Genomic DNA, 54,119 nt, shown 5'->3' with positions numbered 1-54,119 from the left:
AGCCTAGTCCTCTCCAAAAGCTGATTATGCAGCTAAAGCAGAGAATTATTTTAACTACCAATTTTGATTTATTTTTGGAAAAGGCATGGGATGAGGTCAACTCAGATTCAACCCACAATCCAAGAATTCTCAAACGATTGGATTCGAATGCTCTTCACGCCTTCAGAGATTCCGACGAATACATCATAAAAATTCACGGATCAATCGACGATCTTGATAGCATGATATTTACAAAAAAGGAATACTCTGACAAAGCCTATGGGAACTGGGCATATTCTAAGTTTATCGAAACTATTCTGTTAACACATACCGTGATCTTTGTGGGATTTTCACTTGCAGATCCGGCCATTTCTCAGATAATTGAGAATTACGCACACCACCTACCCCAAGCCCGCCCCCACTATATCTTTTTAGCGGGTAATCAGTCAGAAACATTTGTTCAAATTAACAAAGATCTTCGGCGAATATTCATAGTGCCATACAAGAAAACGTCAGATCACGGTGAGCTGACAAAGCTTTTTGAACGAATTGTGAGCGAGGTAGATACTAGGCGAAGAGAAATGAGTCTAGCTGCACTTCGATCCAAAGATGAGTGAGTTTAGTTTGTGCGAAGTCCATCCAGCTCATCTTGCTTGAATGAATGCCCATTGAGTCGACACATAGTTTCAGATTTTAAATTAGTCTTCGGCTGGTGACTAATCTTATATAAATAAATTTCCGGGCTTTTTTCTCGTTAGACTGTAGACGCATCAATAGTAAGTCTGAATTTTGGCAAATTCTAGCGTCCACTATTGGCCGATTACTGCCTGTCGTGAAGAGCAGCAATTGGCCGAACCCCGACGTCAACACAGCTAAAATCGCTGACCCTTCCTTCTCCTCAGCCCGGAACTCAATGAGCAGACTCCCAACACTACTCACGCAAGCCCGATCAGCCCTTTCCATCCAACAGCAAATCCCACATGAAAAATGGGCAGCGATCGCGTCGCAATGCGGGCCGGCGGAAATTGCGGAGATCGAGAGGCGCATCGAATCCCTCAGGGCCGAGTTGGAAACGGTCGAGGCGTGAGATGGTGATACGAGGGATGACATCCACCTCGCGATCTACCAGTTTTCTCAGTTGCTGAGAATGGCGGGTGGTGCGCCCTGATCATTCACGGGCGGGGGGAGGGATCGGAAGCCATCGGGCATGACTGGCTGCTCGGCCAATACATACCTTGTCTATTCATGCCTTCCACAAAGCCGCTCAGTCGCACAATCGCCGATTCGTCGTGTAGCAATCACGACGACTCGGCGATTTTTTTGGGGGTACTAAAACTGAACGCTTACCCGCCTGCTACAGCCGACTCCCGCTCCATCAGCCGATCCATCAACAGCACCCCCAACTCACTCAATTGGTGAATCGCCAGGACCACGTCCCGCTGTTTGCCGGTCAAGTCCTCTGACAGGTCGAGCAGCAACGCGGTTACCGAGGAGAAGGTTTCGTAGCTGTTGGTGATCAGGGTTTCGTTGCTGGCGTTGGCGGCGACGGTGAATAGGCCGAGGGGGGCCACAGGTGGGGCAGTTTTTGGATTGAGGTAGTGATCGATTGCACGATGCGCAGCCTGGTTAAATTTCAGGTCCGGCTCGTTCGGAGGGTTGGGCGTGACTTTGAACATGTGTGTTGTACCTGATTAGGGCCAACACCTTTTCGCTACTAAACGAGAGGGTGGCGGCTGTACGCAGGTTAGTAGACCGGGGAAACACACAAAGCCGGCGCGCCCGAGGGCGCCCTGCGTACAGCCACCATCAAGCACAGACAAGAACATCTGATTGATGAGGCTCATGCACTTTATGTTGTCACGCGGGCTACTAAACCCGATCACTGAGTTTTCAGCGACCGAACCACCTTAGAGACGCCCACTCAAGCGCACAAGCCGGCGGATTCTGACGTAACTGTAGGCAATGGGGCAAGCTGCTGAAGCTTGCTGTAGGACATGTCCTCACTGCGCGTCGGGTGTATCAGTGAGGGGCATTGCCGACAGTGCTTTGAGTTTGTTGGCGGGGCCGGTGAAGTGCGTTTTATCGTTCAGGGTCGTCACTGTGATTCTTTCCGAATCGCAGCGATGCAACAGCGTGAACATGGGTTTTTTGGGGCCGTACACACCTGGCTGTCGCTCGGAATACTTCAAGCTGAGCATGGCGTTTTGCAGCGCGATGGGGCTGACGGGGGCGGCGAAGGTCCAGTCCGACAGGGCGGCCTCGCGGTACATATTGAACGCCATGCCGATGGATGCGCCGAAGGTGCCGCTGTAGAGGAGGGCGCTCTTGAAGGTGTCGGTAATACCGACACGGTGTGCGACGAACAGCACCAGGGCCATCACGGCAAAAAACAGCAGGAGTGTTTCCAGCAGCGCCAAGGCCTTGTAGGGGTCAACCGTCAGTTGGTCTTTGAGTGTGAGTCGGGTGATGGGTGTGTCGGTGTTGAGCAGTTTCAAGCGTTACCCCTCCTGGGCGGTGTTGTCCTGATCAAGTAAGGGGCGCAGTTTACGCAAAGTGGGGTGCTGGGGGCGTGAGATTTTTATTGTCTGTGCGGGCGTCTTCGCAGCCTCGCTGGGGCTCGACAGCTCCTACAGGGGAGCGGCGGTGGTTGTGGGGAGTGTGGTTTTTCGGCGCGTCCCAGGGGCGCGCCGAGGTGTGTGAAAGTAGTTGGCCGCCTCACTCGGGTTTCTTGTAGGACTTGTAGTCGTTTTGCAGCACGATGTGGTCGGCGACGTATTTCGCGTCGTGCCACACGCCGTAGATGAACGATGACGCGCGGTTGACCAGGTTGGGCAGGCCCAGGAAGTAGATGCCGCTTTCCGCCGAGATCCCACGTTTGTGGAAGGGCTCGCCTTTTTCGTCGAACGCATCGACCTTCAGCCAGCTGAAATCGAAACTGAAACCGGTGGCCCAGAGGATGGTGGTGATGCCGGCCTTCGCCAGATCCAGGCTGAGGATGGGGTTCACCAAGCACTCAGGGTCGGGCAGCAGTTCCCAGGCTTCAGGCTCCAGGGGGAACGGCAACCCGTTCGCCTCGATGTAGGCATCCGCGTCGCGCAGTACATCGAAGTAGGCGCGGTCGCCTTCGGCGACGTTTTCGGCGAGCCCAGGTTGAAAGGTCATGACGCCGTCCTGCCAATCCTGGGTGACGCCGACCAACCGGATGCCTTGGTGCGCGAGGCGGCGGAAGTCGACAGTCTTGCCGCCTTCGTAGCCACTGACGGCAAAGGCCACGTGCTTTTTCTTCGGCTGGATTTTGACTTCGTCCCACAAGCCCAGCGCACCCAGCCACCAGCAATAGTCGCGGCTGCGGTAGGCGCGCGGCGGGCGGTAATGTTCGCCGACCGAGAGGTATACGGTTTTGCCGGCCTTTTGCAGTTCTTCGGCGATTTGCGAACCGGAGGCGCCGGCGCCGACCACCAGTACGCCACCTTCGGGCAGTTGGCCGGGGTTCTTGTAGGTGGAGGAGTGCAGTTGGTGAATCGGTGCGCTGGCAGGCACGATGTTGGGGATAGAGGGGCGCTGGAACGGGCCGGTGGCGGCGACCACGTTGGCGGCTTCAAACACGCCGGCCGAGGTGGTGACTTTGAAGCCGGGGCGGCCGATGTGGCGTTCCACTTGCTGGACTTCTACACCGGTGCGCACGGGAGCTTGCAGCTTATCCACGTAGGCTTCGAAGTAGTCGGCCATGCGCTCCTTGGGCGGGAAGGCTTCAGGGGAGAGGCCTTCGAAGGTGAGGCCGGGGAAGCGGTCGTGCCAGGCGGGGCCGTTGGCGACGAGAGAATCCCAGCGCTCGGAGCGCCAGCGTTCGGCGATGCGGTGGCGTTCGAGGACGATGTGGGGCACGCCCATGAGGGACAGGTGTTCGCTCATGGCGACGCCGGCCTGGCCTGCGCCGACGACCAGGGTGTTGATGGTTTCTACTGACATGGGCGGTTCCTGGGAGGTAAGAGGTGTGTAGGCATCACCGAGTTTCAGCTGTGGGCGCTGGTGGTGGTTTCTTGTAGCAATGCCGCCACGGCGGTGAGTGCCAGTTCGTAACCGAGTGCGCCCAGCCCTGCGATCACGCCGGTGGCGGCTTTGGAGACGTAGGAGTGGTGCCGGAAGCTCTCGCGCTTCCAGAGGTTGCTCATGTGCGCTTCGATGATCGGGCCGTCGAAGGCCAGCAGCGCGTCGAGGATCGGCACCGAGCTGTAGCTGAGCCCGGCGGCGTTGATTACCACGGCGTCGGCGTCAAGGCGTGCCGCTTGAATCCAGTCCACCAGCACGCCTTCGTGGTTGCTCTGGCGAAAGTCCAGGCTCAGGCCCAGCCCGGCGGCGTGGCGCTCGCAGCGCGCCTGGATGCTGGCGAAGCTCTCGCGGCCGTAGGTGCCGTTTTTATCCAGCCCGTAGAGGTTGGCGTTGGGCCCATTGAGGAAAAACACGCGGTGGGTCATGAAGGGCTCCAGGTTATTCAGCGACGGTCAGCACGACTTTGCCGACATTGGCGTTGGCTTCCAGCAGGCGGTGCGCCTCGGCGGCTTGCGCCAGCGGCATGCGCGCGTGGATCTGCGGGCGCACCACGCCGGCGGCCAGCCACGGCAACAAGCGTGAGCGGATGCACGCCGCCAGGCGGGCTTTTTCGGCGTGGCTTTTCGGGCGCAGGGTGGAGGACGTCAGGCTGAGGTTCTTGCGCATCAGCACCTGCAAATCCAAGTCGATATGGGCGCCTTGCAGGAACGACAAACTCACGTGCCGCCCGCCCATGGCCATGGCCGCCAGGTTGCGCGCCACATAGGGCCCGCCGACGTTATCCAGCGCCACGTCGACGCCACGGCCGTCGGTGCAGTCGTGCACCGCCTCGACGAAGTCTTCAAGGTGGCGGTCAACCGCGCGCCACACGCCGAGCGTTTGCAGCATCGCGACCTTGTGCGGGCCGCCGGCCGTGGCGATCACCCGCGCACCGGCGGCATGCGCGCACTGCACGGCGAAGCTGCCGACACCGCTGGCGGCGCCGTGGATCAGCACACTGTCGCCGCTGCGCAAGCGCCCCAGTTCAAACAGGTTGTGCCACACGGCAAAGGCCGCTTCCGGCACCCCGGCGGCATCGAGCAGCGACAACCCCGCAGGCACCGGCAAGCAGTGCGCCGCGTGGGCCACGCAGTACTCGGCGTAGCCGCCGCCGTTGAGCAAGGCCATCACGCGATCGCCGATCGCGAACTCATCCACGCCACTGCCTACCGCGACCACGATGCCTGCCGCCTCGAGGCCCAGCACATCGGTGACGCCTGCCGGAATCGGCGCGCCGCTGCGTTGCATCAGGTCGGGCCGATTGACGCCGGCAGCCGTGACGCGGATCAGCACCTCACCGGCTTGCACATCCGGCAGCGGGCGCTCGACGGATTGCAGCACCTGCGGTCCGCCGGGCTGGCGGGCGATCACCGCTTTCATACGGTCCAGTCATCCGGCACGACGGCGATCACGTCGATTTCCATCAACCATTCCGGCTGGCCCAACCCGGAAATCACCAGCCCGGTGGAAATCGGGAACACGCCTTTGAGCCACTTGCCGACCTCCTGGTACACCGGCTCGCGATAGCGCGGGTCGATCAAATAGGTGGTGGTCTTGACGATGTGCGAGAGGTCGGAGCCTGCCTCTTCCAGCAGTTGCTTGACGTTTTTCATCGCCTGCTCGGCCTGGGCACGCGGGTCGCCGAGGCCGACCAGGTTGCCGTCGAAATCGGTGCCGATCTGGCCGCGCACATAAATGGTGTTGCCGGCGCGGACCGCCTGGCACAGGTCGTTGTCCAGGGCCTGGTTGGGGTAGGTCTGCCGGGTGTTGAACATGCGGATGCGGGTGTGGGTAGGCATAACGGCAACTCGTGGGAAGCGGGATGAATCCAGCTTCACACCGCCCCGGCTCCGGCGAAACCAGCATTTGCGCGGGGTAGTGCTTAGGAAAAACCGAAGCCTGTGCCCCTCATCGGTTCGCGGCGGACCCGGCACGAACCCTGCAACGCTGCCCGTACAGTCATTGTTGAGGGGCAGGCGTAATGCTCAGTCGTATTACTCAGCGTCAACTGGAGTATTTCGTCGCGTCGGGAGAGGCGGGCAGCATCAGTGCTGCAGCTGAACGCATTCACGTGTCGTCGCCGTCGATCTCGGCGGCGATCACCCATATGGAGGCCGAGCTGGGCATCCAGCTGTTTGTCCGGCATCACGCCCAGGGCATTTCGCTGACGGCGGTGGGGCGCCTGGTGATGCAGGAAGCCAAGCTGATCCTGGAACAGATGACCAACCTCTACACCATCGCCTCGGAGTCATTGAACACGGTGCGCGGGCCGTTGCGGGTGGGCTGCCTGGAGTCGCTGGCGCCGATGATCACGCCGGAACTGGTGTTTGGTTTTGGCCGCGCGTTTCCCGGCGTGCGCCTGACCCAGGCCGAAGGCAACCACGAGGAATTACTGGAAAAACTGCGCAGCGGCGAGCTGGACATCGCCCTGACCTATGACCTGGTGACCAGCCCGGATATCGACTTCCAACCCCTGGCGCAGCTGCCGCCGTATGTGATGGTCGGCGAGTATCACCCGCTGGCGAGCTTGCCGGCCGTGAGCATGCAGGACCTTGAGGCGTACCCGGTGGTGCTGCTGGATACGCCGTGGAGCCGCGACTATTTCCTCAGCCTGTTTATCCAGGCGGGCACCACGCCGAACATCATCATGCGCTCCACCAACCTCGAAACAGTGCGCGCCATGGTCGGCAACGGGATCGGCTATTCCTTCGCGAATGCGCGGCCCAAATCCAATATGTCCCAGGACGGCAAGCGCGTGATCCGCCTGCGCCTGGCCGGTGCACATCGGCCGATGCGGCTGGGCTATGCCACGGCCAGCAACACCCAGCTGTCGCGCGTGGTGTCGGCGTTTGCCGAGCGCTGCCGCATGTTTGTCTCCGACCAATACATCCCCGGCATGGCCCCGCCGAGCTTTTTTGACCCACACGCGGTGCGGGTGCTGAGTGGTGTGAGCTGAGGTTGCACCAAAAGGTCGCGTGTGCCGCGCCCTGCATTCAGGCGTGCACCGTTTTGGCCAGTGCCTGGGCAGCGCGCATCTGCAGGCGCTGGCTTGCCCGAGAGGCTGGTGCGCAGCGGTCGATTCATTGAGTGACAGATCGCTATCGCCGGCAAGCCGCCTCCTGCAGTTGATCTGGCTGGCTTGCGGGGCTGCATAGGCTCTGCCTACCCAGTGCCCCGGCTTTTACGAATTGACCCTGACCACCTCCCGCCACGACTCTCATCCCATCGATGCAGATCAACTTCTTTTTTTTTTGCAGGGCACAGCGACGATGACATTCGACTGGAATTACATGTTTGGTTTGCTGGGCGATGCCGAGTTCTGGCGCGCGACGTGGACGGTGATCAAGCTGAGTACCCTGACGTGGGTCTTGAGTATCACACTGGGCTTTCTGCTGGCGCTGGCCAAGCAATCCCGGCACCCGTTGCTGAGTGTTCCCGCGCGTGGCTATATCTGGCTGTTCCGCAGCTTGCCGCTGCTGGTGCTGCTGATCTTCATCTACAACCTGCCCCAGGCGCTGCCGGGCACCTCGGCGATTCTGGCCGACCCGTTCTGGTCCGGCCTGCTGGCGCTGGTGATCTGCGAAACGGCGTATGTGGCCGAGATCCATCGCGGCGGTTTGCTCTCGATTCCCAAGGGCCAGGGCGAAGCGGCGCGGGCGCTGGGCTTGAGGTTTTTCGGCACCCAGTGGCGCGTGGTCATCCCGCAGGCGCTGCGGGTGGCGTTGCCGTCGCTGGCCAACGAATACATCTCCATCGTCAAGCTCACTTCGCTGGTGTCGGTGATCTCGCTGACCGAAATCCTGATGGTCGGCCAGCGCCTGTATTCGCAGAACTTCCTGGTGATCGAGACCATGGCGGCGGTGGCGTTCTTCTATGTGTTTATCGTCACGGTGTTCGACTTCCTGCTCAAACGCCTGGAGCGTTTTCTCGACGTCAACCAACGCAATGTCTCCCGCGTGCCGGATGCGGCGGTGCTGGCCCTGGCCACGCAACAACGCGTCGCCTTGCAGCGCCCGGCCAGCACCGGCGCCGCCGCGCTGCAAGCCACGCGGTTGCACAAGGCCTATAACGACATCGAGGTGCTGGGCTCGGTCAACCTGCAGATCCAGCCGGGTGAAGTGGTGTCGGTGATCGGGCCGTCCGGCTCCGGCAAGACCACGCTGATCCGCCTGCTCAACGGCCTCGAGCAACTGGACAACGGCGAGATCCAGATCAATGGCCAGCCGTTCATTCACTTGAACAAAGTCGGCGCGCAGAAACCCCAGTACATCGAGCACGCCGAGCATCGCCTGAACATCGGCATGGTGTTCCAGAGCTTCAACCTGTTCCCGCATTTGAGCGTGCTCGACAACCTGCTGATGGCGCCCAAATACCACCGCCTGGGCGCGACCTCCGAACTCAAGCAGCAGGCCTACGCGCTGCTGCACAAGGTCGGCATGCTCGATCACGCCTGGAAGTACCCGCACCAGTTGTCCGGTGGCCAGCAGCAACGCGTGGCCATCGCCCGCGCCTTGATGATGCGCCCGCAGATCATGCTGTTCGACGAGCCCACCTCGGCGCTCGACCCGGAAAAAGTCAACGAAGTGCTGCAGGTCATCGAGGCCTTGGCCGAGGAGGGCATCACCATGGTGATCGTCACCCACGAGATGAATTTCGCCTTCAAGGTCTCCGACCGCATCGTGTTCATGGAGAAGGGGCGCGTGGTCTGCGACGACACGCCCGATGCCTTGCGCAGCGGCCATAACCCACGCGTGGAGGCGTTCCTCAAGGACGTCTCGCTGGCGTGATCTCTTTAACGTTCAGGAAACACTAAAATGATCGAGCAAGCACACATCGAACAATTCCAGCGCGACGGGTTCCTGGTGGTAGAAGGCGTGTTGTCGGCGGATGAAGTGGCCGCGCTGCAGCATGACTTCGACCAGTGGGTAGAAGAGAGCCGCAGCCATGACCAGGGCTGGGGCGCCACCGTGGATGGCCGCGCGCGGTTCGACCTGGAGGGCGACCACCGCGCGGATCATCCTTCGCTGCGCCGGGTGAGTTCGCCTACCGAGATTTCCCCGGTTTATGAGCGCGTGGCGTTGCACTCGCGGATGGCAGCGATTTCCGCGCAGCTGGTCGGCGCCAGTGGTGCGCGGTTTCACCACAGCAAGATCAACTCGAAACTGCCGCACACCGCGACCCAGGTGAAGTGGCACCAGGACTTTCTGTTCACGCCGCACAGCAATGACGACATCGTCACGGCCTTGCTGATGGTCAGCGAAGTGACCCCGCAGAACGGCCCGCTGAATGTGATCCCCGGCAGCCACAAAGGCCCGCTGTGGTCGCACTGGCAGAACCAGCGTTTCACCGGTTCGGTGGACGACGCGGTGGTTGAAGAGCACTGCCAGCAACCGGTCGCCTGCTACGGCCCGGCCGGTTCCGTGTGCTTTATGCACACGCGGCTGTTGCATGCATCCAGCCCTAACGAGACCGAACTGCCGCGCACGCTGTTCATCAGTGTCTACGCCGCTGAAGACGCGCTGCCATTCGGCGAAAACCCATTGCCCAGCATTCATGCCGGCCTGCTCGTGGCCGGTGCCGAAAGTGGCCTGGTGCGCTCCACCAGCAACCACATGCGTTTGCCGCAGAAGCCTCGCGGCGCGTCGTTCTTCGTGCAACAGGCCGGACAAGATACCGCCACTGCCTAACCACCCCCCAAGACCTTGCAGGTAATGACCATGACAGCGTTTCGTAAAAGTGTTCGCCCCCTTGCCGTGTGCCTGTTGGGTGCTGCGGTTGCGATGACTTCGTTGGCGGCTTCGGCCTTCCAGAAAGACGGCACGATTGTCGCCGGCTCCGATGTCACGTTCTTTCCCTATGAATACATGGACAACAACAAGCCGGCGGGCTTCGATATCGAGTTCATGGACGGCCTGGGCAAGGTCATGGGCCGCAAGGTCGAGACCCTCGACACACGCTTTCCCAACTTGATCACCGGCCTGCAGGCCGGGCGTTTCGATGTGACCAACTCGTCGATGTACATCACGGCGGAGCGGGTCAAGGTCATCGACATGATCCCTTACCTGAAGAGCGGCGAGTCGATCCTGACCCTCAAGGACAGCGCCTTCCAGCCCAAGACCCCGGAAGAGTTCTGCGGCCACAAGATCGGCTCCATGGGCGCCACCTCGTGGCTGGCGCAGATGAACAAACTGTCGACGGAGTACTGCGTGGCCAAGGGCTTGAAGCCGATCCAGATCAGCGAATACAGCACCGACCCGCAGACCACCCAGGCCCTGCTGGCGCACGCGGTTGAAGCGCAGATCACCGACGCCGCCGTGGCCCGTGGGGTGATCGACAAGTTGGGCAACCGCGTGGTGATTTCGTCCGACACGTTGATCTACCCGGTGCTCAATGGCTTTGGTGTGAAGAAGGGCAATGACACGGTCAAGCAGGCCTTGCTCGACGGCCTGGCAAAATACCGCGCCACGCCTGAGTACGCGGCCTTGCTGAAGAAGTACAACTTCGAAGCACCGACCGATGCCGACCTCGCGGCGCTGATGCCCAAGTAACCCAATCACGCGGCCGCCGCTGTGCGGCCGCGTCCTGCGGAGACCGATTCATGGCGTTATCCCACGAAGAACAGACGCGCATCGACCTGGCGGCGACCTTTCGCATCATCGCCCACCTGGGCATGCACGAGGCGGTGGCCAACCACTTCAGCGCTGCCGTATCGGCCGATGGCAAACAGTTTTTGCTCAACCCGAAGTGGAAGCACTTCTCGCGTATCCGTGCCAGTGACCTGTTGCTGCTGAACGCCGATGACAGCGCCTGCGCCGATCACCCGAATGTGGACGCCACCGCCTGGTCGATCCACGGGCAGATCCACCGGCTGTTGCCACAAACCCGCGCGGTGCTGCATTTGCACCCGGTGTACACCACGGCCGTGGCGTGCCTGGCCACGCCGCACATCCCGCCGATCGACCAGAACACCGCGCGTTATTTCAACCGCGTGGCGGTGGATGAACTCTACGGCGGCATGGCCGACACCGAGGCCGAAGGCGCACGCCTGGCCGGGCTGCTTGACGGCAAGCGCCGCCTGCTGATGGGCAACCACGGCGTGATGGTCACGGCGACGTCCATCGGCGAGGCCTTCGATGATATCTGGACCCTGGAGCGTGCCTGCCAGATCCTCGTGACGGCCTGGTCCACCGGGCAGCCGCTGCGGGTGCTTTCCGATGACGTGGCGGAGAAAACCGCGCGCGGTTGGGAAGGGATTGTGGATTTCTCGGTCCGGCATTTTGAAGAAATGAAGCAGTTGATGATCGACGCCGACCCTTCGGTACTCGATTGAGGAGCACGCCATGACTTTTTCCGTTGTCGCCCGGTGTGCCGAGACCGGCCAGTTGGGTATTGCGATCAGCTCTTCGAGCATTGCCGTGGGTGCCCGCTGTCCTTGGCTGCGCCCAGGCGTTGGCGCGGTGGCATCGCAGAACATCACGCTGCCGAGCCTGGGGCCGCAACTGCTGGATTTGCTCGAGCAGGGCCTGGCGCCGAGTGAGGCGCTGGCGACCTTGGTGGAACAGGATCACAGCCAATATCGTCAGGTCACTGTGATTGATAGCCAGGGGCGCACCGCGCATTTCAGCGGGGCGCAGACCCTCGGGATTCATCACGCGCTGAGCGGCGAGCAGTGCGTAGCGGCGGGCAATATGTTGGCCGACGCTGGGGTGATTGCGGCGATGGTGCGCGCGTTCGAGATGGCCACGGGGCCGCTCGCCGAGCGCTTGTTGGCGGCGATGCAGGCCGGCCAGGCCGAAGGCGGCGAAGCGGGGCCGGTGCATTCGGCGGCATTGGTGGTGGTCGACGACTTGCTGTGGCCGATCGTCAACCTGCGCGTCGACTGGGCCGATGAGGACCCGATCGGCGCGCTCGACCAACTCTGGCAAGCCTATCGCCCGCAACTGCAGGCCTACATCGACCGCGCCCTCAACCCGCAGATCGCACCGGGCTATGCCGTGCCGGGAGATGAGCGTTGAACACAAGCCGCGACCTGCTGGCGCAACTGGTGCGCTTTGATACCACCAGCCGCGAATCCAACCTGGCGTTGATCGACTTTGTGCGTACCTATCTGCAGGACCACGGCGTGGCCTGCGAGCTGGTCTACAACGCGCACAAGAGCAAGGCCAACCTGCTGGCGACTATCGGCCCGGCCGAGGTGCCTGGCGTGGTGTTGTCCGGGCATACCGACGTGGTGCCGGTGGACGGGCAGCGCTGGACGGTGGCGCCGTTTGAGCTGACGGAAAAACACGGCCGGTTGTACGGGCGCGGCACTGCTGATATGAAGGGCTATATCGCCTGCGTACTGGCCTGTGTGCCGGCGCTGGTGAAGGCGTCGTTGCGCATGCCGGTGCATATCGCGCTGTCGTACGACGAAGAGGTGGGTTGCCTGGGTGTGCGCGCATTGATCGAGCGGTTCCATGGGCAGGCGGTCAAGCCGTTGCTGTGCGTGATCGGCGAACCTACCGAGCTCAAGCCGGTGCTCGGCCACAAAGGCAAGCTGGCAGTGCGCTGCGAAGTGCACGGCGCGGCCTGCCATTCGGCGTATGCGCCGTCGGGTGTGAATGCCATCGAATATGCCGCGCAACTGATCAGCGAGCTGGTGCGACTCGGTGAGACACTCAAGGCGCCGACGTTGCTCGACGAGCGTTTTGATCCGCCGTTTTCCACGGTGCAGACCGGCGTGATCGGTGGCGGCAAGGCATTGAATATCGTCCCGCAGAACTGCACGTTCGACTTTGAAGTGCGCTCGCTGCCGGCCCAGGATCCCCGGCAGGTGGCGCAGCAACTGCGCGATTACGCCGAGCACACCTTGCTGCCGGCGATGCAGGCGGTGAGCGCGCACTGCGCGATTGAGTTCAGTGAATTGTCCAGCTACCCAGGGTTGGCCACCTCGCCGCAAAGCCAGGCAGCGGAGTGGGTCGCGCAGTTTTGCGGCTCCCGGGATTACGGCACCGTGGCGTTCGGGACTGAAGGCGGGCTGTTTGACCAGGCCGGCATCCCGACAGTGGTATGCGGCCCCGGCAGCATGGAGCAGGGGCATAAGCCGGATGAATTCATCAGCCTGGAACAGCTGGATGCCTGCGACCGAATGCTGGAACGGGTGCTCGCGTTCGTGAGCCGATAAACCCCTCTCAAGCCATGTGCTCATCAAACTGTGGGAGCTGGCAAGCCCACTCCCACAGAGGCCCCAAGGCATGGCTCAGGCCCCCAAGCCTATGGAGATCAAATGTGGGAGCTGGCTTGCCTGCGAAGGCGGTGTGTCAGTCGACGAATTAGTTAACTGACCCACCGCCATCGCGGGCAAGCCCGCTCCCACAGGGGGATCCTGGTATGACTCGGGATCCCGGGTGTATGGAGATCAACTGTGGGAGCTGGCTTGCCTGCGAAGGCGCTGTGTCAGTCGACGAATTAGTTAACTGACCCACCGCCTTCGCGAGCAAGCCCGCTCCCACAGGGGGATCCTGGTATGACTCGGGATCCCGGGTGTATGGAGATCAAATGTGGGGGCTTGCCTGCGAAAGCGGTGGATCAGCCACCGAATGTATCAACTGACGGATCGCCTTCGTGAGCAAGCCCGCTCCCACAGGGGGCTCAAGGCATGGCTCAGGCCCCCGGGCATATGAAGATCAAATGTGGGAGCTGGCTGGTGATTTCATCCAGTCTTGGCCACGCCCACTCGCCACTGCGCCGGGGGCAAGGTTCCGTTTACCAGGTAATTTCCCACGATCCGCGATTTGTAGACGCGCGGGTTGTGGTTGGCCAACGTGCGCGCGTTGCGCCATAGCCGGTCCAGTGCCTTGTTGCTGGCGGTGGCGCTGGCGCCCAGGGCGTCGAATAGCGCGGTGGTCGCTGCGAGTGTGGCATCCACCACCGGGTTGACGGCCAGGCACACTTCCAGCTCGGCGAGTGCCACCTGTGGGTCGTCGTCATGCACGGGCTGGTCGTGGGCAATCACATACTGCGCGGTGTGCTCCAGGCGCTGCGCCGCCTGTTGGGCGATGGCCTGGGCGGCGTAGGCCTGGCTGGCGACTTCGCCGATCACTTGCAGCAATTGCACATCCTGGCCGGCGACATCGGCATTGCCCGTGGTGAAAGTGCGGGCGCGTTGGCTGAGTTCTTCGGCGCCACTCAAGGCCGCGCGGCGGGCAATGCCGGCGAGGGTGCTGAGGTGATAAAGCTGGAAAAACGACTGCCCATGGCCAAAGCGCTGTTGGGTGGGGCGCGCCTCATTGTCCAGCACCGGCGCGCTGTCGAAGATGCAGGTGCCGCTGGCGGTGAGGCGTTGGCCGAAGCCGTTCCAGTCATCGACGACCTGCACGCCGGCAGCCTTGAGGTCGACAACCACGCTGTAGGTCGTGCCGTCTTCGCCGGTTGCAATCGTGTTGATCAAGTCACTGTAGAGCGCGCCCGTGGTGTAGAACTTGCGGCCGCTGATGCGCAAGGTGCCGCTTGCGTCGCGGTGCAGACGGGTTTCGAAATCGCCACGGGTCTGGTTGCCGACTTCGGTGCTGCCGGGAGAGAGCAGCGCGCCCTCGCCGAGACGGTCGAGCCACTTGGCGCGCCAGGCGGGGTCTTTGGCGCTGAGTACATCTTCGCAAAAACCAAAATGCCCCCGCAGGGCCTGGGTGATGTTGGAGTCGGCGGCAGACAGTTCGGTGAGCACGGCGAGCAGCTCAACCAGGGTCGCGCCGTGACCGCCATGGCTTGGCGGCAGGCGCCAGCGCGGCAGGCCCAGGGCGGTGAGTTGCTGGATCACACCGGCCAGGCTGGCACGCGTCTGATCGTGCTCGGCCGACTGCGCGAGGATGTGGGCGAAGAGTGGGCGCAACGGTGCGGCCAATTGTTCGTAGCGGGCAGACGGCGGTGCGCCCCAGATAGGCAAGGCAGAATTGGACATGGGTTGACCTGGCGGTGCCTGCGCGTGGACGCGTCGGGCTGGAAAAAAAGAGTCAGAAGCACGGGGCCAGTGGTCTGGTGACGCCACCCTAACCCAGCGGTGACGAGGTTTTTAATACGAAAAATTGCTATCGAACTGCGGGCTGGTTCTATCGGCGCGACGGGAAACAAGCACTCACAGAATCGCCCGGCCCCATGTACCGGGCGTGAACTAGGATTTTTTCTTCGGGGAGCTCTGCGCAGCTTGAAAAATCACTAGCATCGGCAGGGAGTAGCCAGTAGGCTACATGTGAATCTGTGACCAACATAATCGGCAGGACGCCAGAGTTTGATACATGGCTGGATGGAATGGGGGACGTTTGTGGAAAAGTGGCGGTTCTGACTCGGTTGGATCGCGCCGAAGACAACAATTTTGGTGATTGCGAGCCTGCCGGTAACGGCCTCAGTGAAATGCGTATTTTTGTCGGGCCCGGCTACCGGATCTACTTTGTCCGCACGGGCATCACCGCCTACTTGATGCTGTGGGGCAGTGACAAAACAGACCAGCAAAGAGGCATCAAGCGCGCCAAAGAGATTCTGGATGCCCTGAGAGGTTAACCAAATGAGCAATTCGACATTCAAGCCAGAGGACATGCCGATCCTCGATCTGGATACCTCCGGTACCCAGGTCTATGAAGCTTCGCGCTTCCTCGACAGCCCTGAAACCATCAGTGCTTACCTTGCGCAAAGCATGAAGTCGCAAGACCCGCAGATCCTCATGAAGGCGCTTGCCGAGGTCGCCAAGGCACAAGGTGTGAACAAGGTTGCCGCGGCGGCGGGAGTGAATCGCGAGAGTCTGTACAAGACGCTCAAGGGCGGGTCTAAAACGCGCTATGAGACCGTGCAGAAACTGATGCTGGCGTTAGGCGTGGAGCTGACGGTGCAGCCGATCAAGCGAACCCACTCGGCGAAGTGACCACGATCACCGGTGGGAGCTGGCTTGCCTGCGATGGCGATGGGGCAGGCCACCTCAGAGTTGCTATCGCAGGCAAGCCCACTCCTGCATTGAGCGGGCGTGTGAGTGCCTAGCGCACCAGGCAGGGTTGCTTGTTGTTGAAGCTCCAGCCCGGGATCAGGAACTGCATCGCCACGCTGTCATCGCGCGCGCCGAGGCCCATGCCTTTGTACACTTCATGGGCCTTGGCCACGGCGTCCATGTCGATGTCCACGCCCAGGCCGGGCTTGGCGGGCACCTTCACGTAGCCCCCTTCGATTTTCAATGGCTCGTGGGTCAGGCGCTGGCCGTCCTGCCAGATCCAGTGGGTGTCGATGGCGGTGATGTCGCCCGGTGCGGCGGCGGCCACCTGGGTGAACATCGCCAGGGAAATATCGAAGTGGTTGTTGGAATGCGAGCCCCAGGTCAGGCCCCACTCGTTGCACATCTGCGCGACACGCACCGAGCCTTGCATGGTCCAGAAGTGCGGGTCGGCCAGCGGGATGTCCACCGATTGCAGCTGGATCGCGTGGCCCATTTCGCGCCAGTCGGTGGCGATCATGTTGGTAGCGGTCTTGAGGCCGGTGGCGCGGCGGAATTCGGCCATGACTTCGCGGCCCGAGTAACCGCTCTCGGCACCGCATGGGTCTTCGGCGTAGGCGAGCACGTGATGCTGGTCGCGGCACAGGCGGATGGCTTCTTTCAATGACCACGCGCCGTTCGGGTCAAGGGTGATGCGAGCGTCGGGGAAGCGCTCGGCCAGTGCGGTGACGGCTTCGATTTCTGCGTCACCGCTCAGCACGCCGCCCTTGAGCTTGAAATCATTGAAGCCGTACTTGGCTTTGGCCGCTTCGGCCAGGCGGACTACGGCCTCCGCCGTCAGGGCTGTTTCGTGGCGCAGGCGGAACCAGTCATCATCGGCCTCGGCCTCGTTGCGATATGCCAGGTTCGTTGCGTTGCGGTCGCCGATATAAAACAGGTAGCCGAGCATTTTCACCGCATCACGTTGCTGCCCTTCGCCGAGCAAGGCGGCCACCGGCACCTCCAGGAATTGACCCAGCAGGTCGAGCAGCGCCGCTTCCATCGCCGTGACCGCGTGGATGGTGATGCGCAGGTCGAACGTCTGCAGGCCGCGACCGCCCGCGTCGCGCGAGGCAAAGGTGCTGCGCATCTGGTTGAGGATGCGCTGGTACTGCCCGATCGGTTGGCCGATCACCAGGCTGCGCGCGTCCTCCAGGGTTTCGCGGATACGTTCGCCGCCGGGCACTTCGCCCACACCGGTGCGGCCGCTGCTGTCCTTGAGGATGACGATATTGCGCGTGAAGTAAGGCCCGTGGGCGCCGCTCAGGTTGAGCAGCATGCTGTCGTGGCCGGCCACGGGGATGACTTGGAAGTGGGTGACTACTGGGGTATTCATGGCACGTTCCTGGATAAGGTCAGAGAGGTTTGCTGATGGCTGCGCCCACGGGCACAGCGCCGGGCGAGGCCAGTACGGCGGACGGTGAGGTCTTGGCAAAGAACACCAGGATTGCGGCGAGCACTGATGTGCCTGCCAGGCCATACAGGCCGCCCTGGATCGAGCCGGTGGTCTGTTCGAGGAAGCCGAAGGTGGTCGGTGCGACGAAGCCCCCCAGGTTGCCGATGGAGTTGATCAGCGCGATCACGGCTGCAGCGATGCGCACATCCAGATAACCCTGGGGGATCGGCCAGAACAGCGAAGACGCCGACTTGAAACCGATGGCCGCAAAGCAGATCGCCACGAAGGCGAAGATCGGCCCGCCGGTGGTGGACATGAACATGCCGGCAGCGGCAATCAACAGCGCGGCCGCGACCCAGGCCTGCTGGAACTTGAACTTGCTCGACAGCGACGCGAACGCGTACATGGCGATGATCGAGATCAGCCACGGGATCGAGTTGAAGAAACCGACCTGCACATCGCTCAGGTCGCCCATCTTTTTGATGATGCTCGGCAGCCAGAACGTCGCGGCGTAGATGGTCAGCTGGATGCAGAAGTACAACGCGCAGAACAGCAGGATCTGGCGATCCTTGAGCAGCTTGCCGAGCGTCGGCTTGACCGTGGTCAGGGCTTCACGCTCGCGCTGTTCCTGGTCGATGGCGCCGACCAGTGCGTCCTGTTCTTCGCGGGTCATCCATTTGGCGTCGTGGGGGTTGGAGTCGAGCCAGAACCACACGAAGAACCCCAGCGCCACGGAGGCCAGGCCTTCGATGGCGAACATCCATTGCCAGCCGTGGAAGCCGAACCCTTCGATCTGCAGCAGCGCGCCGGAGAGCGGGCCCGAGATCAGCGAGGCCACCGCCGAGCCGCTGAGGAAAATCGCGATGGCTTTACCGCGCTCCACACCCGGCAGCCAGCGCGTGAAGTAGTAGATCACCCCAGGAAAGAACCCGGCCTCGGCCACGCCCAGCAAAAAGCGCAGGATGTAGAACTGGGTTTCGTTCTGGATGAACGCCATCAGCGTGGCGACGATGCCCCAGGTGAACATGATGCGGGTCAGCCAGATGCGCGCGCCGACCTTCTGCAGCAGCATGTTGGAGGGCACTTCGAAGAGCGCGTAGCCGATGAAGAACAACCCGGCACCCAGGCCGTAGGCCGCAGCGCCGATGCCGAGGTCGTGCTCCATGTGCGTGCGCACGAAGCCGATGTTGACCCGGTCGATGTAGTTGAGGATGAACATGATCACGAACAGTGGGAGCACGTGGCCCTTCACTTTGCTCACGGCGCGCGCGAGGACTGAATCACTTTCTGGAGTGGCAGATGCATGGCTTGAATTGTTCACAATTCAAAACTCCCCCTGATTTATTTTTATGCGGGTTTGCGTGTCTTGTTGATAGACATCATACAAGTGATTTTCCGGAGGCTGCAATGCGGTCGTGAGTGAATTTGTTCTTATAAGGCCGATGATCGACCAGTTATTTTGGTTATGTGCCAGTGTTTACTTGGCTTTTAGAGGATTTAGGTACCCAGGAGTGATGCGGGCGCCTGACGCTGGTGGTGATGCGTGAGTTAGCGGCTAAGATTGGTTGTCATACAAGCTGGGCCGAGACAAATCAACCCAGCCCTGTCGCCGGGCGGGATGTTAAGCTCGCACCAGCCCAACCCCGTGGACCTGCAACGATGCCGATTGATAGTGGAATGCCCGTCCGTAGACGCTCCAACAACCTTGCCCAAGGCGTGGTCGACGCGCTGACCCAGCGCATCCTGCTCGGGCAGTTGAAGCCCGGTGAAAAGCTGCCGTCGGAATCCACCATCGTCCTTGAGCATGGCGTGAGTCGCACCGTGGTGCGTGAGGCCATTTCCAAGCTGCAGGCGTCGGGGCTGGTCGAGACCCGCCATGGCATTGGCACCTTTGTGCTGGCGCAACACGCCCGCCAAGGCCTGCGTTTGCACGTGGACACGGTTGCCAGTGTGCGCAACATGCTCGAGTTGCGCCTGGGCCTGGAGGTGCAGGCGGTTGCGCTGGCCGCGTTACGCAGGACCGACGAACACCTGGCGCACATGCGCACTGCGCTCGACGATTACCAGGCATCGCTGGCGAACAACGACAGCTGCGTCGAAGAGGACAAGCGTTTTCACCAGTTGATCGCCGAGGCCACCGGCAATACCTTCTTCACCGAAATCATGCTGCACCTGGGCAATGCGATGATTCCGCGCACCCAGCTCAAGGGCGATGAGCGTGGCGGTGCGGACTTTGCCCAACTGGGGCAGTTGGCGAACCTGGAGCATGAGGCGATTTTCAACGCGATCAAGCGCCAAGACCCGGACGCTGCCCGCGCCGCAATGGTGCTGCACCTGACCAACAGTCGGGATCGGTTTTCGGGTGAGTAATTTTGTGTTGATAAGGAACAGCTGTTGAACCCACATACATTGTCCATGCGCCTGGAGCGCGTGGCGGCGAACGTGCCCGCTGGCGCGCGCCTGGCCGATATCGGCTCGGACCACGCTTACCTGCCAGTCGCGTTGATGCGACGCGAGTTGATCACCGCGGCGGTAGCGGGGGAGGTGGCGACCACGCCGTTCCATGCGGCTGTGCGCACTGTGCGTGAGAATGGCCTGGAGCAGCACATTACCGTGCGCCTGGCCGATGGGCTGGCGGCGATAACGCCGGCGGACCAGATCACCGCGATCAGCCTCTGCGGCATGGGCGGCGAGACGATTCGCGACATCCTGGAAAGTGGCAAGGCGCACCTGAGCGGCCGTGAGCGCCTGGTCCTGCAGCCCAATGGCGGCGAGCAGCCGTTGCGTCAGTGGTTGATGGACAACGGTTACGCGATCCTCACTGAAGAGCTGCTGCGCGAAAACCGCTTCTACTACGAAATCATTGTGGCCGAGCGTGCCCCGCCGGTGAGTTATACCGCTGAGCAGCTGTATTTCGGCCCGCTGCAGATGCAGGCGCGCAGCCCGGAGTTCCTGGCCAAGTGGCAGCGCATGCTGCGCCAGAAGCAGAAGACCCTGGCCAGTTTCGAGCAGGCGCGGCAGGCAGTGCCGCAGGAGAAGGTGCAGGAGGTTGCGCGGCAGGTGCGGTGGATAAATTCGCTGCTGGCTTGATGCGTTTTGGTCGGCGCCGGGCCTGCTGTCGGTGGTGTTCTTGCGCAGGCTGGCGCCAGGCCGGGCTCCTACGCGGGCGGGGGGTATGGTTCAATGGCGGCCATCATTCACTTATCCTGGACATCCGCCATGGCAGACGCCACTGACCAAGCCTTCTATGACCGTGCAGACGCGCATATCGAATTGTCGAACGAGCAACTCAAGACCTGTGAAAACCTCGGCGAGGTCAGCGCCTCGATGATGTTCGGCACCACCCGTTTCAATGCCTGGGCGAGTGCGCGCAACTTCAAGTCCGGTGCGGAAATGGCCGAGGCGCGCGAGGCGATGTTGAAGTATTTCTGCGATCAGTACCGGATGATGCTTGAAGATAACCTCGACGATCACATCAATAATTTCAGCCAGTACATGCTGGTGAAATAGCTCACTGTTACAGGTGTGCCCAGACCTTGAGTGCTTTTGCCCCATTTTCGCGCACACCTCACCTGCCTTCGTGCGTCACACCGTCTATTTCGGGGCATGCTCCCTGCGGCCCGTATCTTGCTAGTGCCTTCCCAATCAATGACATGGCATTTTGCCGTTAGTCATTTCAAGGCTTTGCCCACCGCTGTACGCGTGGGTTGTTTTTGGGGAGTAGTCGGACATGCACAGCCTCTTGTCACCCGGTATCCGCCTGCTCGGGCGTTTCGGCTTTGCGCGCAAATTCCAGATCCTGTTTTTCCTGTTCATGCTGCCCCTGGCGGGCAGCCTGTGGATGATTGGGGCGGACTATCGCGACAAGTTAACCGTGATTTCCAGCGAGCAATCCGGCGTTCGGCAACTGCTGGCCCTCGATGCGCTGGATGCCCAATTGACCGCCCAGCGCAACCTGGCGGCGCGCTGGAAGGCCGCGGACATCCTGCACGCCCCCACCCCCGCGGCGAAGGCGGCGATGGACAAGGTCGATGCGAATTTCCCGCTGATCCTGCAAAGCCTGCAGGCCCTGGGCGAGTCGCTGAAAAGCCAGAACGCCAGCGCCGACACCCTGGCGCGCTTCGAGGCGCTGCAAGCCACCGTCAAGGGCATGGACTCGCAATCGCTGCGCACCGTGGGCTGGTGGCCGGACGGATATGACCGCTTTACGTCGGCCCTGACCGCGATGCAAACCCTGCGCGAGCAGATCACCCTGGACGCCGGCCTGATCCTCGACCCATGGCTGGAAACCTATTTGCTCATGCAGATTTCCACCCAGCACAGCCCCGACCTGATCGAGCGCATCGGCCGCATGGCCAGTGTCGGCCAGTCGTCCATCGCCTCGGGGCAGTTCACCCTGCAAAGCCGTTTGCAGATGCGCGATTTGCGCGGTCGTATCGGCGATGCGCGCGACCAGTTGGTCAAGGCCGCGGCGTCGCTCAAAGCCAAGCAATACGCCGGCCTGGAGCCCTGGACGGCGCAATACGACAACAGCCTGCAACAGCTCGATAACCAGCTCAAAGTCCTCGACGACGGCGTGTTCGGCGGCACCATCAAGCTCGATACCGCAGCCTTTGAGGGCAGTGTCGACGCGATGCTCGACGGCCTGGGCGCGCTGCGCAACCAGTCGCTGATGTCGCTGGACGCGCGCCTCGGTTACTACCGCGACCGCTCGCTGCAAAAATTCGTTCCGGTGGCCGCGACCTTCAGCCTGCTGGCATTGGCGGCGCTGTACCTGTTCATCTGCCTGCAGGCTTCGATCCGCCGCAGTGCCAGCGGCATCACCACGCTGGCCGAATCCCTGCGCGACGGCAACCTGTGCGTGGAAGTGGCGGTGGAAGGGCGCGACGAACTTGCCGCCATCAGCACCGCGCTCAACGTCGCGGTGGTGCAGTTGCGCACCAGCCTGCTGGGGGTCAACCATGAAACCCAGCAGCTCGGTTCGGCGGTGCTCACCCTCAATACGCAGTCGGGCAGCACCCTCACCGAGGTCGAGGACCAGCAACAGCAGATCAGCCAGATTGCCGCAGCGGCCACCCAGTTGGCCGCGACCTCAATGGGCGTCGCCAAGAGTTGCGAACAGGCCTCGGGCAGTGCCCAGCAGACGCGGCGCATCGCCGAGGACAGCAGCCGCGACAGCCAGCGCACCACGGCTAGTATCCAGCAGCTCAACCAGCGCCTCACCGACACCGCCGATGCGCTGGAGCAAGTCAGCCAGCAGGGCCAGCAGATTCAATCGGTGGTCGACACCATTCGGGGCATCGCCGAGCAGACCAACCTGCTGGCGCTCAACGCAGCGATCGAGGCCGCGCGCGCCGGCGAACAGGGGCGCGGCTTCGCCGTGGTGGCCGATGAAGTCCGCAGTCTCTCCCAACGCACCCAGGCCTCGACCGCACAGATCGCCGGCACGGTGGACAGCCTGCGCGCCACGGTCAGCCAGGCGGTCAACCTGATGGGCGCCGCGTGCGAACAGGCGCTGACCGATGCCGAGTCGGTCACCGGGCTGGGCACGCGCCTGGGCGAAATCGCCGGCGCAGTGCAGAACGTCACCGACACCCTGGCGCAGATCGCCACGGCGGTGGAGGAGCAAGCGGCGACGGCGGATGAAGTCAGCGGCAATATCCAGCAGGTCGACCAGGCGGCAGGGCGCTTGCTGGACGGTGCGCGTGCGGTCAATCGCGCGGCGGACACCCTGAGCAAAGGCAGCCAGGCCTTGAGCGACAACACCGCGCGGTTTCGCCTGGCCTGATCCGGTGTGGGGGCGGGCTTGCCCGCGAATGCGCCGGGTCAGCCACCGCCTCCGTCACTGACCCGCCGCGTTCGCGAGTAACCCCGCCCCCACGGCACAGCAGCGGTATTTTCAGCCCCCGGTTATGTTCGCCACCTGAACCTTCGGTGGATACAGGGCTCACTTGTTAGGTCGCCCTGTTCCCTTGCCGAAAGGAATCCGCATGCCTGCAACCTCGCCAACGCTGCCTCCGTGCGGCCCTGTCGAACGCGAACTCAGCCTGCGCGCCGTGATCACCGGGAGCGTGCTCGGTATCCTGCTGACGCCCTCCAATGTGTACGCCGGGTTGAAGATCGGTTGGTCGTTCAACATGTCGATCATTGCCCTGCTGGTCGGTTATGCCATCTGGCAGGGCCTGGCCCGGCGCACTGCCGAGCCACTGCCGTGGACGCTGCACGAGAGCAATATCAACCAGACCGTCGCCTCGGCGGCGGCGTCGATCATCTCCGGCGGGCTGGTCGCGCCGATCCCGGCCTACACGCTGCTGACCGGAAACCAACTGGACGCACTGCCGATGATCGCCTGGGTGTTCTCGGTGAGCTTCCTGGGGATCTGGATCGCCTGGTACCTGCGGCCCTCGTTGCTGAATGACAAGGCACTGAAGTTCCCCGAAGGCATGGCCACCCTCGAAACCCTCTTGCACATCTACAACCACGGGCGCGAGGCCGCGACACGCTTGAAGGTGCTGCTAGGCGCCGCGCTGTTGTCGGGGCTGGTGAAGTGGGTGGACACGTTTTGGTGGGCGATCCCGCGCTGGGCGCCGAGCGCATCGCTGGAACGCCTGACCTTCACCGCCGACCCGTCGTTACTGCTGGTGGGGTTTGGCGGCATCATCGGTATTCGCGTGGGCCTGACCCTGTTGCTGGGGGCCTTGCTCGCGTGGGGCGGCCTCGGCCCTTGGCTTTTGGCGCAGCACCTGGTGACGTTGCCGGCCGACAGCAGTGGCCCGCAGTTCGCAGCGTAGGTGGAGTGGTTGCTGTGGCCGGGCGTGAGCCTGATGGTGTGTTCCACCTTGGCGTCATTGGCGATTCGCTTGTGGGCGTTGCGCGCCGCCACCCAGGCGGCGGGCGGGCGCACCTGGAGCGTGCCCCGGCCAGGGCCGGCTGCGGGGTTCGTGTTGTCGATCGTATTGGTCGTGTGCCTGCAGGCGGTGTTGTTCGGCATCAACCTGTGGATGGCATTGTTGACGATTCCCTTGGCGATCTGCCTGGCCGCCGTGGCCGCGCGGGTGGTGGGCGCCACCGGCATTCCACCGATCGGCGCCATCGGGCAGCTGTCTCAATTGAGCTTTGGCATCGTCGCCCCCGGCCAGGTGCCGATCAACCTGATGAGCGCCAACACCGCCGGCGGCTCGGCCGGGCAATGCACGGATCTGATGAACGACTTCAAGGTGGGCAAGGCGATTGGCGCCACGCCGCACAAGCAGGTGATCGCGCAGATCCTGGGGATCTTCATCGGCAGCATCGTCGGGGTGTTCGCCTACCTGGCACTGATTCCGGACCCGCACGCCATGCTGCTGACCGAAGAATGGCCGGCGCCGGCGGTCGCCACCTGGAAAGCCGTGGCGCAAACCCTGACCCATGGCCTGGAGTCACTGTCCACCAGCATCCGCTGGGCGATTGCCATCGCGGGCCTGGTTGGCGTACTGCTAGGCATTCTCGACAGCACACTGTCTACCCAGCGGGCGCGCTACCTGCCCAGCGCTGCTGCATTGGGCCTGGCCTTTGTGTTGCCGGCGTCGGTGTCACTGATGATGGCGCTCGGCGCCATCATCACCTGGCTGGTGAGCCGCCGCTGGGCGAGCCTCACCGAACGCTTTGCCATTACCGCCGCCGCCGGGTTGATTGCGGGGGAGAGCATCACCGGCGTCGGCGCGTCGTTATGGGCCATGGTGAATGGCTGATCACGCCTGTCTAGCGCTGTTGCAGGGCGATTTTCAGCCCCAGGCCCATGAACAGCGTGCCGATGATTTTGCCTTCCCAGCGCCGCAGTCGGGCCAGGCCTTTGATCATGCGGCTCAAGGGGCGAATCGAGAGTGAAATCAGGCTGGTGTAGACCGCGCTGAGTCCCGAGAAAATCAGGCCCAGCACGGCGAACTGGAGCAGGGACGAGCCGGATTGCGGGTGGACGAACTGCGGCAGGAAGGCCAGGAAGAAAATCGCGGTTTTCGGGTTCAGCACCTCGGCGCCCACCGCCTGGAAAAACGCCTGCGTCGGCGTCACCTGCGGCAGGTCTGCGCGTGCGTAGGTGCTGGCCTTGGCCATGAACGCGCGAACCCCCAGGTAGATCAGATAACAGGCACCCGCCCATTTCACCAGATTGAACGCGGTGGCAGAGGTCATCAGGATCGCCGACAAACCCAGGGCCGCGCCGAGCGTATGGATCAAGTCGCCCGTGGCCACCCCCAGCCCGGTCGCGATACCGGCCTTGCGTCCGCCCTGGACGGTACGGGTGATCACCAGCAACACGGCAGGACCGGGGATCAGGAACAGGCCGATGACCACGGCTATATAGGTGATGAGCGCGGTGAGTTCAAACATGGCGAGCTGTCCAGGTGAAGGCAAGGCCCTCAGTTATCCTCAGGTTTGGCATGAATGCAATACTGTTTGATTCAGGGCACTCCACGGCGACGGCGTAGTCTTGTTCTAGACACCCCTCACTCTCGTCCTGCGGAGCTTGCCATGATCACGGTCCACCACCTCAACAACTCGCGCTCACAGCGCATCCTGTGGCTGCTCGAAGAACTGGGCCTGCCTTACGAGATCAAGCGCTACCAGCGCGACCCGAAAACCAACCTGGCGCCGCCGGAACTCAAGGCCATCAACCCGCTGGGCAAATCCCCGGTGATCGAGGACGGCGCGCTGGTCCTGATCGAATCCGCCGCGATCATCGACTATCTGATCCGCCGCCACGGTGCAGGCCGCCTGCAGCCCGATCCTGCCACGGCCACCTACGACAAGTACGTGCAATGGCTGCACTTCGCCGAAGGCTCGGCGATGCTGCCGTTGATGCTCAACCTCTACGTCGGCCGCCTGGGTGAGGCGGGCGCGCCGTTGCACCCACGGATCGAGTCGGAGCTGGTCAACTACCTGGGCTATTTGAACGATGTGCTGGCGGATTCGCCTTACCTGGTAGGGGATGAGTTGAGCGGCGCGGATATCCAGATGAGCTTCATCGGTGAAATCGCCAAGGCCCAGGGCAAGCTCCAGGCCTACCCGAACCTGGCGGCGTGGGTGCAGCGCTTCCAGGCGCGACCTGCGTACCGCAAGGCGGTGGAGCAGGGCGGCGAGTACGCGTTTGCCAAATAAACTCAGCGCAGGCGAGGCCTATCCGCCTCGCCCCTGCCTTATGTCCAGCGCTTTACTGCGGCGCTAATGCCTGGCCTGCAAACCGCTTCAGCGAAAACGCCGACAGGTCCAGGTCGCTCGAACCGCGGATACACCACTGCGCAAATGCCTCGCCCAGTGCAGCCGAGTGCTTGAAGCCGTGCCCCGAGCACGGCGACACCACCAGGGTGTGCTGCAGCGTGGGGTGCTGGTCGATGATGAAGTGGTGATCCGGCGTCACCGTGTAGGCACACACCGCCGACTTGACGACTTTGGACGTGACCCCGGCAATACGGCCTCGTACCTGCTGCGCATACATTGCCTGCTCCTCAGCGGCCGAGACCGTGCGGTCGAGTGTTTCGGGGGTGGACGCGGTGTGGTACTGCGCCGTGGCAATCTTCAACGTGCCCTCGCCGGGCAATGCCGGGAAACCGTAGTTGGTATTGCCCTCACCCTGGCCGTGCGTGAGGATGTAGGTCGGTGATTTCCCCACCAGGTCGGCCCCCGGCTCAAGCTCGAACCAGAACAGCTGTTGCCGATACACCTTGAGCAGTTGATCAAACGGCGCGCCAAGCAGGCCGCCGGCCCAGTTGCCCGCACTCACCACCAACTTGTCGGCCTGCAGCGTGCGCTGGTCGGTGGTCACGGTGACGCCGTGCTCATCCGCGCGGATAGCGGTCACGGTCTCGCCCTTATACAACGTGGCGCCGTGCTGTTCAGCCAACCGGAGCTGCACCTCGATGCAACGCTCTGGCCGCACAAAGCCGCCGCCCGGTTCGTAATAGCCGATGGCGCTGTCCGCCACGTGGGCGAATTGCGCAAAGCGCTGGCGAATCTGCGCCGCGTCCAATACTTCATGTTCGATGCCGTAGGTGTTGGCCAGGCCAATGGTGCGCAAGGTGAAGTCCGATTCATCGCTGGGGTCGAAATCATCGCGGGAGGTCAGTACCAGCAACCCGGATTGTTCGAACAATGCCTCCCCCGACGCGGCCTCAAGCTCACGCCAGATACGGTGCGAGTTGCGCACGATGGGCACGTACTGCGCGCCTTCACCCACCGACAGCCGCGTGATGCGGGTGTCGCCATGGCTGGAGCCGAAGGTATGGGGCGGATGATGACGGTCGATGCCGGCGACCTTTACCCCGGCTTTGGCCAATTGGTACACGGTGGCGGCACCCATGGCGCCCAGGCCGATGACCAGCGATTCATAACGTTCCACTGTCGATACTCGCTAGAGAGGGAGGGCGCTTAGTTGAGGGCAACGGCGGCTAAAACACAATGGGGGGCGGGGTGTTTCAGGCCGGTCAATGTGCGCTTGGGCGAAACCGCGCAACGTTTTTGCGAGGTGCCGAGCTTTGCGTTGCCGGTGAAGGGCTCACCGGCAACCGATAACGCTGCCGGTCAGCGCACCACGTCCAACGCGGTAATTTCATTCACATAGTGAAATTCGCTCGACGTCGATTCCAGCGTCAGCGCGACGCCCAGGTCCTCGATGAAGGCGCGCGAAGTTTTGTAGTCGCCCTGGTCGCACGCGAGCCGGATGGCGTCCCCGGTCAGCGTGGCAAACACCTGGCTCGCCGGGAAACGCTCGCCGACCTTGCAGGTCAACGTCGTGTCGTGCGGTTTGTCGGTGGGCTTGGCCGGCACATTGACCATGCTCAGGTGAGCGGTCAGCGTCTGGCCCGGCGTCCAGCTGGTCGGCAGCTTCAGCTCGGCTGTGCGGGTTTGCAGGACCCGCCCGTCACCCACGCCGTTCATCTTCGATTTCAGCTGGATCAGGTCGGCCTGCATCAGGCGGTCGACGTTGAAAACCGGCCCGTAGACCTCGTTCTTCACCAGCAGGCCGCCCTCGGCCTTGAGCGTCACCGACGTCGGCGAATCCTCGCTGCCGTCGCCCTTCTTGGACAGGTAGGTGTAGCTCAACGTCTTGAACTTGGGTTGCAGCAGCGGCGAGTCGAGGCGTTGCAGCACGGCAGCCGGCACCTCGACATCGCCGAGGCTGGTTTCAACCTGGGTACGCGGGTAGTCGACCGGCGCGATGTCCGGTCGCAACATCGCCAGCAGCGCCGCGTTGACGCCGCCCTGCACCGAACAACTGATCCGCGACCGTGTGCCTTGCTTGCCTTCCGGTTCGATGATCAGCACGCGCTCGACATTGCGCGTGCCCGGCGCCTTGCCTGGCTGGGGCTTGATCGAGCGCCAGCTGTTGCCGACCTTGAGCTCGCTGCGCGTGTATTCGTGTTCGCCTTTGAACAGGAAATTCGGTTGGTCCAGCAACGGCGCCAGGCGCTGAGCCACCTCATCGATATTGCCCTGCGCAATGAAGCCCCAGTAATAGTAGAGCCCCAGCGGGCCGAGGTCGGCGACCTCGTCGTTATAGGCCAGCAGTTTCAACCCGGCGATCGGCGGCGCGCTGACCGGCACGGCGTTGGCGTTGCGGTTGGTGCGATCTTTCACCGCGATCCAGGTGTAGTTCTTTTCCTGCTTGAGCGGCGCATAGGCCTGCCAGGCATCGCGATGGGTGTTCAAGCTGCTGAAGAAACTCGCGTCGCAACGGGCGAAGGCCTTGAGCGTGTCGGTCAGGGCGGCGTCATCGGCGTGGGCGAAGGACGGTGCCAGCAGGGCGCAGGCGAGGACGAGGGCGGACGCAGGCAACTTCATCGGGCGGGATTTCCGTATCGAGGCGGGGAGCTGGGCATTATCCAGAAATTGAGCGCCAGCGCAGTCAAAATGTAGGCGTTGTCGAGCGTGTCGCCTTTCAGCCCAGGCGTACACGCCAATCACCGCCGTGCTGCAGGCGGCATTCTTCTTCGCTGTCAACGCGTACGCAGCGGTCCAGGCGCACCGCGCCAGCTTCGGCAGCGGCCAGCGCAATGCCGGTCAGCTCACGCAGGCGCTGGTCAGTGCCGGCGGCGAGGGCCTGGTCTTTGCTGGCGCGGGTGTCGAACACCCAGATCACCCGCAGGCTTTGGGGGAAGGCGGCGTAGTCGACGGTGTGGGTCAGCCACTCGAAGCCGCGGATTTCGGCTTTGGCGGTTTCGCAGGCGTCGGTGAGGGTGGCGACGAGGCGGCGTTCCAGGCGCGTGGCTTCGCGTGGGGTCAAGGGCATGCGGGGCTCCGGGATGTCATGTGTTTTTCACGAGGAGGTCCCAGACTAATGGGCTGGTTGCATTGTGCAAATCCATTTCAAGGAAAACGCCCCTCATGGACGACGCTGTTACCTATCGACTTGCCACGCTCGATGACGCACTGAGCCTGTGTGAACTGGGGCAAGTGCTCTGCGACGTGCACCATGCTGCGCGGCCCGATATCTATGCGGCGCCCACCGAGGATTTTTCGCGCGATCTTGCCCATTGGTCTGGCCGGTTCGAAAAGGCGGGCCAGGTTGTCTTCATCGCGCATGCGGGCCTTGAGGCCGTGGCCTTTATTACCGCCAGCCTCTCAGCCAGCAGTGGGCCGCTGATGCAGCCGCAGACTGTCGCGCGTGTAGGCTCGGTGTGCGTAGCCGAAGCGTATTGGGGCCAAGGTATTGGGCGCCACCTTATGGGCCTGGTTAAAAACTGGGCGCTCGACAATGATGCGCAGGATTTGCGCCTATCGGTGTGGTCGTTCAATGAGCGTGCCGTGCGCATGTACACCGAGTTGGGGTTTGAGAGGCGTGCGCTGGAGATGGGAATGCGTCTGTAGCGCGGGCCGTCGACTACACCGGCGCCCTTAATGCGCTGATGATGAACGCGTGCAGGCTATTCACCGCCTTGGACCCGCGCGAGGCGCGGCTGCGCAGGATCGAGACTTCCATCGGCGCGATAGTGCCCAGGCCATGCTCGGCGCTCAACACCTGCAGTGATGGCTGCACGGTGCACTGGGTGATCGCGGCAATCGCAAGGCCGCCCTCGACGGCGGCCACCTGGCCGGCGAGGCTGGAACTGTTGTAGACCACCTTGTATTGGCGCCCCTGCTGGGCCAGTGAATTCACCGCGTAACGCCGCGCCAGGCTTTCACTTTCGTAGACCGCGATAGGCAGCGGGTCTCGGCGCCACAGTTCGAACTGTGGCGAGCCCACCCACACCATCGGCTCCCTGAACAGAAAGGTGCCGCTGTGGGACGAGTCACGGGACACCAGTGCAAGATCAAGATCGCCGCTGCGTAGACGCGGGATCAGCGTGGTCGACTGCTCACAGGTGAGTTCGATTTCGACCCCTGCGTAGCGCGGCGAAAAACGCTTGAGCACCGGTGTCAGGTAACTGGCGGCGTAGTCCTCTGCAACGCCGAGGCGGATGCGTCCGGTCAATGCCTCACCGTTGAAGGCCGCCTGGGTCTCGGCGTGCAGGGCAAGCATGCGGCGCGCGTAGCCCAGCAGCGTCTGGCCGTCATCGGTGAGTTGCAGGTGCCGCGGGCCACGGTTCAACAGCGGGCGCCCCAGTGCGGCCTCGAGTTTTTTCATCTGCATGCTGACGGCGGACTGCGACCGGTTAACCTCCTGGGCAGCGCCAGAGAGCGACCCCGCGTCCACCACGGCGACGAAACATTTGAGCCAATCAATCTGCAGATCGCTGGACGGCATTGCACTTACCTGTATTCGTTAATCGAATGGCTGCGACGTGAATAATGCGCTTTTCAGGGTGATTGTTCACTCGCAAGATAGGCGCTTGCCCCCTATTTGCAGGATCTGATCATGCCATTCGACACGTGGCTGCTGTACCTGGTGACCTGCTGCGGCATTGCCGTGGTGCCAGGACCCAATGCGTTACTGGTGCTGACCCATGGCGCCCTTCACGGCAGCCGCAGGACGTTGTTCACCATCAGCGGCGGCGTGCTCGGCTTTGCCCTGGTGCTGACGCTGTGCGCGCTCGGCCTGGGCGCACTGATCAAGGCCTCGGCCACCTGGTTCACGGCCTTGAAGGTGGTCGGCGGGCTGTATCTGATCTGGCTGGGGTTTGGCCTGTGGCGGTCGCCGCCGGTGAGCCTCGAGGCCACTGCGACACCAAGCCTGCGCCGCTGGCCGTTGTTTCGTCAGGGGCTGGTTTCGGCCCTCTCGAACCCCAAGGCATTGCTGCTGTTCACCGCGTTTATCCCGCCATTCCTCGACCCGCACCGCAGCATCATCGCGCAGACAGCCGCCATTGCGCTGACCTACGCCGTCGTGGAGTTCGTGGTGGAATACCTGGTCGCCAGCGCCGCGCACCGAGTGCGCCCTTGGCTGGCCCGAACCGGGCGCCGCTTCAATAAAGTCTGCGGCGGTTTTTTTGTGCTGTTCGGGCTGGCCTTGCCGGCGCATAGCTGAAGGTCGTGGCCTTAGAAGTTGTCGCCCCATTTGCACAACGTGCTGTCGCCCAACGGTTCGAAGCTGAACGAGCGTGTGCCCACCTGCATTCTCTTGAGGATCACCGCGCAGCTACCAAGCCCGGCCGCCTGCAGTTCGTAGTCCGCGCCAGCAACAGGCACAAAAGTGAACATGTTGTAGCAACGATTGCCGATGTAATGAAACGCGATGGGCTGCCCGGCGGGCACCAGCAGCTCGCTCTCCACGGTGGAGGGTAACTGCACGGCGGTGGGCTGCATGCCGAGCTTTTCACCGTTGCGATCAGCATAGCCGTCGCGCTGCGCCACCATCACCCCCGCGCCAGGCAGGCGAAAGTTGATGCAGTCCGACTTGGGCACGGCGCGGACCATGCCGTCGCTGATCACTCGCACGCGGGCAGTGTCGCCGCTGGTGGGCGATGAGTAGGGCGTGGAGAAGGAGCGGACATCCGTCAGCGCTCCACACCCGCTGAGCAATGCCAGCAGGCTGATTCCGACAAGCGAGTTAAGCGCGCGCGGCGATGTGTACATGAGGTGCTCCCTGCGGATTGACGGTCAAGAACGCCCTTTTTTCAGCGCAAAAGGGCCAGCGCGAAAGTGGCTGCACACACAGCCGCCATTGTGTACCAGGCCCGGTCGGCTTATTGCCCGGCCTGGCTGACAGGGGTCACGTTGCGGGTGTGATAATCGCCCGACGCGTCCTGGATGCAGTAATTGGGGGAAATCGGCTTTTCCTCGCCGGCTTTCAACTCAACCACCTCATTGCGGCACGTTGTCTTGAATGTTTGCGACTGGAATGCCTGCCGGATTTCATAGTCGGCGCCTGCGCGTGGCACAAAACTCACGGGCGCTGAAGAGCAACTGGACCCGGACGTGACGAACGCCACAAACGCGATCAGCGGCTGCCCGGCCGGGACCACATGTTCATCGAAGTACCTGCGCGTCTCATCGATCTTCGCGCTGACCGGGGAGGGAGGCATGCCGATGACATTGTTCTGGTAGTCGGAAGGCCACATGCCGAAGATATCGCCGCTCTGACCGCTGGGCACGATACGCGAAGGATTCCATCCTTGCGGCCGCTCGCGGGCGGCCAGCGCTTTTACGTAAGTGTCGTTGAAATACTGCTCGCAGCTTTGGCCGGAGACAAAACCTGCGTAGGCCCCTTGCCCGCTGATCAGGCGGATGCGCGCCGTACTGGCGGGGTCGTACTTGGCCATCTCGGCCGGGTCCTGGACATCGGTTTTCTTGAAGGTGCAGCCCCCGACAGCCAACGGCACGATGAGCAACAGCCCCAGGCGTGCGATGACAGTGCCCAAGCCGGTATGAATTGATGAGCGCTTGCTGGCGTCCTGCTTCATTATTTTCTCCCTGTTAGTGGCGCAACCTTGGTGATGACGGGGTTTGGGCAGGCGTTTGCCTTCAAAGTTCGCAGGCTCGCATTGGATTGGGCAAAGAAAGCCGGGCGGCTGCCTTTTCCCCCTGCCGATGTGTCGCGCTTACAGTTCGCCCTGTTATTCTGATTCAGCAATCCGGGGTGTAGATAAGATGCCATACGGCATTAAGCGACAGGAATGTCGGCTAATTGATGGTTAGGGAAAACTGAGTATGCGTCGCTTAATAGCCCATGGGTTTGTGTTTGTCAGCATTGCGATACTCTGTTCCGGCTGCACGTCTTATTCGTCCCAGCCGACAATCAACGCACACGCTGAGCCCGAAACAAAAGAAATCATCTCCAGCTTCAGTTACGCAATAAACTCCCCCTGGAAAGCCAGTCGCTTCGGCAAGGACGCCTACGCAGCGACACTCAAGGTTATTCCTGATGCACAGGAAACGAGCTCCAGCCTTGCCGCCCCGAGCCTGCCGGCATTGGAAATAAAGATCTCGGAGTTTTCATCTGGCGGCGCGTGCGGACAAGAGTACTTGACGGGCCTGAGCCTGGGCTAGATCCCCAGTTGGTGTACGCGGACAAACCTTTTCAAGTTTGATTTTATATTGAATAAGGATCAGCGCTTTTGCAGGCAGAAAACCTACTCGATCAACTCCACGTCGTTTTCACATCTCACCATGATTCCGTTTGCACTCTTCAATACGGACAATCAGCCATTGACGCTCTATCAGGCGGCGCTTAAAGATTTCCTTCGGACAGGTCAATGTGCGACGCCTTGAGCGGCTGCGGCTACGAGAGGGGCTCATACCAAGAGTTGGGGCGTTCGAAATCAGGTGACCGCCAGCTTCTGGCCGATACGCCCGGCTAGCCATCAGGGGGCATTGATGAAGTCAGGTCAGGCATATCCCGGCGGAAGGCGGGTTGCCACTTGCTCCCAGCATCTTCTGATTTCTTTAATAATGCTGCTGTCACCCTGTTTTTTCGTAGAGACCTCACACACCGACAAATGCTCTAACAGCCACTCATCTGTCCAGCCCGCCCATTCACCTGCAATGGATTTGAGGTTTGCTTCAAGTACCGGGAAAACTTCACCCCATAGGATGCTGTGAATTTCCTGGGGCGAATAGCCTGTTTCCACGACTACGCGAGCGACATAGTCAAACGTCAAGTCGGTGATCTCTGTATCGAGGAAAAACTCTGAAAGTGCCTGCCAGATCTTCAGGCGGTTTGTGTCGACAGTTTCCATGCAATATCCCGAAGCTGGACGGCGCCTGGAGGGCAGAAGGTAGAGTAATCGAAAAAGCGTTTGACAGATATTCGCCGTCAGGACGGGCTGCTTTAGACACAAAGCGGCTTGTCGTGAAGGGCAGCAATCGGCCAGAAGCAGACACTCAAAAAGCGCTCTGAACGATCAGGCTCTCATGTCATGAAATCATTCAGCTGTCGTACCATAGACACATCGACAGAACGGAGGTTGATATGGGAGATGGTCAGGGCAAACGAGTCGTTGTCATTGGTGCAGGCATCGTGGGCGCGTCATTGGCGTATCACTTGGCAGGTAAAGGCGCGAATATCACCGTGGTCGAGGCTGAAGGCATAGCTTCGGGAGTGACTGGCAGTTCATTCGCTTGGATTAATACCTCGCACCCCGACCCTGACCCAATTGCGCAACTGCGCGGTTCTGCAATCAAGGAGTACCGCCGACTCGAAACGCAGCTGCCTGGCCTGAAGATAAGATGGACAGGTGCCTTGTCTTACAGCGTGACGCCGAGTGGAGCGCTGCCGATCCCCGGTAACGATGCTTCGGCAAAATTGGTGTCTCGATCCCAGATTCTCGACCTTGAACCAAATCTCAAGACCCCTCCTCAGTCGGCTTTATATGCGATTGAAGAGGGGGCGCTGGATGCAGTGACAGTTACACATGCGTTAATCGCAGGTGCCGAGGCATATGGGGCGAATGTTCTCACTCAGACGCGAGTGCTTGGGTTTGTAACCCAGAATGGAAAGGTGACCGGAGTCGAAACAACAAAAGGCATCATCGATGCCGACATCGTCGTATTGGCAGCCGGGACAGGCATCACGAAGCTGACAGAGATGCTTGAGGTGTCCCTGCCAATAGAGGCCTCGCCTGCCATTTTCATCCGTTACAAGTCACAACCCAACCTCGTGCACACCCTAATCTCCAGCCCTGAAATGGAAGTGCGGCAAAGTTCAGATGGTGCGTTGCTGGCGGCAGAAGATTACCTGGACGACACCATGGACAATCAGCCAGCAGCGATAGCGCTTCGAACTGCCAAGGCAATCCAGAACCAGCTCCATGGTGTTGTTTCCATAGAACCAGAATGGGCTTGTGTCGGACTCCGGCCCATGCCTGTCGATGGCATCCCCGTGATCGGTTATCTACCAAAAGTGGGCGGCGTGTATGTGTGTGCAATGCACCCCGGAATTACTTTGGCGGCGGTAGTGGGACGCCTTGTCAGCGAGGAAATCATCGATGACAAGGCGTCCAGTGCCCTTTGCCCATGCCGCCCCGATCGATTCTTCCAAGCGTAGGAGATCCTTTTGTGAGACAGCAATCGGTCAGAAGCGGCCAGGCTAATGCCCCTAGCAAAACCAAAGACGACTCGATTTGGTGTCGCTAAAACTGTCAGTGAGCTATCCCTATGCGGTGTTGTAGAACTACGGGGAACCCCATTTTTCACATAACCCTTAAGGAGATAGCATAATGCCGTTACTCTTCGCACCCTCGTAGCCGCTAGGAAGTAGAACCATGGCAAAGGAATCATTTCACTACCTTGACAAGGATAGTGGCTCACTGTTTTCGGCTGCGTTGAAAGCAGTAACCGACCAGGGTATGAAACTGAAATTCACGGACCGTGCAGGTGGTGTCATCAGTTGTGATTCAAAGTGGAGTATGAAGAGCTTTGGTCAACAAATTAACCTGACAGTAACCACAGCCAACCCCGGGGCTAGATTGACCATCAACACAATTTGTGGTCAAGCATATGACTGGGGTGAAGGAAAAAGTCTGATTCAGAAGATCAAGGTCACCGTCGATGCTCATTTTGAAGCGATGGTAAATGCGGAAGCCGCGAACCTCTCCAGCTCCGTTGCAGCGCCAGTGGCTGACGTAGTCAAGGAGGGGCAGGCCCAAGCGCTTTCATTGCGTGAATCAGGCATCCGGCGACAAAAGAGCAGCCGCACTCAGCTTTTCTGGCTGTCTCTCGCTGGCGTTGCCGCCGGCGTTGCTTCTATTTACTTTCGCCCAAATAGCTTCGCGGCACTTTGGCCATTGGGGCTCGGCACCGCTGGGCTTGCGGTCTGGTATGTGTGGGGAATGTTTGTACCAAAACAATGTGTGCGTTGTGGTAAGCACACCGTACGCTGCATAAGCTCAACCGATACGCTACTGGGTGTGCGTAGTGAGCAACGTAGCGTGACCAACTTGAACACTCGTCAGACCGAATGGGCTCGGGTAACTGTCAGTGACATGGAAAATCGGTCAGCTTACCGCTGTATGGCATGCAAGCATGACTGGATTGAAACACACCAATACAAAAAGGATGGTGGTTAAGTTTCTATAGCCGTAGGCGAGAGGCAGCTATCGGCCAAAAGCAGTCAGTCATACGTGTCAGCTTAACCAGTGCTGGCTCAGTCTCTGGACTAGCAATGTCATTTTAGTAGCGTTCGCCTTACGTTGTACTATAGAGTCCAAGCTGGTTTCGCACGATAAATACAACAGTTGGAGCGCGTGTGTATGGCAGAGGGAAATTCTCTTATCAACCTTGGTGATATTTCGAAGCCAGCTACGGTTTTGATCGAGAAAGTTAGCGCCGCTGTGGGAGTTGTCTTTGAACCGCGTCGCTTGAAGCGGATGGCGCGTGCAGAAGTTGAAGTGGAAAAGATCAAGGCTCTTGCTAAGATTGAGCTATCTGATATCGAGCAACGCGCAATTGACCGTTTCGTGTCGCAAGAGGCACGAAAGCAAGAGAACATTGAGAAAATTACAGCACAAGCTGCGGCCTCCCTATCCCCTGATGCCGATGTTAAGGCTCTTGAGGAGGATTGGGTTGCCCATTTCTTCAAGCAATGCGATACCGTTTCAGACAAAGAGATGCAGACACTTTGGGCCCGACTTCTGTCAGGAGAGGCTTCGAAGCCCGGGACATACTCCAAGAGAACTGTGGAATTCATTTCTACCATGGATAAAACAGATGCTGAACTTTTTACGAGGCTCTGCACGTTCGTCTGGATGATTGGTGCTCCCACATTAGTTGTACTAGATACCGATCACGAGATATATCAAAAAAACGGAATCACGTTCAATGCCCTCAAGCATTTGGATTCTATAGGGCTCATTTCTTTTGAGTCTATGAGCGGGTACTCACGTCTTAAAATCCCCAAGTACTGCACTTTTTTCTACTATGGTCGACCGACAACATTGGAATTTCAGAATGATGAGAACAGCCTTCCTATAGGCAAGGCTCTGCTGACTAGTATTGGTCAGGAACTCGTTTCACTTTCTGGTTCAAACAAGAGCGACGAATTCTACGACTATGCTCTCGGTACTTGGCAGGAGCAGAACATAATTCTGTCGACTCCACTCGCATGGAAAAAATAGTTTGCTATGTGTTTTCAGCCAAAACTGTTGGCCTCAATGATTTTAAGGAATGAGCCCGCCCGAGATATACTAGTGCGGACAAGGAAGTTTCAAACACATGGGTGATCGAAAAGACACTTATTGATCTCTTCGAGAATGGCCAAGCGTCAAGGCTAGAGGTCAAGCAACAAGCAGTTCCCCTGCTGGCATTTCTTTATAATGATACTCATAGTCGGAAATTCAAAAGCAATTTCGCGCCCTGAGTGCTAAAAATGCTTCCTAAGCCCACGTCCAACCGAGCTCTGCGCGATAAGCGCAGCTCCGGTGAGCTCTACGTTAGCGTCCGCTTAGGTCCGACAGTGACCTGATGCGAGTGGCTTCTTTTGGCCGTTAGTAGTCCTAGTGATAAGCGAGCATGCATTTTTTATGGTTTGGGCTATACCTCAATGGCCACATTGCATAGGAGGCGACCATGAGTAAAGACCGAGATAGGACAATATCTAGGCGATCCGACGGAACCTGGGAAAACAAGCGCAATGACGCAGGCCGCGCATCTAGCGTCCATGACACTCAAGCGGAGGCCCAAAAAGCCGCTCGCGAGATGCTCAAGAACCAAGGGGGAGGCGAGCTGACGACGAAGGGCGTTGATGGGCGAATTCGCGACAAAGACACGGTAGCTCCTGGTAATGACCCAAATCCGCCGAAAGGCTAAATCTAGCCCCATCACGGGGCTTTTTTGATTTGCGAGCCAGCGTATTTGCTTGGAAGGTGGTGACCGACTCCACTGACTTAGCGTTGGGCAATTTCTACCCTCGGCCATTGAAAAGTGGCGGGGGAGTGAGTTAATAGAGAATTAGTATTGACCGCTCTTACGACGTCAGGAATTGGCGGAATTCAGCAATGTCGCTCTGGTAGACTGAAGCTTGCTTTTTGATCCAGGCGTCAAACCTGTCAAGGGTTATGATCGCCACAGGGCCAAGCTGCCTCTTGATGATTTCAAGGTCTAGTCGTTCATGCTTAATCGATAAGCGAATGAAATCGAAGTAATTGAGCATCAGGGATACTGAGCTACGGAGTTCGGGGTCGTTCTCTACCTTTTCAATTACGGCATCGGGGCTCAGTTTGCTGGATTCTTTGCCAAGCGCCACGCTGAGCTTTCGAGCTGCTAGGAAGTGAGGGTCATCCCATTTTTCGATCAGGCGAAACGTTTCTTCCAGCTTGTCACGCTTGCTTTCTGCAGCTGTTCGATTGAGCACATCCTTGGACTGCCTATAACTGATGTAGGTTGCGAGCATGACGCCGGCTGCAGCCAGCATTGTCGCACCCAATTCCACCATCTTTATCAGGCGCTGCCCTTCAGACTGGTTGATCCAGACCGACGTTTGACCCGCACCGATCATGGCTACAATAACAATAATTAATAGCCAAAAAACCGAATCATTTTTTGGTTGAGGATTTTGCGAGTTCATTTTTCTCGAGTCCAACGGAAAGTAATTCTCTCAATTCTGACACTTTGACTCAGGCCCAGTCTATTAATTGTTGGCCCCCTAAATTCTCAATGAACTGACTTGGCCCTTGGTCTGTACGCGATTGGGATGACCGGCACTAACGATGATTATCGTTCTTGACGGGACGTGTGGTTTTCTCTTTTTTAGACGTCTATGGGCCCATACTTGCCCACCGTGAACGGCAGCTAATGGCCGTTTTTTGCCCGTCGCGAGAGCCAGTAAGCGATCCAAGCAGACGCTCTGCGGCAACCAGCAAAGACCCGAAGCGGAGGGTGATATGAGGCTATCAGGTCATTTAATTTTGATAAATTTGCTATTAGCGAAAGACTTTTTTAGTTCCCTTGTCATGTCGCTCACTAACTGCTCAGCATAATCTTTGGCGATATCGAGCCCCGTTGCCTTCGCCACAACCAGCAAAGAAGTAACATCATTTTCTTTGCCGCAGTTAGCACATACAACAAAACTCCCCACAGAAGGAGTGTAGTTCTTCCAAGGCAATGCAAATTCATTTGAGCGGCAGAAAACACATCGCAACTTAATTGTTTCCCTGAGATGCTCCATGGTTACATAAGCCCTGATAGTGAGCCAGTCAGCCCACCTACGATAGAGCCTACCAACGGATGCTCCAAAAATTTCGCCAGCCGACTTTTAGCTTCTTCCTTTTCTTCATTTGTAGCACCAGATTCTTCGATTTTCTGTAATAGCTGGTTAAATACATTATGAATATTTTGCACATTTCCATTTCCAACCTGTGCAGGGCCATGAACGTTCAACGTCGCGATTTGCATGCCACCCCCCAATTCATATGAGCGATTTTTGCCGTGCTTTACTGAGATGGCTCTGCTTTGACCCTCCTCTGTCAATCGGATATCCCCTAAACCGTCCGTATTCTTTTTCAAAAGTGAGCGTGAGTTACAGATGTTAATTATTTTACATAGATAATCTTCGGACCAGTTGAGCTTTGCATCAATGGCTGCTCGATCAGATTGTCCCACCACAAAGGAAAAATATACGGCATTGATGGTTCCACCGAAGCTTTCCATATCATCATTCATGTAGGTTAAAAGTAAGTCTATGTCAGACTGTATTTTTTCAGCGTCCATAATATTAAGATCCGACTCTGATTGAGAGCAATAGGGGCCCATTTTTCACCCTCATCAAGCGAAGCTTAAAATACTTGATGTTGGACAAGCTCATCATAGCGATATCCCGCAAATAGACCAACCACCGAGATTCTGTGAGGCGGCCCTAAATTCTTAGACATTTTCGAATGACTGCTTTTGGCCGACAGCGGTCTGTCACGAAGAGTTGCTCCCGGCCAAGAGCTGCCTTTCAGAAAGGCCAGCTAACGAGCTGTTACTCGGAAAATAACCCCGTCTCCTTTCCTACAGCGATGGCTCCATCATTCCCCGTCACATTGGATCTTTCTTTATCAAAGTGCCGCTCTAGACTGGCTCCTACCCCTTGGCCAATCGGAAACAAACCCATGTCTGCCCCCGACTTCGACTGCCAACCCGATCTGTGCGGAAGTACCCTGAGACTTAAACCGCTGGCAGACAGTGATTTTGAAGGCATGTTTCAGGCCGCGGCTGATCCAGATATCTGGGGCGGTCATCCCGCCAGGGATCGCTATAAACGCGAGGTGTTCGAGGCGTACTTCGCCTCTCTACTCGCCACGAAGAAGGCGCTCGCCGTCATTGATATTGCCTCGGGGGATATCGTTGGCACCTCAAGCTACTACACGCCGCCGGATCTACCGAACAGCATTGCCATCGGTTTTACATTTCTGGTGCGTGCGAAATGGGGTGGCAATTCCAACCGCGAGCTTAAGCAGTTGATGCTGGAGCATGCATTCATGGCTTACGACATCGTCTATTTCCACATAGCGACTACGAACATTCGTTCGCAAACGGCCACGATGAAGTTGGGTGCGGTGCACTTGTATGATGCCGAACTGAAAATATCCGCCGCGCCTGCCTTGGCGAAGTGTTACGGACTAACGCGCGCTCAATGGAAGACGTCGCGGGGGTGAAAGGGGCGGTCACTCATCTCTGGATGTACCAACCCAAAACCTGCGACTCGATGCCTCCGGCGACTGTCCTTGCCCCTAGCCCCCCACGGCCGATGCCGACGTGTGGGAGAAACCCGGCGCCACTCGCCAGGATGTGGTTGCTTCCATGTTGGCGTGTGGTGAAAACAATGGCTCCGGCGTTGATCCCAAGGCCAGCTTCCAAGAAATGGCCCAACGACTTGTATGCGTGAAGCGTGCGGGCTATACCCGGCGTGACGGTTTCGACATCTGTGCATTGCACCCCAAGGAGCCGTTGAAGGCCTGTGAGTCGGCGCAATGAAGCCTATTGAAAACCCCGTAGGCTGAGTCGCCCCCAGTATCTATAGGTGCATCCAGCTGACTGCTTTCACCCAGGATGTGTGCACCCATTGCCGATGAATCAAATAGCGTAGACAAACAACCTCAGGTCTTTCACATTCCATCTAAAGCGGCTCAGGAAAAAGACATGCCTTCACGTTTGGCCTCCAGCTACCCAGATATTCAACATGCATTGGACGCGATCATTCCAAGCAAAAAAATGGACGTGGCTACTCGTATTGTCCTCTGGGCGGCGAGTGACGCCGGGCTAGATCCAGCCGAAATCATGGTCACGCTATCAAAGCTGGATCCAGTGCTGTTCGACAACCTTTGTTCTGAGATGGAGTTGCAGTATTTCAAGCTCTTCGAGCTCGGAGATGAGATGCATCGAGTGTTTTTCTGTAAGGCTCGAGCCTACAGCGCCAGCGCTTGGTTGGCTCGTGAGGCACCCGGCGAAGCCATTTACGAGTCGATCTTTGCCACCGATAGACCCGTTGTTATTGCTGATTTTTTGTAAAAAAGAACCTCCCAATCCTGACCGATGGCGTCGTCTACATGGATTTAACCGATACCACATCCACGTACTTGTACTTCTTCCTGGCAGCCTTCACAGCCTCCTGCTCAGCAAGCAACGAGCTCAACGTATCGGCCTCGTGAATCAACTCGATCATTTTTCCCTCAAACTCGTTTCCAACACGCAACGTGACCCTCAGCCTGGGCGTAAATGCTTTCGCCACCTTCTTTTTGGCAGCTGGAGCGACCACGGGTTTCGCGGGCGCAACGTCTTCCACAGGCGCCTTTACTAGAGGAGCAGACACCTGCTCTTCGGGCTGAGGCGTACCGAATAGAGCACGACGCATTTCTTCTTCAGTTAATTCAGTGTTCATAGAACATCTCAAAGGGGGCGGTAATCAGCTCGATGTATTCTACTAGGATGGCTGCTCCAGCGTGTGCTCTGGAAGCCTGGGTGACCACTGTGAATTCGGGCTACGTGCTCGCAATATTTCAGCGTGGTAACGGGTGTGCAGCCTATATTGCACCCGCACGGGCGGGTAAGTTTTAAGCTTGTCACAGCGATGAGGGGGGAGTTGTGCGTATCTTTTCCCGTCGGAGGTTCCCTGACAAGCTGCTCCTCCACCTATAGTCAGGTACGATCCTGACGACTCATCAACAACTGAGATCGTGTCATGCAAGATGGCTGCTGGCCCTTTCATCTCTTCGGAGCCAATTTCTCCACTGAGGCCGAGGCGCAGAAATTTGTGTTTGAACATTGGGAGCCAGAGCCGCCTGAAGGCGCGAGCGAAGCCGAGTACGATGTGTGGGAAGAACGCAATCCAACCTGGCGACTGGCGGAAGATCTTGGGTTCTACATGGATTCAGACTTCGTTGAGCTTGCCGCCACTCCGGAAGACGTCATAGCGCAAATCCGCAGTCAGTCCGAAAGAGCGCTGATCGTCTCCAAGGCAGGACAATTCACGCATTTTATCATTGTGGGTTCGAATGCCATCTGGGGCGACCGTCGTTCGACCTCTTCCCAAGTAGAACCGGTGGTGCGCTTGCCGCAGAGCACGGTAACCATTTCATATCTCGGTATGTTCAACTCAAATTGACTGCCACAAAGGTCGCGTCCGTGGTCGGACAGTTACTGCGGTATACGGCTGAGTGTTTTCGGCCCGGAGTCGGTTCACAAAGGGCAGAAATTGGGCGAAATCAGCCCCTTTCTCCCCCATCCGGTCTACCATGCCACCCCGGCAGTGGTTTCACGCGCTACCGCTCTCTTTCCTTAAAGGTACCGCTCATGACCATCGACCAGATCTCCCTGCCTAAAGGCGTAGGCCCCCACGCCACCAAGCTCCTCGACGCCATCACTGGCGCATCCACCCATGAAGAACTCAATCGCGCCGGCGGCAAGGCCGAGGGTTTTGTGTTGGGGTTGGAGTCCGCCAAGGCCATCAAGAGCCAGATCGCCGAGTCGTTGTATGTGGCTTACGATGACGCTGCCAGTCACCGCGCCAGCGAGTTGAAGGGCTGACTTTCAGGGACACTGCGCGCGCACGTCCGCTAGACTGGGCGCCTTATATTTCAGGATGAAATGCTCATGCTTAAAGTTGTCGTCACATCACTGCTGTTGAGCGCTTCCGTCTGTGCTTCGGCGGGGACGAGCGTTGATGTCTCGAAGATTTACGGCAATATCCAGTTTGTCGATAGTTATCCCGACTATAAGGTCAAGGTGGTGAACAGCTACCCCGACCTCAAGGTGCAGCAGGTCGATCACTATCCTGACTCCGCCGGCAAATGGAAAACGGTCGATCACTACCCCGACTACAAGATCCAGATCGTCGATCACTACCCCGATTTCACTATTCAGTACGTGGATCACTACCCTGGTGTTAACTGAAGGCGGCGCTGCCGGCCGCTCAGTCACGAAAAGCCAACGGTGAAGGGTTATTGATCACCCAGGAGTCTTCATGACATTGACCGTCGAAACCCTGCTCGAACTGGCCATGGCCAACCCCATCAATGCCGAAATCATCGCGCGTCTGCCGGCCCTGGGCCTGGATCAGTGTTTTCTGACGGCGGGCTGTCTGTTTCAGGCGGTGTGGAATCATCAGTCGAACCTGCCTGCAGATCAGGGCGTTAAGGACTACGACGTTTTCTATTTCGACACCGACCTGTCCTACGAGGCTGAGGACAAGGTCATTCGTGCGGCCGAGCAGTTGTTCCAGGACCTTGGCGTTCATGTCGAGTTGAAGAACCAGGCGCGGGTGCACCTGTGGTATGTGCAGCGCTTTGGCCGGCCCTATCCGCAATTGCACACGGCCAAGCAGGGGATTGATCGCTACCTCGTGGCGGGCACCTGCATCGGCGTGGAGATTGCGACGGGTGAGGTGTATGCGCCTTACGGGCTGGAGGATGTGGCGCAGGGCGTGCTGCGGATCAATCCGCTGCATGCGGAGCCTGAGTTGTTTGCGCAGAAGGCCAGGAGTTATCAGGCACGCTGGCCATGGTTGAAGATTGTGGCGCCTGGCTAGCGTGAGTGTGGCGGTGATGCTTGTAGGGTGTGGGTCGGTAGGGCGTGGCGATCCCTTCGCAGCCTCGCTAGGGCTCGACAGCTCTCACAGTTGATCGTGGTCACGGCTGAAATCCCATCTTTAGACATACTGGAATGCAGCAGCCCCCTGTAGGAGCTGTCCAGCCCCAGCGAGGCTGCGAAAGCGGTATGTCAGGCGAAAAAGGTACCCCGCATTGCCAGTGCCCACCTGTAGATCGGCAGTGAACTTTTACCCATGTGCGACACGTCCAAGCTTGAAATGCTCAGCCAAGGACCGACCATGACTTTCTTCATCTTCCTGCTCGCCTGCGCCGCCGCCGCCAGTACCGGCATTATCTTCAAGCCCGGGGCCTGGTACGACTCCCTGGTCAAACCCGGTTTCACCCCACCCAATTGGTTGTTTCCGGTGGCGTGGACGATCATCTACCTGCTGCTGGCCTGGGCCGGCTATCGCTTGAGCCTGATCCCCGGCAGCCAGGAAGTGCTGGCGTTGTGGGCGGCGCAGATCGCCTTGAATACGCTGTGGACGCCGGTGTTTTTCGGCGCACATCGCATCCTCGCCGGGATGGTGGTGATCGTGTTGCTGTGGATCACCGTGGCGACGATGGTGGTGCTGGCAGTGCGCCTGGACTTGATCACCGGGTTGATCCTGTTCCCTTACCTGGCGTGGCTGTGTGTGGCGGCGGCGCTGAACTTCTCGATCCTGCGGAATAACCGTTGATGGCCTGCAAACCTTGGCCTGCCAGTGAGGCTGAACTGGCCCAGATGCGCCGCTTCAATCAGAAGCTCGCGTGGTTGCCGCGCTTCAAGATCCGTAATCGTGTCACGCCGCGCTTGATCCAGGCACTGCTGCGCGTCAGCCAGACGCTGAAGAAGGCGCCAGATGCAGAGCGCAAGCTTGTAGGATCGGTGCCCGTGCGCATCCTGCGGCCGAGCGGCAAGCCCAAGGGCGTGGTGCTGGATATCCACGGCGGCGGTTGGGTCATCGGCAATGCGCAGATGGACGACGACCTCAACCTCGGCATGGTCAACGCGTGCGACGTGGCGGTGGTGTCGGTGGATTATCGGCTGGCGGTCGACACGCCGGTCGAAGGGCTGATGGATGACTGCCTGACGGCCGCTCGTTGGTTGCTCACCGACGATGAGTTTGCCGACCTGCCGGTGATCGTCGTCGGCGAATCGGCCGGGGGGCACTTGGCTGCGGCGACATTGCTGGCGTTGAAAGAATGGCCGCAATTGCTCCAGCGAGTGAGCGGGGCGGTCTTGTATTACGGTGTCTACGACCTGACCGGCACCCCGAGCGTACGCGCGGCGGGGCCGGACACGTTGCTGCTGGACGGGCCGGGCATGGTCGAGGCATTGCGCATGCTGACGCCGGGCTTGAGCGATGACGAGCGTCGGCGGCCACCGCTGTCACCGTTGTATGGCGACTTCGAGGGCTTGCCGCCGGCGTTGATGTTTGTCGGGGAGCTGGACCCGTTGAAGGATGACACGCTGATGCTCGCTGAGCGGTGGCCGGGCGCTGAGGCGCATCTGTTGGCGGAGTCGGCGCATGGGTTTATTCATTTTCCGGTGGCAATGGGCGCGGGCGTGCTTGCCTACAGCCAAGGGTGGATTACCCGGACCATCGAGGTTTCGTCTTAGGCAGGCGGAAAGTCTTCGTAGGATTTTGGAAGGTAGCCCCAAATCCTTAGCACATCGGCTTGCACTTCAAACTCGAAGCCAATTCGCGCGACGACTGTCGATATTTCTTCGGTATGGTCGATGTATGTTTGTGGCAGTAGCACGCCCAAAGAGGGCGCCAGTTCCCACAAGCCGATGTCGAACCATTCGACATACGCAAATGGAAATGGAAGGTGGTAAAACCATTCCACATCCCAATCCGAGAGCGGGCCTTTGATGGATTTGGAGCGATAGGACGGGCGCCAACCAGGGCGTTGGCGGAAGTGACTGATCAGTTCGTTCCACTTGGTATTGTTTGCTGCGCCTGCCAGGTTTCTCGCCGCGACCGTGGCGTGGATAATCTTGCGGTTTTTATCGTCCTGGCGCGCGTCGGCCATTGGCAGTTCAGTCATCTTCAGTCCTTTTTGTTCGTATTCACGACTGTGACCTTACTGGCACCCAGTTCGGTCAGCCTTCCGTCGAGTGCCTTGAGCAGCCTGATCGAGCCGGCATCGTATTCCTTGAGCTGACGGTTCGCGGTATCCCTGTCGCTGTTTACGGCAAAAATCATCTCCATCAACCCATCAGGTTTTCCGGCTTTGATGTCTTCGTCGATGATGTCCTGGGTCACTGTCATGCTTCGTACGGTGTACTCGGTATCGGCCGCGAGCTTCTGGAGGTTATAGCGCCTGACTGCCGGGTCTTCCTTAGCATTGCCTGTGTGGGTTGGGCCCACGGGGACGTCGTCCAAGTCAATCAGCGTATCGGCCATGTCTTTGCCGAAGTACCGCTCCAGCTTGAAGTGCTGAACAATCATTCTCTGATGCCAGCGGCGCTCGAATGCCATGTATTCGCGCCAAGGGCCTTGGGAGAACTCTTTCCACCCGGTTTCATGCGTTGCGTTGATCAACTTGTCCAACGCGTTGTAACCATCATCCAGAATAGCCACGGTTTCTTGCACCGTGTTTTGTGCCGCGTCCAGAAATTGGCTCGCCTGCGCCCGCGCCTCTTGGCGTGATTGCAGGGCGTAGGTACCGGCCAGCGTGAGTAGTGAAGTCAGGACAGCGGTAACAACCGCGGTCACAAGAGAGTTTTCGGCCATCAGGATGCTCCATTTCAGCCAGGTGTTCAGGCGCTGATCGTCTGCTCGTACGAGGCGCTCATCAGTGTGCCGCGCTCACCCCACGCCTCTTGCGCAAGATCCTGGATAATCTCCTCCAGTGTCTCAATGTTTGTCGCAGGGGCGCTGATGCATGCCAGGCGTCCGGGCGACCAATCGATGACGTCACATTGAGGGTACTTGGCCAACAGCGTCGACAGGGCTGCCTTCGGCGACTGCGTACCGGTGTACATAAAGTCAAAATACGCCTCGGTGGTGTCTTGCAGCGGGTACACCAACACCCAGGCATTCGGAGGGTTTTGGAACCACAGGGTGACATAGCGGTGGGCCCATTCCGGCCCGTCTTCGGTCATGTGGCGCAGCACGTCGATGATCGACCGGCAGCCGAGGAGGGGGACGGAGGAGGACATGGGCCGTTCCTGTTGTAGAGGTGGCGCGCAGATATACCACGCCACGCCGTCCGGCTAAAACGATCCCCTTTTTCCGACAAGCCGGGTAACCTCTCGCCTCCCACAATCAAGCCAAGGAAAGCACGTGAAGGTTCTTCAAGGATTCATCGGTTTGTCGGCGCTGTACCTGCTGGCCGGTTGCGAGCAAGTCACTGAGAAAGCCGTGCGCTTCGACGTGCCCTACGGCTACTACGAGACCGCCTGGCGCCAGGACGTGACCGAGAAGGGCCAGTTGACCTGCAAGGTGACCACCGACACCCAGGACCGTGGCGAGAAGTGGGTGCCATCGGTGATCCTCGCGGCCGCTGAGGATGCTGCCGAAGACGATACGTTGTTTCTCTCCAGCTACACGCCCGCCGACACTGACCTGCGCTTGTTCCAGGTGCGCACCTTCAACAAGGCGGAGCCGGTGATCGACACGTTTTTCCACCGGGCTCCCGATCAAAACGGTGTGTATACGCTGCGCCTGACCTGGCAAGCCGATGGCGCCATCGGCTACCAGGTCGAAAACGGCAGCACCTGGGAAGAGAAGAAGTTCGTCCAGAAGCCGGGTTTTCGCGTGCGCCATGTGAGCGTGCATGCGTCGGGAATGAAGGGCAATGCAGTGTGTGAGTTGCGCCAGTAAGTGCTGCCGGAGCTGTTGTCAATGCTGATCCATTGAACTTAAAACTTGATCGATGAGTCAGGTTAATCAGCAGCTCTTCTTCCATGACAAGGACTCCTCCCATGCGCGAATACACCCTCAACTACTTGTTCAACGACGAACCCCGCACCCATGTGTTCGAGCTCAAACAGCCCGACCTGCCGGTGCATGAGGCGGCGTTGCACTTGCTGCAGTTGCATTTCGGTGATGCGGAAAACGGCTTGATCCTGCCGCCCGCAGATGCAGCGCCGGAGGAGATTCTCGAGCAGGCGCAGGTGGTGGGGATTACGCAGATCGAGGTTGCATGAGCCCAAGGCCGATCATTCGGGCGGTCACGACGGCGGATATCCCTGAGGTACTGGCGTTCGTGCTGGAGGCCCGTGCCGAGCTTTTCCCCAAGCTCGACGCGACAGGGATGCCAGCGGACCTGGCGCATTTCGAGGCGATTTATGTGCAGGGTGATGGGCGATTTCTGGTTGCCTGCGATCAAGGCCAGATCGTCGCTGCCATTGGTTATCTGCCCTATGACGGTCGTTTCCCGCAGTTGAATTACCAGGGCCAAAAGACCGTGGAGGTGGTGCGCCTGTTTGTGCTGCCGGCGTTTCGCCGCTTGGGTCTGGCGCGCGCGTTGTACCTTGCATTGGAGGCGCAGGCTAAGGCGGATAGGGTCGCGATCATGTACTTGCACACCCATCCGTTTTTGCCTGGGGCGATTGATTTTTGGCTTCGGCAGGGGTTCGAAGTGGTGGATGTGGACGCGGACCCGGTGTGGCGCACGACGCATATGCAGCGCACCCTCTAACACCACCACCCAGTGTAGGCGCCGGCAAGCCGGCTCCTACCGTTGAGTGCTCTGATCAGTTTGGGCGTAGCCGCAGTATCTGCGCCCCATCGAACGGGTCTGTCAGGTAATGCGCCTGCACCCCGAACGTCGCCTGCAGCCGCTGCGGCGTCAGCACGTCCAGCGGCTTGCCCAGCGCCACCAACCGCCCATGATCCAGCACCGCCAAGCGGTCGCAGGTCAGCGCCTGGTTGAGGTCATGCAGGGCAATCAAGGTGGTGACCGGCAAGCCTTGCACCCCCTTCAGAATCCCCAGTTGATGCTGGATATCCAGGTGATTGGTCGGCTCATCCAGCAACAGGATCTGCGGCCGTTGCGCCAACGCACGGGCGATGTGCACCCGTTGGCGTTCACCGCCCGAGAGGCTGCGCCACGCACGTTGGCCCAGGTGGGTGGCGTCTACATCCTGCAGCGCCTGGTGCACGATAGCGTCGTCTTCGCGGGACCAGGGGCTGAGTGCCGACAGCCACGGCGTGCGGCCCAGGGCCACGGCGTCGAACACGCGAATGGCGTCGTCGGTGTCGGCCTGTTGTTCGACCACCGCGAGTTGTTGCGCAATGGCACGACGGGACAGGTCGCCCAAGCGCACCTCACCCAGTCGCACCTCGCCAGTGGCCGGGGTGCGCAGGCCGGCCAGCAGTTTCAGCAGGGTGGATTTGCCGGAGCCGTTCGGGCCGACGATGCCCAGGGTTTCACCTCGCTGAACCTGCAGGTGAATGTCGCGCAGCAACGTGGCTTCACGCACTTTGAAGCCCAGGCCGGTGCAGCTCAGTACGGTCATCGCGCATTCCTCCGGCCGATCAGGATCAGCGCAAACACCGGCGCGCCCACCAACGCCGTGACCACGCCGACCGGAATGACCTGGCCCTTGATCAAAGTGCGTGACAACACATCGGCTGCAATTAAGAACAATGCGCCGCCCAAGGCGCTGGCGGGCAGCAGGCGCGAGTGCCCGGTGCCGAGCAGCAGGCGCACGGCGTGGGGAATCACCAGGCCGACAAATCCGATGGAGCCGACAATCGACACCATCACCGCCGTGACCAGTGCGGCGCAGGCCACCAGCACAAATTGCACGCGGCGCACCGGGATACCCAGGGAGGCCGCCGAGTCGCTGCCGAAGGTAAACGCATCCAGCGCGCGGCGGTGCCACAGGCACACAGCAAGGCCTGCAACCGCCACCGGCACCGCCAGCCATACCGACGGCCAGCGTACCCCGCTGAGATTGCCGAGCAGCCAGAACATGATCCCGCGCGCCTGTTCGGAGCTGGCCGACTTGGTGATCAGGAACGCCGTCAGCGCGTTGAACAGCTGCGAACCGGCGATGCCCGCGAGGATGATCTGCCCGGTACCGCTGGCTGAACCACTGGCTCGCGCGAGCAGGATCACCAGCGCAAATGCCGCCATCGCACCGACAAAGGCGCCGGCCGACAGCGAGATCAAACCGCCGCCCACCCCGATCAACGCCACCAGCACCGCGCCCGTCGAAGCGCCGGCGCTGATGCCCAGCAGGTACGGATCGGCCAGGGGGTTGCGCAACAGCGATTGCAGAATTACCCCGCAGGTCGCCAGCCCGGCGCCGCATGCGGCAGCGACCAGCGCGCGCGTGAGGCGGTAGTTCCACACCACGCCTTCATCGATCGGGTCCAGCACGTAGCCGGCGGCCCAGAGCTTGTTGGCCAGCACCTGCAGCACCACCTTTGGTGCGATGGCGGTTTCGCCGATGGCCACGCCGGCGAGCACGGCGATCAGCAGCAGCGACAGGGCGAGTAGGGTGCGTATCATTTGGGCAAGTCGTAGCCATCGATGGCTGCCGCCAGTTGTTCCAGGCCATCGAACATACGGATGCTGGCCTGCAGCGCCAGGGCGTCGAGGATGATGATGCGGTTGTTTTTCACCGCGTCCATGTTGCGGGTGACCGGGTCACTGCGCAGGAAGGCGAGTTTCTTTTCGTGGTCATCGGCGGGGTAGCGGCGGCGGTCCATGCGCGCGATCACCAAAAAGCTCGGGTTGGCCTTGGCAATGGTTTCCCAGCCAACGGCCGGCCATTCTTCATCGGACTGCACCACATTGTGCAGGCCCAGGGTTTGCAGCATGAACTCGGGAATGCCCTTGTGACCGGCCACGTAAGGGTCGCTGGCCATCTCCGAGCTGGAGAACCACACCAGCGCGCTGGCCTGCTTGAGGCCTTTGCCCTGCACGGTCGCGACGGATTTGGCCAAGCGCGCCTTGAGCTCGTCGTTCAGCTGTTGGCCGCGATCCTGTACGTCGAAAATCTGCGCCAGTTGGCTGATGCTTTTATAGATTGTCTCGATGCGAAACGGCTCCAGCCGCGTGCCGTCGGCGCCGACCAGGTTGTCCTTGCCTTCGCAGTCGGAGGGCAGCAGGTAGGTGGGGATCTTCAATTCGTGGAATTGCTCGCGGGTCCCGACCACGCCCTGCGGGCCGACCACCCATTCCAGCTCGGCAGCCACCAGTTGCGGGCGCTTGGCGATCACCGACTCGAAACTGGGCTCGTTGTCGGCCAGGCGTTCGATTGTGTCGTTCTGTGCCTTGTACTGCGCCAGGACGCTGTTGAACCACAGCGAGGTGCCGACCACTTTATCGCCCAGGCCGAGGGCGTAGAGCATTTCGGTGGCGGCCTGGCCGATGGTCACGCTGCGCGCGGGTGCCTGCTGGAAGGTGAGCGTGCTGCCGCAGTTCTGCACGGTCAGCGGGTACTGGGTGGGCGCGGCGTGGGCCAGGGCACAGAAGCCCAGGCCAGTGATCAGGGCGGTAACGCGTGGCAGCATGGGGCGATCTCCTTGAAACCGTACGTGGAACTGGGGAGGTACGGTCTGGAATTACGCCCTCGAACGCTGCGGGTCAGGCAGGCAAGGATGTCCTTCCCGGACACCCCGCCGGTTAGTGTTGGTGCTTGGGCCGGCAGGTCTCCTGACTGATGCGTCGTCGCCACGCTCCGGCCTTCCCGGACGAGGTCCAGTGGCATCAAGGAGCAGGCTCGGCACCTACAGTTGCGGGGGCAGTTCCGATTGGCGCGGCATACCGCGCTTCGGATTCCCTATTAGTCCCATTTGGGAACCGGCGCGGTATGGTAGTCGATCACGCGGTTGAGCGGGAGTTCTGACGGCGCGCGGTGAGAAGACTGCGGTAGCTCTTGTGGGGTGGGTCTCCTATGATGCGCGGCCATGGACAGCCTTCACACAAGGAATACACAGTGAAATCATTCGTCGCCCTCGCCCTCATCGCCATGCTCGCCGGTTGCGCCACCCCGGGTAAAAGCGAAAAGCAGATTTTTGACGAAGCCGCCACCGCGCATGTCATGTCGCTGCCTTCCGGGGAAAACAGGGTGCGCTTGCACAGTGTAAAAATCCCCAGCCACGGCTTGATCGCCGACAACCTGGCCCTTGCCATGGCCGGTGGCGCCAATGCGATGTATCTGAAAGAAGAATTGCTGAAGGCCAAAAGCCTGGGCGACACCGGCTTTCTGATAATCGGCGCCAGCACTGTCGTTGACGTGGCCGTGATCGGCAACGCCTGTGAGGGGCTGGATCTGAAAGGTATGCAGATTTACTACTCGGGCACCAATGCGCAGAAGGATAAAGTGCGAACCGCGGTTGAAAAGACCCAGGCGCAGTTTTATTACATTAATGCGCAGTGAGGGGCGGGCAGTAGAGGCAGCCTTTTGGCAGTGAGTGGGCCAGTGCTCGCAAACGGTCTTGTACGGGTATGCGGACGTATCTTGCTCAGCAGGTTAAGCAGGCCAGACAGGCTAAGCAGCCAAGCAGGCCAAGCAGGCCAAGCAGGCTAAGCAGGCCAGACAGGCCAAGCAGCCAAGCAGGCCAAGCAGGTTGAGCAGGTTGAGCAGGTTATTGTGGTGAGCAGGCTTGCCCTGCGTTGGGTTGCGAAGCAGCCCCAAAACCTCACACCACGGTTTGCCTGAAACGATGCGGTGGGATTCATGGGGGCGCTTCGCACCCCAACGCAGGGCAAGCCTGCTCACCACAACAACCCGTTGACGTGGCCGTGATCGGCAACGCCTGTGAAGGGCTGGATCTGAAAGGTATGCAGATTCACTACTCGGGCACCGATGCGTAGGCCCAGCAGGCTAATTGTGGTGAGCAGGCTTGCCCTGCGTTGGGCTGCGAAGCAGCCCTAAAACCTCACACCACGGTGTGCCTGAAACGATGCGGTGGGATTCATGGGGGCGCTTCGCACCCCAACGCAGGGCAAGCCTGCTCACCACAACAACCCACTGACGTGGCCGTGATCAGCGACGCTTGTGAAGGGTTGGATTTGAAAGACATGCAGATTTACTACTCAGGCACCGATGCGCAGGCCCAGCAGGCTAATTGTGGTGAGCAGGCTCACCACAACAACCCATTAAGATGGCCGTGATCGGCAACGCCTGTGAGGGGTTGGACTTGAAAGGTATGCAGATTCACTACTCAGGCACCAATGCGTAGGCCCAGCAGGCTAATTGTGGTGAGCAGGCTTGCCCTGCGTTGGGCTGCGAAGCAGCCCTAAAACCTCACACCACGGTGTGCCTGAAACGATGCGGTGGGATTCATGGGGGCGCTTCGCA

The 54,119-nt window shown here is 59.9% G+C and carries 61 protein-coding genes, 1 pseudogene and 1 riboswitch (1 of these 63 running past the window's edge); of the genes and pseudogenes, 35 read left to right on the top strand and 27 right to left on the bottom strand.

The genetic code is table 11. The features are described 5' to 3' along the window. On the top strand, window positions 1-596 hold the 3' portion of the coding sequence (locus tag QMX97_RS10395; protein WP_282396866.1) for an SIR2 family protein. It extends 292 nt beyond the left edge of the window; only the last 596 of its 888 coding nucleotides appear in the window; its start codon lies off the left edge, out of view; the stop codon is at window positions 594-596. Between the two features lie 726 nt (window positions 597-1,322). Here the strand turns inward: QMX97_RS10395 and QMX97_RS10390 are convergent. From QMX97_RS10390 to QMX97_RS10365, 6 genes are all read right to left on the bottom strand, one after another. Beyond that, window positions 1,323-1,655, bottom strand: coding sequence for a DUF6124 family protein (locus QMX97_RS10390; RefSeq protein WP_213552824.1), 333 nt, complete (start codon window positions 1,653-1,655; stop codon window positions 1,323-1,325). A gap of 324 nt (window positions 1,656-1,979) precedes the next feature. Next, complete coding sequence (locus tag QMX97_RS10385) at window positions 1,980-2,474, bottom strand: hypothetical protein (protein WP_282396865.1); 495 nt, start codon at window positions 2,472-2,474, stop codon at window positions 1,980-1,982. A gap of 220 nt (window positions 2,475-2,694) precedes the next feature. Next, window positions 2,695-3,948 carry an NAD(P)/FAD-dependent oxidoreductase gene (locus QMX97_RS10380; protein ID WP_106803128.1) on the bottom strand — a complete coding sequence of 418 codons (1,254 nt, stop codon included), beginning with the start codon at window positions 3,946-3,948 and terminating at the stop codon, window positions 2,695-2,697. 44 nt (window positions 3,949-3,992) lie between these two features. Further along, window positions 3,993-4,454, bottom strand: coding sequence for a type II 3-dehydroquinate dehydratase (locus QMX97_RS10375; protein ID WP_120449236.1), 462 nt, complete (start codon window positions 4,452-4,454; stop codon window positions 3,993-3,995). 13 nt (window positions 4,455-4,467) lie between these two features. After that, window positions 4,468-5,448, bottom strand: a complete 981-nt coding sequence (locus QMX97_RS10370; RefSeq protein ID WP_282396864.1) for an NAD(P)H-quinone oxidoreductase — start codon at window positions 5,446-5,448, stop codon at window positions 4,468-4,470. After that, complete coding sequence (locus tag QMX97_RS10365; RefSeq protein ID WP_065904398.1) at window positions 5,445-5,867, bottom strand: RidA family protein; 423 nt, start codon at window positions 5,865-5,867, stop codon at window positions 5,445-5,447. The genes QMX97_RS10370 and QMX97_RS10365 overlap by 4 nt, the downstream gene beginning before the upstream one ends. 182 nt (window positions 5,868-6,049) lie before the next feature. On the opposite strand from QMX97_RS10365, the gene QMX97_RS10360 reads away from it, so the two are divergent. From QMX97_RS10360 to argE, 7 genes are all read left to right on the top strand, one after another. Next, a complete protein-coding gene (locus tag QMX97_RS10360; protein ID WP_065904400.1) occupies window positions 6,050-7,024 on the top strand; it encodes a LysR family transcriptional regulator in 975 nt (324 codons plus the stop codon). A 313-nt stretch (window positions 7,025-7,337) separates the two neighbouring features. Further along, a complete protein-coding gene (locus QMX97_RS10355; protein WP_282396863.1) occupies window positions 7,338-8,855 on the top strand; it encodes an amino acid ABC transporter permease/ATP-binding protein in 1,518 nt (505 codons plus the stop codon). Between the two features lie 27 nt (window positions 8,856-8,882). After that, complete coding sequence (locus QMX97_RS10350; RefSeq protein ID WP_282396862.1) at window positions 8,883-9,755, top strand: phytanoyl-CoA dioxygenase family protein; 873 nt, start codon at window positions 8,883-8,885, stop codon at window positions 9,753-9,755. Window positions 9,756-9,785: 30 nt separating this feature from the next. Further along, entirely contained in the window at window positions 9,786-10,616 is an 831-nt protein-coding gene (locus QMX97_RS10345) for an ABC transporter substrate-binding protein (RefSeq protein WP_065904498.1), read from the top strand. A gap of 50 nt (window positions 10,617-10,666) precedes the next feature. Then, window positions 10,667-11,398: a class II aldolase and adducin N-terminal domain-containing protein gene (locus QMX97_RS10340; protein WP_106803133.1), complete on the top strand. Its 732-nt coding sequence runs from the start codon at window positions 10,667-10,669 to the stop codon at window positions 11,396-11,398. Window positions 11,399-11,408: 10 nt separating this feature from the next. Next, window positions 11,409-12,083, top strand: coding sequence for a DUF1028 domain-containing protein (locus tag QMX97_RS10335; protein ID WP_120449234.1), 675 nt, complete (start codon window positions 11,409-11,411; stop codon window positions 12,081-12,083). Then, a complete protein-coding gene (gene argE, locus QMX97_RS10330) occupies window positions 12,080-13,231 on the top strand; it encodes an acetylornithine deacetylase (RefSeq protein WP_282396861.1) in 1,152 nt (383 codons plus the stop codon). Before QMX97_RS10335 ends, argE begins: the two co-directional genes overlap by 4 nt. Window positions 13,232-13,759: 528 nt before the next feature. Here argE and QMX97_RS10325 read toward each other — a convergent pair. After that, window positions 13,760-15,004 (bottom strand): acyl-CoA dehydrogenase family protein, encoded by a 1,245-nt coding sequence (locus QMX97_RS10325; RefSeq protein WP_282396860.1) that lies wholly within the window; start codon window positions 15,002-15,004, stop codon window positions 13,760-13,762. Between the two features lie 296 nt (window positions 15,005-15,300). On the opposite strand from QMX97_RS10325, the gene QMX97_RS10320 reads away from it, so the two are divergent. Both QMX97_RS10320 and QMX97_RS10315 read left to right on the top strand, forming a co-directional pair. Next, window positions 15,301-15,600 carry a type II toxin-antitoxin system RelE/ParE family toxin gene (locus QMX97_RS10320; RefSeq protein WP_282396859.1) on the top strand — a complete coding sequence of 100 codons (300 nt, stop codon included), beginning with the start codon at window positions 15,301-15,303 and terminating at the stop codon, window positions 15,598-15,600. A gap of 4 nt (window positions 15,601-15,604) precedes the next feature. Next, window positions 15,605-15,958 carry an addiction module antidote protein gene (locus QMX97_RS10315; RefSeq protein ID WP_106803138.1) on the top strand — a complete coding sequence of 118 codons (354 nt, stop codon included), beginning with the start codon at window positions 15,605-15,607 and terminating at the stop codon, window positions 15,956-15,958. Window positions 15,959-16,067: 109 nt separating this feature from the next. Here QMX97_RS10315 and gudD read toward each other — a convergent pair whose 3' ends face one another. Continuing rightward, window positions 16,068-17,393, bottom strand: coding sequence for a glucarate dehydratase (gene gudD / locus QMX97_RS10310; protein ID WP_106803139.1), 1,326 nt, complete (start codon window positions 17,391-17,393; stop codon window positions 16,068-16,070). A 19-nt stretch (window positions 17,394-17,412) separates the two neighbouring features. After that, on the bottom strand, window positions 17,413-18,774 hold the full coding sequence (locus QMX97_RS10305) for an MFS transporter (RefSeq protein ID WP_106803140.1): 1,362 nt from the start codon (window positions 18,772-18,774) through the stop codon (window positions 17,413-17,415). Window positions 18,775-19,112: 338 nt separating this feature from the next. Between QMX97_RS10305 and QMX97_RS10300 the strand changes: the two genes are divergently transcribed. From QMX97_RS10300 to QMX97_RS10280, 5 genes and pseudogenes are all read left to right on the top strand, one after another. Next, window positions 19,113-19,823 carry a FadR/GntR family transcriptional regulator gene (locus tag QMX97_RS10300; RefSeq protein WP_065904421.1) on the top strand — a complete coding sequence of 237 codons (711 nt, stop codon included), beginning with the start codon at window positions 19,113-19,115 and terminating at the stop codon, window positions 19,821-19,823. A 24-nt stretch (window positions 19,824-19,847) separates the two neighbouring features. After that, window positions 19,848-20,543, top strand: coding sequence for a tRNA (adenine(22)-N(1))-methyltransferase TrmK (locus QMX97_RS10295; RefSeq protein ID WP_282396858.1), 696 nt, complete (start codon window positions 19,848-19,850; stop codon window positions 20,541-20,543). A gap of 129 nt (window positions 20,544-20,672) precedes the next feature. Then, window positions 20,673-20,963 (top strand): DUF3144 domain-containing protein, encoded by a 291-nt coding sequence (locus tag QMX97_RS10290; RefSeq protein ID WP_065904424.1) that lies wholly within the window; start codon window positions 20,673-20,675, stop codon window positions 20,961-20,963. Window positions 20,964-21,183: 220 nt separating this feature from the next. Continuing rightward, window positions 21,184-23,241, top strand: a complete 2,058-nt coding sequence (locus QMX97_RS10285; protein ID WP_282396857.1) for a methyl-accepting chemotaxis protein — start codon at window positions 21,184-21,186, stop codon at window positions 23,239-23,241. 202 nt (window positions 23,242-23,443) lie between these two features. After that, a pseudogene (locus QMX97_RS10280) lies at window positions 23,444-25,183 on the top strand (OPT family oligopeptide transporter). A 10-nt stretch (window positions 25,184-25,193) separates the two neighbouring features. Here QMX97_RS10280 and QMX97_RS10275 read toward each other — a convergent pair. Further along, window positions 25,194-25,820, bottom strand: coding sequence for a LysE family translocator (locus tag QMX97_RS10275; protein WP_282396856.1), 627 nt, complete (start codon window positions 25,818-25,820; stop codon window positions 25,194-25,196). A 141-nt stretch (window positions 25,821-25,961) separates the two neighbouring features. On the opposite strand from QMX97_RS10275, the gene QMX97_RS10270 reads away from it, so the two are divergent. Beyond that, window positions 25,962-26,588 carry a glutathione S-transferase gene (locus tag QMX97_RS10270; protein ID WP_282396855.1) on the top strand — a complete coding sequence of 209 codons (627 nt, stop codon included), beginning with the start codon at window positions 25,962-25,964 and terminating at the stop codon, window positions 26,586-26,588. A 52-nt stretch (window positions 26,589-26,640) separates the two neighbouring features. Here the strand turns inward: QMX97_RS10270 and solA are convergent, their stop codons facing one another. From solA to QMX97_RS10255, 3 genes are all read right to left on the bottom strand, one after another. Further along, window positions 26,641-27,825, bottom strand: coding sequence for an N-methyl-L-tryptophan oxidase (gene solA / locus QMX97_RS10265; RefSeq protein ID WP_083221397.1), 1,185 nt, complete (start codon window positions 27,823-27,825; stop codon window positions 26,641-26,643). 182 nt (window positions 27,826-28,007) lie between these two features. Continuing rightward, on the bottom strand, window positions 28,008-29,267 hold the full coding sequence (locus tag QMX97_RS10260; protein ID WP_282396854.1) for a hypothetical protein: 1,260 nt from the start codon (window positions 29,265-29,267) through the stop codon (window positions 28,008-28,010). A gap of 97 nt (window positions 29,268-29,364) precedes the next feature. Next, complete coding sequence (locus QMX97_RS10255) at window positions 29,365-29,715, bottom strand: hypothetical protein (RefSeq protein ID WP_282396853.1); 351 nt, start codon at window positions 29,713-29,715, stop codon at window positions 29,365-29,367. A gap of 95 nt (window positions 29,716-29,810) precedes the next feature. Here QMX97_RS10255 and QMX97_RS10250 point away from each other — a divergent pair, with 95 nt between their 5' ends. Further along, window positions 29,811-30,293, top strand: coding sequence for a GNAT family N-acetyltransferase (locus tag QMX97_RS10250; protein WP_120449219.1), 483 nt, complete (start codon window positions 29,811-29,813; stop codon window positions 30,291-30,293). Between the two features lie 13 nt (window positions 30,294-30,306). On the opposite strand, the gene QMX97_RS10245 is transcribed toward QMX97_RS10250, so the two are convergent. Beyond that, a complete protein-coding gene (locus QMX97_RS10245; protein ID WP_282396852.1) occupies window positions 30,307-31,170 on the bottom strand; it encodes a LysR family transcriptional regulator in 864 nt (287 codons plus the stop codon). Between the two features lie 111 nt (window positions 31,171-31,281). On the opposite strand from QMX97_RS10245, the gene QMX97_RS10240 reads away from it, so the two are divergent. Further along, window positions 31,282-31,890: a LysE family translocator gene (locus QMX97_RS10240; protein WP_106803149.1), complete on the top strand. Its 609-nt coding sequence runs from the start codon at window positions 31,282-31,284 to the stop codon at window positions 31,888-31,890. Between the two features lie 11 nt (window positions 31,891-31,901). Here QMX97_RS10240 and QMX97_RS10235 read toward each other — a convergent pair whose 3' ends face one another. Next, complete coding sequence (locus QMX97_RS10235) at window positions 31,902-32,438, bottom strand: hypothetical protein (RefSeq protein WP_282396851.1); 537 nt, start codon at window positions 32,436-32,438, stop codon at window positions 31,902-31,904. 110 nt (window positions 32,439-32,548) lie between these two features. After that, complete coding sequence (locus QMX97_RS10230) at window positions 32,549-33,265, bottom strand: hypothetical protein (protein ID WP_282396850.1); 717 nt, start codon at window positions 33,263-33,265, stop codon at window positions 32,549-32,551. Between the two features lie 247 nt (window positions 33,266-33,512). On the opposite strand from QMX97_RS10230, the gene QMX97_RS10225 reads away from it, so the two are divergent. After that, window positions 33,513-33,851 carry a hypothetical protein gene (locus QMX97_RS10225; protein WP_282396849.1) on the top strand — a complete coding sequence of 113 codons (339 nt, stop codon included), beginning with the start codon at window positions 33,513-33,515 and terminating at the stop codon, window positions 33,849-33,851. 338 nt (window positions 33,852-34,189) lie between these two features. On the opposite strand, the gene QMX97_RS10220 is transcribed toward QMX97_RS10225, so the two are convergent. Further along, complete coding sequence (locus QMX97_RS10220; protein WP_282396848.1) at window positions 34,190-34,540, bottom strand: hypothetical protein; 351 nt, start codon at window positions 34,538-34,540, stop codon at window positions 34,190-34,192. A gap of 233 nt (window positions 34,541-34,773) precedes the next feature. Between QMX97_RS10220 and QMX97_RS10215 the strand changes: the two genes are divergently transcribed. The 4 genes from QMX97_RS10215 to QMX97_RS10200 all read left to right on the top strand — a co-directional run bounded on the left by QMX97_RS10215 (window position 34,774) and on the right by QMX97_RS10200 (window position 38,606). Next, window positions 34,774-35,847: an FAD-binding oxidoreductase gene (locus tag QMX97_RS10215; RefSeq protein WP_282396847.1), complete on the top strand. Its 1,074-nt coding sequence runs from the start codon at window positions 34,774-34,776 to the stop codon at window positions 35,845-35,847. 217 nt (window positions 35,848-36,064) lie between these two features. Continuing rightward, a complete protein-coding gene (locus QMX97_RS10210) occupies window positions 36,065-36,868 on the top strand; it encodes a hypothetical protein (protein WP_282396846.1) in 804 nt (267 codons plus the stop codon). Window positions 36,869-37,051: 183 nt separating this feature from the next. Then, on the top strand, window positions 37,052-37,915 hold the full coding sequence (locus QMX97_RS10205; protein ID WP_282396845.1) for a DUF2806 domain-containing protein: 864 nt from the start codon (window positions 37,052-37,054) through the stop codon (window positions 37,913-37,915). A 451-nt stretch (window positions 37,916-38,366) separates the two neighbouring features. Further along, window positions 38,367-38,606 (top strand): DUF2188 domain-containing protein, encoded by a 240-nt coding sequence (locus tag QMX97_RS10200; RefSeq protein WP_282396844.1) that lies wholly within the window; start codon window positions 38,367-38,369, stop codon window positions 38,604-38,606. A gap of 157 nt (window positions 38,607-38,763) precedes the next feature. Here QMX97_RS10200 and QMX97_RS10195 read toward each other — a convergent pair whose 3' ends face one another. The 3 genes from QMX97_RS10195 to QMX97_RS10185 form a co-directional block, all read right to left on the bottom strand. After that, window positions 38,764-39,363, bottom strand: coding sequence for a hypothetical protein (locus QMX97_RS10195; RefSeq protein ID WP_282396843.1), 600 nt, complete (start codon window positions 39,361-39,363; stop codon window positions 38,764-38,766). A 330-nt stretch (window positions 39,364-39,693) separates the two neighbouring features. Next, complete coding sequence (locus tag QMX97_RS10190; RefSeq protein WP_282396842.1) at window positions 39,694-39,963, bottom strand: hypothetical protein; 270 nt, start codon at window positions 39,961-39,963, stop codon at window positions 39,694-39,696. A 2-nt stretch (window positions 39,964-39,965) separates the two neighbouring features. Continuing rightward, window positions 39,966-40,505 carry a hypothetical protein gene (locus QMX97_RS10185; RefSeq protein WP_282396841.1) on the bottom strand — a complete coding sequence of 180 codons (540 nt, stop codon included), beginning with the start codon at window positions 40,503-40,505 and terminating at the stop codon, window positions 39,966-39,968. 383 nt (window positions 40,506-40,888) lie between these two features. Between QMX97_RS10185 and QMX97_RS10180 the strand changes: the two genes are divergently transcribed. Continuing rightward, on the top strand, window positions 40,889-41,434 hold the full coding sequence (locus tag QMX97_RS10180) for a GNAT family N-acetyltransferase (RefSeq protein ID WP_282396840.1): 546 nt from the start codon (window positions 40,889-40,891) through the stop codon (window positions 41,432-41,434). Window positions 41,435-41,918: 484 nt separating this feature from the next. After that, on the top strand, window positions 41,919-42,287 hold the full coding sequence (locus QMX97_RS10175) for a hypothetical protein (RefSeq protein ID WP_106803155.1): 369 nt from the start codon (window positions 41,919-41,921) through the stop codon (window positions 42,285-42,287). A 34-nt stretch (window positions 42,288-42,321) separates the two neighbouring features. On the opposite strand, the gene QMX97_RS10170 is transcribed toward QMX97_RS10175, so the two are convergent. Beyond that, window positions 42,322-42,657, bottom strand: coding sequence for a hypothetical protein (locus QMX97_RS10170; RefSeq protein WP_282396839.1), 336 nt, complete (start codon window positions 42,655-42,657; stop codon window positions 42,322-42,324). A gap of 300 nt (window positions 42,658-42,957) precedes the next feature. On the opposite strand from QMX97_RS10170, the gene QMX97_RS10165 reads away from it, so the two are divergent. From QMX97_RS10165 to QMX97_RS10140, 6 genes are all read left to right on the top strand, one after another. Continuing rightward, window positions 42,958-43,380, top strand: a complete 423-nt coding sequence (locus tag QMX97_RS10165; RefSeq protein WP_282396838.1) for a hypothetical protein — start codon at window positions 42,958-42,960, stop codon at window positions 43,378-43,380. A gap of 188 nt (window positions 43,381-43,568) precedes the next feature. Then, window positions 43,569-43,802, top strand: coding sequence for a hypothetical protein (locus tag QMX97_RS10160; protein WP_106803157.1), 234 nt, complete (start codon window positions 43,569-43,571; stop codon window positions 43,800-43,802). A gap of 66 nt (window positions 43,803-43,868) precedes the next feature. After that, window positions 43,869-44,168 (top strand): hypothetical protein, encoded by a 300-nt coding sequence (locus tag QMX97_RS10155; RefSeq protein WP_282396837.1) that lies wholly within the window; start codon window positions 43,869-43,871, stop codon window positions 44,166-44,168. Window positions 44,169-44,238: 70 nt separating this feature from the next. Further along, window positions 44,239-44,802, top strand: a complete 564-nt coding sequence (locus QMX97_RS10150; protein ID WP_106803158.1) for a nucleotidyltransferase family protein — start codon at window positions 44,239-44,241, stop codon at window positions 44,800-44,802. Between the two features lie 300 nt (window positions 44,803-45,102). After that, complete coding sequence (locus tag QMX97_RS10145; RefSeq protein ID WP_065904475.1) at window positions 45,103-45,543, top strand: TspO/MBR family protein; 441 nt, start codon at window positions 45,103-45,105, stop codon at window positions 45,541-45,543. Beyond that, window positions 45,543-46,466 (top strand): alpha/beta hydrolase fold domain-containing protein, encoded by a 924-nt coding sequence (locus tag QMX97_RS10140; RefSeq protein WP_282396836.1) that lies wholly within the window; start codon window positions 45,543-45,545, stop codon window positions 46,464-46,466. The genes QMX97_RS10145 and QMX97_RS10140 overlap by 1 nt, the downstream gene beginning before the upstream one ends. On the opposite strand, the gene QMX97_RS10135 is transcribed toward QMX97_RS10140, so the two are convergent. From QMX97_RS10135 to QMX97_RS10125, 3 genes are read right to left on the bottom strand one after another with little or no spacing between them, the layout of a single operon-like run. After that, on the bottom strand, window positions 46,463-46,897 hold the full coding sequence (locus QMX97_RS10135; protein ID WP_282396835.1) for a DUF6678 family protein: 435 nt from the start codon (window positions 46,895-46,897) through the stop codon (window positions 46,463-46,465). The genes QMX97_RS10140 and QMX97_RS10135 overlap by 4 nt on opposite strands. A 2-nt stretch (window positions 46,898-46,899) precedes the next feature. Continuing rightward, window positions 46,900-47,586, bottom strand: coding sequence for a hypothetical protein (locus QMX97_RS10130; protein WP_282396834.1), 687 nt, complete (start codon window positions 47,584-47,586; stop codon window positions 46,900-46,902). 26 nt (window positions 47,587-47,612) lie between these two features. Next, the gene (locus QMX97_RS10125; protein WP_282396833.1) at window positions 47,613-48,014 is read right to left on the bottom strand and encodes a hypothetical protein; all 402 of its coding nucleotides are present in this window, start codon (window positions 48,012-48,014) and stop codon (window positions 47,613-47,615) included. A gap of 124 nt (window positions 48,015-48,138) precedes the next feature. Between QMX97_RS10125 and QMX97_RS10120 the strand changes: the two genes are divergently transcribed. From QMX97_RS10120 to QMX97_RS10110, 3 genes are all read left to right on the top strand, one after another. Continuing rightward, window positions 48,139-48,678: a hypothetical protein gene (locus QMX97_RS10120; protein WP_226939940.1), complete on the top strand. Its 540-nt coding sequence runs from the start codon at window positions 48,139-48,141 to the stop codon at window positions 48,676-48,678. Between the two features lie 101 nt (window positions 48,679-48,779). Next, window positions 48,780-49,004 (top strand): hypothetical protein, encoded by a 225-nt coding sequence (locus QMX97_RS10115; RefSeq protein ID WP_213552772.1) that lies wholly within the window; start codon window positions 48,780-48,782, stop codon window positions 49,002-49,004. Then, window positions 49,001-49,498: a GNAT family N-acetyltransferase gene (locus QMX97_RS10110; RefSeq protein ID WP_282396832.1), complete on the top strand. Its 498-nt coding sequence runs from the start codon at window positions 49,001-49,003 to the stop codon at window positions 49,496-49,498. The genes QMX97_RS10115 and QMX97_RS10110 overlap by 4 nt, the downstream gene beginning before the upstream one ends. Window positions 49,499-49,553: 55 nt before the next feature. Here the strand turns inward: QMX97_RS10110 and QMX97_RS10105 are convergent, their stop codons facing one another. From QMX97_RS10105 to QMX97_RS10095, 3 genes are read right to left on the bottom strand one after another with little or no spacing between them, the layout of a single operon-like run. Then, a complete protein-coding gene (locus tag QMX97_RS10105; protein WP_065904487.1) occupies window positions 49,554-50,318 on the bottom strand; it encodes an ABC transporter ATP-binding protein in 765 nt (254 codons plus the stop codon). Beyond that, window positions 50,315-51,319 carry an iron ABC transporter permease gene (locus tag QMX97_RS10100; RefSeq protein ID WP_065904489.1) on the bottom strand — a complete coding sequence of 335 codons (1,005 nt, stop codon included), beginning with the start codon at window positions 51,317-51,319 and terminating at the stop codon, window positions 50,315-50,317. Before QMX97_RS10100 ends, QMX97_RS10105 begins: the two co-directional genes overlap by 4 nt. Beyond that, window positions 51,316-52,326, bottom strand: coding sequence for an ABC transporter substrate-binding protein (locus tag QMX97_RS10095; protein ID WP_282396831.1), 1,011 nt, complete (start codon window positions 52,324-52,326; stop codon window positions 51,316-51,318). Before QMX97_RS10095 ends, QMX97_RS10100 begins: the two co-directional genes overlap by 4 nt. 114 nt (window positions 52,327-52,440) lie before the next feature. Continuing rightward, window positions 52,441-52,635: riboswitch (cobalamin riboswitch) on the bottom strand. Between the two features lie 116 nt (window positions 52,636-52,751). Here QMX97_RS10095 and QMX97_RS10090 point away from each other — a divergent pair. Then, window positions 52,752-53,195 carry a hypothetical protein gene (locus QMX97_RS10090; protein WP_282396830.1) on the top strand — a complete coding sequence of 148 codons (444 nt, stop codon included), beginning with the start codon at window positions 52,752-52,754 and terminating at the stop codon, window positions 53,193-53,195. Window positions 53,196-54,119: the final 924 nt, after the last annotated feature.

The sequence above is a fragment of the Pseudomonas sp. PS01298 genome (assembly GCF_029959745.1).
In the GTDB taxonomy this organism is placed as follows: Bacteria; Pseudomonadota; Gammaproteobacteria; order Pseudomonadales; family Pseudomonadaceae; genus Aquipseudomonas; species Aquipseudomonas aylmerensis.
Note: the sequence above shows the minus strand (reverse complement) of the source record. Positions and strands in the feature narration are given on the sequence as shown.

Coding starts and splice junctions, on each gene's coding strand:
- QMX97_RS10390 (WP_213552824.1), bottom strand. CDS start 1,655: ATGTTCAAAGTCACGCCCAACCCTCCGAACGAGCCGGACCTGAAATTT.
- QMX97_RS10380 (WP_106803128.1), bottom strand. CDS start 3,948: ATGTCAGTAGAAACCATCAACACCCTGGTCGTCGGCGCAGGCCAGGCC.
- QMX97_RS10375 (WP_120449236.1), bottom strand. CDS start 4,454: ATGACCCACCGCGTGTTTTTCCTCAATGGGCCCAACGCCAACCTCTAC.
- QMX97_RS10370 (WP_282396864.1), bottom strand. CDS start 5,448: ATGAAAGCGGTGATCGCCCGCCAGCCCGGCGGACCGCAGGTGCTGCAA.
- QMX97_RS10365 (WP_065904398.1), bottom strand. CDS start 5,867: ATGCCTACCCACACCCGCATCCGCATGTTCAACACCCGGCAGACCTAC.
- QMX97_RS10360 (WP_065904400.1), top strand. CDS start 6,050: ATGCTCAGTCGTATTACTCAGCGTCAACTGGAGTATTTCGTCGCGTCG.
- QMX97_RS10355 (WP_282396863.1), top strand. CDS start 7,338: ATGACATTCGACTGGAATTACATGTTTGGTTTGCTGGGCGATGCCGAG.
- QMX97_RS10350 (WP_282396862.1), top strand. CDS start 8,883: ATGATCGAGCAAGCACACATCGAACAATTCCAGCGCGACGGGTTCCTG.
- QMX97_RS10345 (WP_065904498.1), top strand. CDS start 9,786: ATGACAGCGTTTCGTAAAAGTGTTCGCCCCCTTGCCGTGTGCCTGTTG.
- QMX97_RS10340 (WP_106803133.1), top strand. CDS start 10,667: ATGGCGTTATCCCACGAAGAACAGACGCGCATCGACCTGGCGGCGACC.
- QMX97_RS10335 (WP_120449234.1), top strand. CDS start 11,409: ATGACTTTTTCCGTTGTCGCCCGGTGTGCCGAGACCGGCCAGTTGGGT.
- QMX97_RS10325 (WP_282396860.1), bottom strand. CDS start 15,004: ATGTCCAATTCTGCCTTGCCTATCTGGGGCGCACCGCCGTCTGCCCGC.
- QMX97_RS10315 (WP_106803138.1), top strand. CDS start 15,605: ATGAGCAATTCGACATTCAAGCCAGAGGACATGCCGATCCTCGATCTG.
- gudD (WP_106803139.1), bottom strand. CDS start 17,393: ATGAATACCCCAGTAGTCACCCACTTCCAAGTCATCCCCGTGGCCGGC.
- QMX97_RS10300 (WP_065904421.1), top strand. CDS start 19,113: ATGCCGATTGATAGTGGAATGCCCGTCCGTAGACGCTCCAACAACCTT.
- QMX97_RS10290 (WP_065904424.1), top strand. CDS start 20,673: ATGGCAGACGCCACTGACCAAGCCTTCTATGACCGTGCAGACGCGCAT.
- QMX97_RS10285 (WP_282396857.1), top strand. CDS start 21,184: ATGCACAGCCTCTTGTCACCCGGTATCCGCCTGCTCGGGCGTTTCGGC.
- QMX97_RS10275 (WP_282396856.1), bottom strand. CDS start 25,820: ATGTTTGAACTCACCGCGCTCATCACCTATATAGCCGTGGTCATCGGC.
- QMX97_RS10270 (WP_282396855.1), top strand. CDS start 25,962: ATGATCACGGTCCACCACCTCAACAACTCGCGCTCACAGCGCATCCTG.
- QMX97_RS10260 (WP_282396854.1), bottom strand. CDS start 29,267: ATGAAGTTGCCTGCGTCCGCCCTCGTCCTCGCCTGCGCCCTGCTGGCA.
- QMX97_RS10255 (WP_282396853.1), bottom strand. CDS start 29,715: ATGCCCTTGACCCCACGCGAAGCCACGCGCCTGGAACGCCGCCTCGTC.
- QMX97_RS10250 (WP_120449219.1), top strand. CDS start 29,811: ATGGACGACGCTGTTACCTATCGACTTGCCACGCTCGATGACGCACTG.
- QMX97_RS10245 (WP_282396852.1), bottom strand. CDS start 31,170: ATGCCGTCCAGCGATCTGCAGATTGATTGGCTCAAATGTTTCGTCGCC.
- QMX97_RS10240 (WP_106803149.1), top strand. CDS start 31,282: ATGCCATTCGACACGTGGCTGCTGTACCTGGTGACCTGCTGCGGCATT.
- QMX97_RS10235 (WP_282396851.1), bottom strand. CDS start 32,438: ATGTACACATCGCCGCGCGCGCTTAACTCGCTTGTCGGAATCAGCCTG.
- QMX97_RS10230 (WP_282396850.1), bottom strand. CDS start 33,265: ATGAAGCAGGACGCCAGCAAGCGCTCATCAATTCATACCGGCTTGGGC.
- QMX97_RS10225 (WP_282396849.1), top strand. CDS start 33,513: ATGCGTCGCTTAATAGCCCATGGGTTTGTGTTTGTCAGCATTGCGATA.
- QMX97_RS10220 (WP_282396848.1), bottom strand. CDS start 34,540: ATGGAAACTGTCGACACAAACCGCCTGAAGATCTGGCAGGCACTTTCA.
- QMX97_RS10215 (WP_282396847.1), top strand. CDS start 34,774: ATGGGAGATGGTCAGGGCAAACGAGTCGTTGTCATTGGTGCAGGCATC.
- QMX97_RS10210 (WP_282396846.1), top strand. CDS start 36,065: ATGGCAAAGGAATCATTTCACTACCTTGACAAGGATAGTGGCTCACTG.
- QMX97_RS10205 (WP_282396845.1), top strand. CDS start 37,052: ATGGCAGAGGGAAATTCTCTTATCAACCTTGGTGATATTTCGAAGCCA.
- QMX97_RS10200 (WP_282396844.1), top strand. CDS start 38,367: ATGAGTAAAGACCGAGATAGGACAATATCTAGGCGATCCGACGGAACC.
- QMX97_RS10195 (WP_282396843.1), bottom strand. CDS start 39,363: ATGAACTCGCAAAATCCTCAACCAAAAAATGATTCGGTTTTTTGGCTA.
- QMX97_RS10190 (WP_282396842.1), bottom strand. CDS start 39,963: ATGGAGCATCTCAGGGAAACAATTAAGTTGCGATGTGTTTTCTGCCGC.
- QMX97_RS10185 (WP_282396841.1), bottom strand. CDS start 40,505: ATGGACGCTGAAAAAATACAGTCTGACATAGACTTACTTTTAACCTAC.
- QMX97_RS10180 (WP_282396840.1), top strand. CDS start 40,889: ATGTCTGCCCCCGACTTCGACTGCCAACCCGATCTGTGCGGAAGTACC.
- QMX97_RS10175 (WP_106803155.1), top strand. CDS start 41,919: ATGCCTTCACGTTTGGCCTCCAGCTACCCAGATATTCAACATGCATTG.
- QMX97_RS10170 (WP_282396839.1), bottom strand. CDS start 42,657: ATGAACACTGAATTAACTGAAGAAGAAATGCGTCGTGCTCTATTCGGT.
- QMX97_RS10165 (WP_282396838.1), top strand. CDS start 42,958: ATGCAAGATGGCTGCTGGCCCTTTCATCTCTTCGGAGCCAATTTCTCC.
- QMX97_RS10160 (WP_106803157.1), top strand. CDS start 43,569: ATGACCATCGACCAGATCTCCCTGCCTAAAGGCGTAGGCCCCCACGCC.
- QMX97_RS10155 (WP_282396837.1), top strand. CDS start 43,869: ATGCTTAAAGTTGTCGTCACATCACTGCTGTTGAGCGCTTCCGTCTGT.
- QMX97_RS10150 (WP_106803158.1), top strand. CDS start 44,239: ATGACATTGACCGTCGAAACCCTGCTCGAACTGGCCATGGCCAACCCC.
- QMX97_RS10145 (WP_065904475.1), top strand. CDS start 45,103: ATGACTTTCTTCATCTTCCTGCTCGCCTGCGCCGCCGCCGCCAGTACC.
- QMX97_RS10140 (WP_282396836.1), top strand. CDS start 45,543: ATGGCCTGCAAACCTTGGCCTGCCAGTGAGGCTGAACTGGCCCAGATG.
- QMX97_RS10135 (WP_282396835.1), bottom strand. CDS start 46,897: ATGACTGAACTGCCAATGGCCGACGCGCGCCAGGACGATAAAAACCGC.
- QMX97_RS10130 (WP_282396834.1), bottom strand. CDS start 47,586: ATGGCCGAAAACTCTCTTGTGACCGCGGTTGTTACCGCTGTCCTGACT.
- QMX97_RS10125 (WP_282396833.1), bottom strand. CDS start 48,014: ATGTCCTCCTCCGTCCCCCTCCTCGGCTGCCGGTCGATCATCGACGTG.
- QMX97_RS10115 (WP_213552772.1), top strand. CDS start 48,780: ATGCGCGAATACACCCTCAACTACTTGTTCAACGACGAACCCCGCACC.
- QMX97_RS10110 (WP_282396832.1), top strand. CDS start 49,001: ATGAGCCCAAGGCCGATCATTCGGGCGGTCACGACGGCGGATATCCCT.
- QMX97_RS10105 (WP_065904487.1), bottom strand. CDS start 50,318: ATGACCGTACTGAGCTGCACCGGCCTGGGCTTCAAAGTGCGTGAAGCC.
- QMX97_RS10100 (WP_065904489.1), bottom strand. CDS start 51,319: ATGATACGCACCCTACTCGCCCTGTCGCTGCTGCTGATCGCCGTGCTC.
- QMX97_RS10095 (WP_282396831.1), bottom strand. CDS start 52,326: ATGCTGCCACGCGTTACCGCCCTGATCACTGGCCTGGGCTTCTGTGCC.